The sequence below is a fragment of the Pedobacter sp. 05T44 genome, from assembly GCF_056395985.1.
Window position 1 is genome coordinate 57672 of sequence record NZ_JBFTKO010000001.1, and the last position, 57671, is coordinate 115342.

A 57671-nucleotide genomic window follows, 5' to 3' on the forward strand; every position below is an offset into this window, starting at 1 on the left:
AACCGGTAAAGTCCACTTCCGCTTTTAAACTTATCGTCGCTATTGTGATTAACCATTACGTATAAGCTATTGAAGGCGTAAAGCAAACCATGGGCATACCCCATCCCTACTTTAGCGTTTGTTGAATCGCCAACAATTAGTTTTTCTACCTTTACTTTAACCTTGGTGGTATCTGCACCTATTGGGGGTATTTCCAGCCTGTATAAAAAGCCATACTGATCTGAAGTAATTATCCGCCCTTTATTATCAAAGGTCATGGCTACCCATGATCCGGTTTTACTTTCAGATGGGCTGTATAAATGTTCCGCTTTAAAATTTGGTAAAAGTTTTAGTTTTTCAACTTTTGGTCCTGGATTATCTTTCTGGAAAGTGGTGAAGGAAACACCGATAAGAATGAGTAATAAAAATACTACAGATAATTTAACAGACCTAGTTCTGTTTGATTTCATGTGGGTTGGTTTATTTGTGTGTTTGGTATAACAAGAATATCGTAAATAGATGAAATACGCAACCTGTGCTGTCCTGTACTGACATGCTCTGGTTATCTTTTATCTTTTCTGACATATCACTTTAAACAAAACAACACATTGAATGTACTAATAAGACAAAACAGCACTTAATCTTAAATATCGTTTGTACTTTTTGATAAAATAATTAGCTTTATAAAAGAAGCCAAATATTAAAATGAAGAATTACCAGAAATATCTTAACATTAGTGAATTCGAAAAAAATTGGGGATTTTACATCAATACGGTTGGTTCGGCAAAGGTAGAGCCTAATAAAAATTACCCAAACAATCGTGAGCATCCAATAGATCACTCCTTTACCTGGGATAAGGGCAGAATACTAGACGGCTATTACCTGGTTTTCATAACAAAAGGCGAAGGTTTACTGGAATCTGCAAAAACCAAAGCCTATAACATTAAAGCTGGAACCTGTTTCTTTTTATTCCCAGGTGTATGGCACAGATACAAACCACACCCTCAACATGGTTGGGAAGAATATTGGGTAGGATTTAATGGGAGTTATCCTAATGAATTGATGAAAAAGGGAATATTTACCGCTGAGAATCCTTTTATTGATGTTGGCCTGAACGAAGATTTACTGCAGCTTTTTCATACACTTATCAAAACAGTTGCTGCTGCTGAAATTGGGTATCGTCAAATCGTTTCAGGGCTTACTCTTCAAATTTTAGGCTTGGTAAATGCCGTATCGAAATACAAAACACCTGATATCGGAAATCAATCTAAACTCATTTCGAAGGCCAAATTTCTTTTACAGGAATCCATTGAGAACCCAGTGAATTTAGAAGAAATGGTAAAGGATTTGCCTATGGGTTATTCGAGATTCAGGAAGATTTTTAAAGAAACGACAGGCTTATCACCAAATCAATATCACCTTAATCTGAGATTAGACAAAGCGAAGGATTTACTTACATCCACCAATTTAACCATTAATGAAGTGGCTTACCAAACAGGTTTTGATTCTATTTTCTATTTTTCGCGTTTGTTTAAGAAAAAGAACGGATTGCCACCTAAAGAATACAGGCTTCGTAAAGTATAAATTGATATTTAAGTTATTGATCTCAACAAATCCTTCATGTAGCTGTTGATTTCAAACTGATCTGCAACAGGCATCCCGTTTGAGGGTAATGTAACCATATACGGAGGCGGACCGAATTCTGGAGTAATGGTTAATAGCTCATCACCGACTTCTTTTTTATAGTCAATGATTTTACCCCACCACTCAAGAAATATCTGTGTAGCAGTTTGCCATTCTTTTACACGCGGGTCTGTTACTTGTGGTCCTTCAGGATAACCAACTCTTGCATGAATGTGTTCAGTTCTTTTTATGGCCTCTTCTAAAATATTAGGGCAATTCTCCAGATAGCTTTCGGTTACACAAACCCAATGAGAAAGATCGGCTGTGATTTTCATATCAGGCCTTAGCGCAAAAAGTTCCATTGCATTGTAAGGACTAAAACCTATCCTACCCCGATGGGTTTCGTGGGCAACCCTGATGTTCCTTTTTACGGAGAATTCCTGCGCTGTATCAATTACCCTTAATTGTTCATCTTTGGAGAAATAGTCTTTACCGCTATGCGAATTAATTAGTATCGGGTTACAGTCCATAGAGAGATTCAAATAATAATCAAAAGACTTACAAAAAGACTTAATATCGGTTCCTGTGGCTTGATGCTGATGACATACAATTGGAAATTGATATTCATCCAGAAGTCGGATAAACTTTTTACGTTCTGCAGCATCTTCCGGAATCCATGCATCAACGCCATCATAGCCTGCCTGTTTTACTTTTAGAAAAGAATCTTCAAGAGGAAGATGTTCAAGCCCCCAGAGTGTGCACAAAATTTGTGTTTTCATTTGTTTTGGATGCTTATTGATGTCTGTCGAAAAATATACCACTTACTGCAGCGTTCTCCCCACGTACATGGTTGATCCGAATTCGTATGCTTCCGGTATAATTAAAGATCAGATATTTTCCATTTTGATAATCCTTAATTAACTGAACAGGTGAGATGAGTTTAAGTGTATTGGCATCAAATACTTCTACGGCAGAGCGCCTTTCTTTGTTATCCCAATCTAAAAAATACAAAGCAATTTGATGGGACTGAGTTCCGGCAACCTGAACATCCATCGTTATGGTTTGCAAAGTGGGCGCAGGATCTTTAGTTACAACTGCACCAAAGGTACGGTTAGTACCTGTTGTGTTGCGGAGCACCCTATTGTCTGCCGGCAATTCCGAATGAACATTTGCCTCATTTCTTAACTTTACTGATGATACATAGACAGGCAATTTCTGTAAATGTTTATTATTTTGAAGGTAATTAAACAACACAAATCCTTCTTTGCCATAGCTACCCTTCCAATTTCCAGAAGTTAAACTATCTTGCCGGAAGATATTAATAGGGTAATTCCAGGGGATATCTTTTACTTGCGCCGCTTTATTTAATGTTTTATAAGTTATCTTATACTCGTATTTCCCTGGCGTTAGGTTATTTACATTTATGTAGCCATCTTTAATTTGAAATCCCTCTCCATTCAAAATTGGTTTTCCATTTAAAGAAAGTGACTTTACAGTATTACCACCTAATGGAATTGCAACCCGTTTTGCTAAGGTGCCCTTTGGTATTTCGAGTATAGTTATCCCAGATTTTACATTAAAGCTGGCAGAGATCAATCCATTTAATGTTGGTGTGCTTCCATTAACATAAGATATGGTATCTCCTAAATGAGGCATGATTTCAAAGACTTTGAAGCCCGGTTCCAGTGGCTTTATGCCTAAAACCTCTTCCGACAGCCATTTAACTACTCCTGCGCTCCATGGATGTGTTAAGCTGGTATATCCGCATTGGTTATTCGGCGGAGCATCATTTTTATCGAATATTGCGTTCCAGCTTGGTCGGTATACTTCAAAAAATGTTGTTCCTCCGTATTTGATTTGTCCAGCCCAGCAATCTTTAACTGCACTTATCGCTTCTTTATGCTTTTGCATTTTGGCCATCGCCCCTATGATAAAGTATTCGTTAAAAGGGGAGTAAGACAAGCGGTTTACCCGATCAGTATAGTTCCGCTGATAAAACAGTGCATCTTCCTTAGGTGTTGTAAGGCCAGTATTAATGGCGTCTGCCGATGCATGAAGTCCAAATTCATTTGGCCAGTTCTTTTTCTTTCTTTCTTCAGCAATTTTCTGCTGGGCATAATTGGTATATTTCTGTGCCAGGTCAGCCCTTCCAATTTGTTTCATTAAGCGACCAAATTCGGCCCATGAACGTATGGTGAGCATTGAATAAGCACGCTGAGATTCGTGGATATCCGGATTTTCAAAACCTGCTCCGAGACGTTCGTCCCAACCGTAAAAACCTAACTTAGGCGATTTACCAAAATGCTGGTATGCGAGATCTAGTTTTTTACAGGCATTATCGATATATCTTTTGGCAAATTCAACATCTCCTGTATAATTTACATAGTCAATAAGACTTAAAACCCAATAGAGAGAATAGCTTAGAATGCCATTATTCAGATCTGCCGTATTAATGGTATTGGCTTTCACAAAATCATAATTGCCAAAGGCAACCATTGAGGCTGCCTGCGATGGATAAGCATCTCCGGTCCACGAATGGCGGTCGCTCCGTTCCATTAATATTGCTCCAAAATAGTCTTTTTGGAGATTTAACTTAACAGTATAGGCACCGGTATACCATATTCTGGTCAGTTCCGAATCACTACAGGAAAAGCTACCTTGATAATTTACAGGTTTAACCTGACAAACCAAACGAAGACTCTTAATGTGCCAGTTTTGTTGATGAGAAAGCACATTTATCCAGCCAAACCTTACTCCTTCATAAAATTCAGGATTTAATTCTAACCGGTAAGTTTGCCCATGTTTAACAGGAGCCATTGTTTTAAGCGGATGTAATGCACCACTATTTACAATTGCGGGCTCATTATATTCGCTGATACCTATGGTTACACTATCGATTAAGTCGTCAGATTCAAATTCAAGCCAGCCAGCATTTGTTTGTCCAAAATCAAAACAAATTGAACCTTTTCCATTTACAGCAATTACGCCGGTCTTCTTAAATTCATTTGTATTAAAACTATCCGGAGTTGAAGTTGTCCAGCTAACTGGTTGCAAGCTATAGCTTTCCAGACCATCTGATGCTCTAGGATCATCCCAACTATAATTAATAAGGGGATCGGGCGAAAACGGGTTTTCAGTCAGTTTCTTTTTTGCAGAAATCAGAGGATAGATACTGCTTTGCGCGTGTACGCTTTGAATGCAACTTGAATAGAATACAAAAAAAGTAATTACAAAAAATACACGCGCTAAATGAATCATAAAAAGCTACTCCTAAATACAGTGAAATCTAATTTGGTTTAAAGCGAAGTTACACGCTACCCTTAAAATTTCATTGCTATAAAATGGCTTTTCTTTACACTTTTTGACACTAATTTACATCACCATCCCTTAATTGCACCACCTTTGAATTCTATTTCGGCTGCCTGTGCTACTTCCGCAGATTGATATGCCTTTACAAAGTTTTTGATTTCTGCTCTGTCCTGATCCCCTTCCCTGGTGACAATGATATTTACGTAAGGTGATTTTTTATCTTCTACAAAGATTCCGTCACGCTCTGCAACTAAACCTACAGGTGTAGCAAAAGTATTGTTAATAATAGCTACAGTTACATTTTGATCGTCTAAAGCCCTTGGCAACTGAGGAGCTTCAAGTTCAACTATTTTAAGTTGTTTTGGATTTCCTACAATATCATTTACAGTAGGTAATAAGCCCACTCCATCTTTCAGCTTCAATAGGCTCGCTTTTTGCAACAACAACAATGCCCTGCCGCCGTTGGTAGGATCATTGGGTATAATAATGGTGCTACCGTCTTTAAGCTCTTCAATTTTTTTAATCTTTTTCGAATAACCCGCTAGTGGATAAACAAATGTATTACCAACAATTGCAAAGTTATAACCCCGCTGCTTGGCCTGCACATCTAAATAAGGTTTATTTTGAAATGCATTCGCATCAATATCTCCCTGATGAAGCGCTTCGTTGGGCATCACATAATCATTAAATTGTACCAGCTCTACGTCTAATCCGTATTTTTCTTTAGCTACCTTTTGAGCAACCTGAGCTATTGTATATTCCGGGCCCGATTCAACTCCAACTTTAATGTGATTGGGAGTGTTCTTTTTAGAATTGCCTCCGCAGCCGAATAAACCAACAGAAGCTATAATTGTAACTATTGCAAGGGCTTTAATTTMTATTTTCATACGCATTTTTAATAAGTTATTTTCTATGATCTACTTTTTTGGCTATAAAATCGCCAGTAAACTGTATAAAGAATACAAGGGCTACAAGTGAAACGAGTACCGTATTCATTACAGTTACATCGTATCCTACATATCCATACTGATACCCTATCTGGCCTAGTCCACCTGCACCTACAGCTCCTCCCATTGCAGAATAACCGACAAGAGTGATTAAAGTAATTGAAGCGGTATTGATTAAAGATGGAAGCGCTTCTGGAAGCAGGACCTTGTAAACAATTTGAAATGGTGTTGCTCCCATTGCCCTTGCGGCCTCTACCAAACCATGAGGAACCTCGATCAGGCTATTTTCTACCATGCGGGCAATAAATGGTGCCGCACCAATGCTCAAGGGAACMAATGCAGCTTCTACGCCAATAGAGGTACCAACAAGCATCCTTGTAAAGGGTATCATCCAAACAATTAGTATAATGAAAGGAATAGATCTAAAGATGTTAACAATAACCGACACGGTATTATTAAGTCCTCTGTTCTCTAACACTTGTCCCTTGCGGGTCATAAACAACAGTACACCTGTTGGCAAGCCAATAACAAATCCAAAAAAACCGGACACAAAAGTCATGATGATTGTTTCCCAGGCTCCTTTAAAAAGAAGTAAAATCATTGACTCAGACATATCCCAATACCTCCACTCTTATCTGTTTTTGATTATAAAATTCTATTGCCTTTTGGTGGTTCTCTTCAGTACCCGAAACCTCAATTACCATTGCACCAAATTTAACTCCACCGGCATATTCAATTTGCGCATAAATAATGTTATTGTCTAGCTGAAATAAGCGACTTACTTCAGACAAGACAGGATCATCGGCAGATTGCCCTGTAAATTCCAATTTTAACAGTGGTTTTTTCTCTGCTTCTTTATTACTGCTTAACCTTTCCAAATATTCTAACGGGATATTGATTTTTAAAGAAGAGGCTATAAACTCCTTAGTAACATCCATTTGGGGATGCGCAAAAATCTCACTGACAGACCCTTGCTCAATAAGCTCTCCCCCGCTAATTACAGCAACCTGATCACAGATGTTTTTTACAACATCCATTTCATGTGTGATCAGTAAAATGGTAATATTCAGGCGTTTGTTAATATCTTTTAATAAGTTGAGAATAGATTTTGTTGTGGCGGGATCAAGCGCACTGGTAGCCTCATCGCACAAAAGCACTTTAGGGTTACTGGCCAAAGTACGGGCAATTGCTACGCGTTGCTTTTGTCCACCGGAGAGATTTGCCGGGTAATCATTATGTTTCTCTTCCAGCCCAACCAGTGCAAGCAGCTCAGCTACTCTATTACTGATCTCCTGCTTAGGCATTTTATCCAACTCCAGCGGGAAAGCTATATTCTCTGAAACAGTTCTGGAAGACAGAAGATTAAAATGTTGAAAGATCATTCCAATTTGTCTTCTCTCTTTAGCCAGATCTGCTGGGGATAAGTCCATCAGATTTTGTCCATCAACAATTACTTCTCCTGAAGTTGGTCTCTCCAATAAATTAACGCAACGGATTAATGTACTCTTACCAGCTCCTGAAGCCCCAATTACACCGAATATCTTTCCCTTAGGAACTTTTAGTGACACCTTTGACAGGGCAATAATTTCCCTGTTTTTCTGATGAAACTTTTTAGTTATATTTTTTAATTCAATCATTAAACTTATTGCAGTTTTGGACTTAGCTATGTATATAAAACTAAGTTCGCTGCAAAAGTAAGAATAATCATTAATAGTCTAGTGTATTAATAGACTTTTACATCTAACACACATTTATTTAACTAAAAGCCTCTTCTATAAGTTCTTTATTTATCATTGCGCCTGCTTTTGTACCCGCTGCCGTTGCAGCAGATACTGCACGAAACATTGTGGTATTATCTCCTGCAGCATAAATTCCGGAGATTGTTGTTCTCTGAAAATCATCAACACTAATAAAGCCTTGTTCATTGATGTTGCACCCAAGTTGCTCAGGCAATGTTGAGTGTTGGTTAAATCCCACTTTGGCAAAAACCGCTGATAACTTTTGTTTGCTTCCATCTTTAAAAACAACATTTGTAATATAGCCCTGATTGTGTTCAATTTCTACAATCTCTTTTTCTATAATTTCAATACCGTGATGTTTAATCCTCTCTGTTTGTTCCAGACTAAGAGTAGATTGTCCATTTGTAAGCAAAACCAGGTTTTTACTCCAATTATAAATTAGCCTGGAGAATTCAAAGCCCAAATCACCATTGGCAATAACACCCATTGGTTGATGTTTTACTTCATAACCATGACAATATGGACAATGCAGAACAGAAATACCCCAACATTCTGCAAATCCTTTTATATCAAGCATCTGATCACTAATACCGGTAGCAAAGAGTAATTTGCTTGCAGCAAATGATTCTCCGCTTTGTGTACTTATTATAAAATCATCTTCTGCTTTTGCGGCCCCAATTGCAAAATCTTCATGAATAGTTACTGTGCTATACTTTAAAACCTGATCTTTCGCTGCAGCGGCTATTTGTTCAGGAGGCAGTCCATCCTGAGTAATGAAATTATGTGAATGAGGGGTTTGCTTATTGCATGGTTTTCCGCTATCTATAATTAAAACCTTTTTTAGCGAACGTCCGAGTGCCATAGCAGCTGAAAGTCCGGCATAACTTCCCCCGATTATGATTACATCAAATCTTTTAGAGTCTTCCATCATTGTTTATTTATGTATAAAAAACTGTATTGCTTTTATAGCAACAAAACTAAATACAATAATCAACAATGCAACATAGTTGCAAATAAAGTCTGTTAACGGAATCTCATTTTTTGCAAACAGGTGTTAGTTTGATGAGCTTTTCCTCAAAGCCTTACTTCCGAAGATGTTATATCGGATAGCAAAAGCTTGCTGGCTATCAATTACCCCATCAAGGAAGTGAAAGGATAAAGTAAACTTACCTTCAATTCCTTTATATATTTTTGGTCGCCAGCTCAGATCCAACCTATTATATGTTTTGGCCGTATAGAATTGATCTCCATCCATGATGTGATGGCCGTCGCCTTTATAGAATGAATTGGTAACACCAAATCTGTGGTACTCTGCAGCCATTTCCAATAACAATCCTTTTGGTGTTTTCCAGCCTCCCACACTACGCTCACGCTCAAATGACATCAAACCACCTGTATTAAAAGTTAATGAGTCTAAAAATGTCCTGCCACTAAAATCTAAACCCACTTTAACTGCGAGTGCTCCGTTGTCTTCGATATGGTCACCCGGAATATCTATCGCAGGGCCTGCGTTATGTAGCATCATCGCATAATGAGAAACAAAGAACATGTCTTTTTTATAACGACCTGATAATCCGAATATAAAATTCTCTCTGTCGGTTGCTGTCTGACGGCTTGTCCAATCGATAAATAATAACTGTTTCCAATTTTCATTTTCATATTTAAGTAACATACCTTCCACATTTGGTCGGTAATAACCTAGCGTATCATTTAAAACAGCTCTTGGGAAATCAGAAAGCAAATCTCGTCTTGGAAACATTCCCATATAAAAATTCCAGTTTTGTTGCGTAAACTGATAATAAACAACAGGATCTATTTTATTGGTAAATTTAGGCGAACCAAATTCATGCAATGCATTAAACCCAACTCTAATCCGGTGGGTACTATCAAGTAATAATCCCAGTTCAGGAGAAAATCTTAATCCGAATATAGTTTGAGAAAATCGATTAGATCTGGCATACTCCCTATTATCTGCAAAAGTGTGAATATTGAGGTTACCTTCGATTTCCTGAGAATAAATTTTTGTTACAGCAGAGGACAATAGAATAATAGTTAACAGAATTTTAATTCTCATATATTTAAGATGTGCTTTTAAGGTCTGATTTACCGTGTTATTATCAATAGGATGGTCTAATATCTTTGTTTCAATAACACAGGCAAATATTAGATAAAATAGTCTTATTTTAAAACTTAATAAATGTTAGTTTGTAAAATTTAATTGTTAAGTCCCATGACCATAAATCAATTGCGTTTAATCGTCTCTCTTTTGATGTTTATGATCTCAAATGTAGGTCTGTCACAAAGCAAAATTGTTGTGTTTCAATCAGATTTTGGTTTAAAGGATGGCGCCGTTTCAGCTATGAAAGGAGTTGCAATGGGCGTATCTTCTGAACTTAAGCTTTACGACCTCACACACGAAATTCCTGCATATAATATCTGGGAAGCTTCTTATAGGCTCATGCAAACTGTACCTTACTATCCCAAAGGAACAGTTTTTGTTTCTGTTGTAGACCCCGGAGTTGGTACTGAAAGAAAATCGGTAGTATTAAAAACCAATACCGGTCAGTTTATAGTTACCCCTGATAATGGAACTTTAACATTAACGGCAGAGCAACTAGGGATTGAAGAGATAAGGGAAATTGATGAAGCGGTTAACAGACGAAAAGATTCAGGCAAATCTTACACTTTTCATGGAAGAGACGTATATGCATATACTGCAGCCCGATTGGCATCAGGCGTGATCTCTTTTAATGAAGTTGGAAAAGTATTGCCCAAAGAGGTTCTAAGCATTCCTTATCAGAAAGCAATTATCATTGGCAAAACGCTTAAGGGCAACATTCCAATATTAGATGTACAATACGGCAATATATGGACCAACATAGATGCTGAACTTGTAAAAAAGTTCAATTTAAAATACGGTGACCTCTTAAAAATTTCAATTTTCCATAACGACAAAAAAGTGTATGAAACTGAGGCACCATATAGCGAGACCTTTGGCAATGTACCAAAGGGCAAACCATTATGCTACCTCAATAGTTTACTGCAACTTTCATTTGCCTTAAATCAAGATAGCTTTGCCACCCTACACAACATACAAAGTGGAAGCGATTGGAATGTAGAAGTAACTAAGTTAGACTTCTGACAATTGAAGTTCTTCTTTCGGGATATCCTGAATCACATCAGCCTGTTTCTTTTTTACCATAACACTTACCCTGTAAACGAAAATACAGCAAACAGCAATAATCACTGAAACAACGATGCCTAAGATGCCATAATTTTCAAGTGGGCTTGTACTATTTTTTTGGGTAACTATAAGCCCTGCACACAAAGCGGCGATACCTCCCGCCATTTGCTGAAGCGAAGCGTTAACACTCATAAAAGCCCCCCTATCTTTCATATCCGGGATACTCATTGTAAGGGTAGTTGCAGGAATCATCCTACTCATTATCCCCATAAACAGTACCATATTGACTAATACAACTTGCCAAAGTGGTATAGGTACCAGATTTGTATAAATTAGTATCATTATTACTGCCAGGGCGGAACCCGCGCTAAACAACATAAATTTATCAATTTTATCGCTTAACTTCCCTATTAATGGCATTATTATAATTGATGCAATACCGGTAAACATAAATACCATAGGCAATTGTTGAGGAGTTATATTTATGTTATTAATCAGATAAGCGCTACTAAAAGGCATAAGCATAAAACCTCCAACGCTTAAAAAGGCTGTAGCGATAAAACCTGTTTGATAAGATTTATTTGAAACTGCATGCCATAAATGCAAAAAGGCACTTTTATCTGACTGTAGAGCAAGGTGCTTATCTATAGGTTTAACCTTTATTACAATGGTTATAGCTATTAGTACTGCCAGACCAACGATCATTAAAAAGGAAGAATGCCAGCCCCATAAGTTCGCAAAATAAAGGCCGATTGGAATACCCAGTACCTGACTGGCAGCAAATGCCATTTGCACAAATCCCATCACCCTGCCACGCTGGTTTACCTCAAATAGATCGGTCATGATGGTCATTGAAATGGCGCCAATAACACCTCCAAATAATCCTGTTATTATTCTGGCACCTAACAACATCCAATATGTTGTTGCTAAGGCACAGCATAGGGTACCAACAATAAATCCTGCGTAGAAAAACAATAGTATTTTTTTACGATCGAATTTATCTGCAAAACCAGCAGCAAGTATCCCTGATGCACCTGCACTAAATGCATAAGAAGATACCACAACTCCAAAACCTTTTGGAGTAATTGAAAGTGATTTCATTAAGTAATCACCCAAAGGCGCGAGAACCATAAAATCAAGCACTATTGTAAATTGAAGTAAAGCCAACAAGGCTATTACCAACTTTTGATAGTTGCTAAACGGTAAAATTATATTAGTTGACGATTGTTTCATGAGTTTTCTTTTATTAGGTCAATTCTTCACACTGATATCCATTTTTTGAAACCAGTTGAATTACATCATCCAGCTTCAAAATTGGGGATACGATACGCAGCACACAATCAACATCTTGTTGATCTACGGTCCATTGTTCTATTTTATGTTTTTCCATTACTTTAGCTATGAGCATTTTGTCATCAGCAGTTTGAATGTTTGTTTTAAAAAGCAGAATATCTTTAAAATCTGGTTCCATATGTTTTATTTTTTTAGTGCCTTTAGCACTAATTCAAAAGTGCCCCAAAGGGCTTTATCTGTCAGAATGAATGGTTTACCCCCAATGCTTCTACCATCAAAATGAAATCTGACAAGGTTATACAGCGGGGCAAAAGCTACCGACCAGTAAACCTCCAGCTGCATTGGGTTAATTTCGCCTCTATTGATTGCATTGGTCATAAATTTGCCAAGTGTTATCTTGAAATTATTCACGATAGTTCCATAAACCTGCTCCTGATAAGTTGAAGTCCTTAGTTGCTCAAGAAACTGTGCTGTTATAGGATTTTCAAGCATACACTTTGCTCTATTTTTCCATTGTTGTCTTAGTCCAACTTCAAAAGATACTTCAGGATCGAAATCTTCAAGCATTATATCACTCATCCGCTCTGCTTCTTCCATTGCTATCTGCAAGATCAAGTCGTCTTTATCTTTATAATAAATGTATAGAGTAGCTACAGATATCTTGCACTCTTTAGCTAACTTATTCATGGTAAAACCTTCAAAACCTATCTTTACAAGCAACTCCATTGCCTTCTGTTTCACCAACTCTACTTTATTCAGATCTCTTGCGCGCATAATGCTTTTCAAATATCATCACAAATATAAATGAATATTCATTCATTTATATTATATATTAAAAAAATATTTTAGATCGTATTGAACAACTAGCTATAAGTCTTGGTTCTATATAAATCGAGAAAAAATTGAACTTATTGGATTTCTTATGTGTTATAGATTAAATCTTTAAATTCTAATACTATGAAAAGTCCAAAGAATAAAACCGTAAAAGCAGAGATAATAGATCAGAAAAAGCCCAAAGGCCCTGAACCAGAAAATTCAACTTCTGCAAAAGATGCCAAAAAGGTTAAAACTGAGAAGAAACCTTAAATATCTCTTACAATTCCCATTTCTTACAACCTTATTTGTAAGAAATTTAGTGCAAAGTATTTTAACAATTCGGAAACATTTTCAAGTTTTAACTGTAGGTATATTAACTAACCACTTAAATGCTAAAATCATGAAAACTAGAATTTTATTACCAGCTGTATTATGCTGCTTGCTTAGTTTAAATGCTTGCCGAAATACAGAAAATAGCACAAGCAGTACTTTGGCTGATTCTTCTCTAGAGCAAACGATGACTGATACCACGGCTGTAAACCGCGGTGAGGGAATGCAGTTCTTTTTAGAGAAAGCGGCTAATGCTGGTAATATGGAGGTAGAGCTTGGTAAAATGGCAACATCAAAAGCCAGTAATGTTAGGGTTAAAAAGTTTGCTGAAAAAATGGTTAAGGATCATACTAAAACCAACGATAATTTAAAAAAACTGGCCGATAAAAAGAAATTAACAATACCGACCTCTATTCCTGAGGCCGATCAGAATCATATAAATGAAATGGCAAAACTATCTGGTGCTCAATTTGATAAACACTATATGGATATGATGGTAAAAGATCATATAAAAACCCTTGATTTATTCAAATCAGCAACAACTTCTGGAGATATAGATGTAAGAAGGTTTGCCGCCAAAACACTTCGTATGATTGAAGGGCATTATAAACTTGCCACAGATTTGAGTTTTGACTTAAAATAAAAAAGAGGGCTGAAAATTTCAGCCCTCTTTTTTATTTTTTCTCTGCCCTGATAGCCTTCACTTCTGAGGCTTTGATGGCACTAGCCTTATTCCCAAAACTGTTCCTTACAAAGGTTAACACATCAGCTATTTCCTGATCTTTTAAAAAGCCATGCGAAGGCATTACATTGGTATAAACTTCCCCGTCTATTTCAATTTCTTCTGCCAAACCATTAAGAGCTATCTTAATTAACCGGGTTTTATCGCCAAGAACATAAGTTGTTTTTATTAATGGAGGATTCATATTCTGAACCCCACCTCCATCTGCCATATGGCAACTTAAACAATATTGATTGTATACTTTTTGTCCGTTAGCCAAAACTGATGCAGAAACAACGTCAGTTTGGACTGTCTTTTTGGTTTTCCCTTTTGTTTGGGCATTTAATTTTATACCMCCTATTGTTAAGATCAAAATGATCGTTAAAACCTGCTTCATCAAACTTTTTATTTTTTATTATAGACGATACGATAAATTGCTCCTTTAACATCATCCGTTACATAAAGGGAACCATCAGATCCCTGGGCCAATCCACAAGGGCGATGGTCTGCCCTTCCGGCAGCGGCTTTTTCAGGTGTACCAGCAAAATTATCTGCAAAAACTTCCCAATCGCCAGAAGGCTTCCCATCCTTAAATGGTTGAAATACTACAAAATATCCTTTTTGAGGTTCAGGAGCACGATTCCAGGATCCGTGAAAAGCGATAAAAGCACCGTTTTTATATTTTTCCGGGAACATATTTCCGGTATAGAATAGCAAACCATTTGGTGCCATATGTCCTGGAAAGGCAACTGCGGGGTCTATGAATTTTGAATCAGCCTCTTTCTTTTTATCACCGCCGTATTCCGGAGCTACTATTTTTTTATGTTGGATCTGATCATAGTACATAAATGGCCAGCCTGCATTATCACCTTGCTTTAAAGCATATAAACATTCTGCAGGAACTTCAGCGGATTCCTTTTCATTATAAAGCTCTGGCCAGGAACTATTCAGGTTATCTCTGCCATGCTGCATAACAAAAAGCTGGTTATTTTGCTGATTCCAATCTAATCCAACAACATTTCTTAGTCCGGTAGCAAAACGAACACCCTGACCGTAGCTTTGATTGAGTTCTTTTGCTTTAAACTGCCATATTCCGGCCATAGAATCTAACAATGGGCACCCTTCTATTCCCGGAGAACGTAACCCCCGATCTTGTTCCTGACAAGAATTTGAATTTACGCCAATATTTACATAAACATTTCCATTATTATCTAAAACAAGTGATTTGGTTTCATGCTGGCGTCCGGCCTTTAAACCTGTAATGATCTTTTCGGGTTTATTCGGGTCAATTACTTTATTTTGTGCATCGAGCTTGTACCTAAATACTTCCTGATTTGATGATGCATATAAGTATCCATCTTTCAAGTAAATTCCGGTACCTCCATAGTTGCCAAAGCCACCTGTAACCTGAGCCTTACCATCGCTGCTCTCATGAAGTACAATAATCCCCTTTTCTTCTTTGGATCTGGCGAGTTTAACATAGATGTCTCCTTGCGGGGTAACAACCAGATGTCTGGCTTTTGCCCCTAGCTCTGCCACTTTTAACGCGCCAAAACCTTCTGGCAACTTCAATCCTGCGTTATCGGCATCAGGTATTGGCCCGTTGCCCTTTAAATGACTATTTGAAATATCTTTGAAAGAATATAATGCAATAAAAACCATTGCACTTAACAAAACCGGAATTAATACTGATTTTTTCATCTGGTAATTTATTTGAAGAACTTTTCGCTATTTAAAGTTATCGTTTTCCGCTGCATTTTTCATCTAAATTAGCGTAATAATGCAGTTGCACACCACAGTATTGGCGCTTGCCCATGTAGGTCGCCTATATTACGTTTGCGATCTAAATAATACTGGCGGTCGTTCTTTTTATTTGTACCCTCACAAACTTCTCTTACCTCATCATTCTCATTGATGTAAGTGACTAAGCCAAGCCAGCCCTTACGGGCAGCTTTCCCATAAACTTCCTTATCCAGCCAGCCATTTTTCACACCTGTAATCATTGCAAAAGTAAACATAGCCGTTGATGAAGTTTCTTCCCATGCCTCGGGGTCATCGATTAACTGACGCCACATTCCATTGTCGGCCTGATATTTAAGCAACGAAGCCATCATGTTTTTATAGCCTTTCATAATGCGTTCATAATTTGGATTGTTTTTAGGTATAGACCTAAGCAATTCAGCCATACCCACAGCCATCCAGCCATCTCCTCTACCCCAAAAAAAAGGAACATCGGGCGCGTGATAAAACAAGCCATTAGGCTCCTGAAGCTTATCTAAATAAAAAACCATCTCTTTAGCCGCCCTATCTATATACTTTACGTCTCCAGTGGCTCTATACGCTTGGGCTTGAACAGCGGTGATCATATACATATCATCTATCCATAAACGTGTTTGCCAGGTATAGCCCTGGTTGTAAAACTCATGCGATTCGGGTTTTACTCTTGGGCCTTCTGGCGGTGCCCATTGTTTATCAGCAATTGACAACCCGAGATCGAGATATTTTTTATCTTTTGTTTGTATGTAAAGCTCTAATGGAACAGATCCAAATACAGTATAATCTACATGATCAGGTACAGGAATCATTTTGGCTTCTTCGCCAAAAAGGGGTTCGAACCTATCCGCCAGCTTTTTAAGCATCTCTTTATTTCCACTTTGTTTTGCAAAAGTCAAAGCACCATACCAGGCACAGGTTTCCGGATAAGTAATCACCTTTGGAGGTCCTGGTCTATTAAAATTCGTATGCGGCGTTACTATGAAATGATTTGCTACCCTTGTTCCAATTTCCTTTGGTGATGTTCCTTTTGGCCAATTCTTTAAATTAGCTTCTTTTGATTGTGCCTTTACGTTAGGCTGTCCGACAATCATAAAACAGGACATAAAAGCTGCTATGCTTAGAATTTGGTTTTGATTCATGTTAGTCTATTTATTTTTTGATGATTTCTAATTCTTTTGATATTCCTGACGATTTATTTCCAATCACTTTTACATTAGTGCTTGCTGTTCCTTCAACACGAACAAGTGCTTTTGCTCTCCCTTTAACAGTAACATTTTTTACCAGTGCTGTTTTTACATTTTCCAAGCGGATAATCGACTCTCCTCCTTTAGTATCCGGAAGATTCCAATTGTTAACCTCCAAATCACTTCCATCCTCACAAACTAAGGCTGGTCTCAGGTCATTTCCAGAAAGATTAAACTTAACATTAATAAGCTTCAATCCCTTAACATGCCTTGCCCAAATACCGTATGCGGGAACCCGCGGACCAAATGTTTTAACTTCGGGATATTGATCAATTGCTTCGGGTACTGCTTGCCTGCCATGAGCTGCAGTTCCGCCTCCGGCCAAACTAATTTCTATATTCTCAAGCGTTAAACCAGTGATGTAATGTCCGGGAATGCCTGTGATCAAAATACCTGTTGGAGGCATTAATTGCGCATCGGCAGATGCTTTGACTTTAACATTTTTAATTACAACATTTTCAAAAGTACCTGTTTGCTGTTTTGTATCAGCATCTTTGCGGAACACACTTAATCGCGATCCAAGACGAAATAACATTGGGGTCCTAACTTCTTCCATGGTTATATCTGATATTTCAATATTTCGTAAATGCGCACCATCAACGGTAAGCAGCTTAATGCCTCCATTTCTAGTTTCATAGATATGACAATTTGAAATTTTAATATTCTCGAAAGCTGCCATGGATTCGGTTCCCATTTTAATTCCCGCCTGATTGCTTTTAAGTCTTAAACCTGTCACCACAATATTCTTACAGGCCATTTTACTTGATGTGGTTTTAAACACCAGTGCATCATCTCCACTTACTACATCACAATCTTTAATTACAACATCCTGACAGCCATCAATACCGATACCATCATTATGGGCAACACCCACACTTTGGATCTTTACATTTTCAATATTTATCTGTCTGCTCTGAAAGTAGTGAGAAGTCCATGCCCCTGCATATTTTAAAGTTACGCCTTTAACATTTACGCCAGTACAACGTACAATTCGTAAAAGAAAAGGCCTCATCCCCCATCGTTGTCCTTCGGGCCGGGTATCAGTAAGTATGTGTTTTGCTTTAATCGCAGACCCCTGACCATCAATTGTCCCTTCACCTGTAACTCCAATGTTTTTGGCATCAACAGCTACAAGTAAAGCCCATCCAACATCAATACCCAGTCCCTCAGTAAAAGGGTCAATATTTTTATAATCTTTAAGATCTATACTCCCTAGCAAAACAGCGTTCTTTTGAAAACTGATTGTTACATTATCCTTAATAACGATAGTTCCTGATAAGAATTTGCCTTCAGGAAAGATTACACTTCCACCACCCGATTTATAGCATTCATCAATTGCTCGTTGAATAGCATTGGTATTTAAGGTTACCCCATCTCCAACAGCACCATATTTGATGATGTTAAAGTCGGCAGCCCTTACAAAACTTGTAAAAGCCGCCAACACACATAAACTAACCAATAATTTCACTTTAATCATTCTAATCATTATCTCTAATTAAATATAGCTATTAAGTATAATCTGCTAAAACCATCCCGGGTTTTGCGGGTATTTCGGGCCTGTAGTTGTAGCATCAATCTGATCCTGAGGAATAGGTCTAAGCACATGGAAATCCATAATATTTGCTCCTGCTTCCGGATTATAATTTTTAGTTTTCACCCTATCAATTAATTTACCGGTTCTTACAAGATCCCACCACCTAACATTCTCTCCACATAATTCCCTCGAACGCTCATCTAAAATAAAATCAAGTGAAGGAATTGAAGCAACATCCATTACAGAAGGATTTGGATTTGGGAACGCAGCCCGCCTTCTGATAATATTGATATGATTAACCGCTTCTGAAGCCGCTGCACCGCCCATAAATGCTGCTTCTGCTGCAATCAAATGGGTTTCGGCTAAGCGATATACAATAACAGGTCTAATCGAGGGATAGTTTAAATCTGCGCGTTTAGTGTCATTATATTTTTTCATATAAGGCGATAAAGTATTATCATACTTACGTGGAGGTATCAGTAAATATCTGGATGCTGCTATTTTAGCATCACTAACATCATACCCAGGCATAAATATCGCAGTATCGCCTAAGGCAAACTTAGGTTGCCCTACTACAGCATTTGCAGGTGCTCCTGGCGGAAGCGGATTTTCCCACTTGGGAATGGACGCGGCATTATTACACAGCCAAACGGTTTGAAAAGTTTTTGCATATCGGGTGTCATTTACGCGCTCTGCAAAAGCTTCATTTGTTAACCATGCTGTAGGAACACAACGAATATAGGGCCTTCCATAAAACACATCGCGTTTCATTCCCGGACGAAGCTCATATTGTGGTACCCACATATGGTTTAGTACGTTATCTGCCCCACCACTATTATTCGGCCCATTATATGCCAAATTTGAGGTATGCTGTACTGTCCACAATACTTCATTACTATTCTCATTTCCTTCTGCATAAACACTAGCAAAATCAGGGAGCAATGTGGCCCCACTTGTATTGATTACCTGCATTGCAGAGGTATAAGCATTTGTATAATCATCTGCTTTTTTAGCAGATGAGCCAGCTCTGGTTAAATATACTTTAGCCAATAAGTGCATAGCAGCAGCTTTATTAGCCTGTCCTGGCAAAGCCCCGCTTGACTTAGGACCGGCAAATAAAGTTGGCTCTGCAAGTACATCTTTAAGATCCTGAACAATAAAATCGTATACCTCAGCTAAAGGCTGACGGGATGCAGAAGTTGTAGGTGTACTTTGGAAATTTTTATTCAAAGTAACATCACCCCAAAATTGCACAAGGATAAAATAGTAATTTGCCCGTAAAAACTTAGCTTCTGCCACAATTCTATTTTTAAGATCATCTGCAACCCCAGTAACCTTAACTGCATTATCAATTACACCATTACAGGTATTAATATTAACATAACAGTCTTTCCAAATTGCGGAGACAGTTCCATTTTCAGTATTGTAATTACTATTGTATTTATTGATGTTGTTGTTTCCATCTTTACCTGTGTAAAACTCATCCGTACCAATCACCGTCATAGTGAATAGGTTTTGGTTCCCCCAGAAAGAGCGGGTACCTGCATAAGCCGCATCAAGTCCCTTCTGAAAACCCTGGGCCGTAGAGAAAAAATCTGGCGTTAGTGTTGAATGTGGCTCTTCTATTAAAGCTTTTTTACATCCGCCTGTAACTGCCAGGCAGAAACAAGCCAATATTATGTATATATTTTTCATTAGTATATAATTTATTGTAAAAATTATAAGGTCATGTTTAAACCAAACACAATTGAATAAGTTGCAGGTGTATCAACACCAACTGACCCCTTATTATTTCCTCCATTAAGAGCCTCCGGATCTATGCCTTTATAAACATTCCTGTACTTTGAAAAAAGAATAAAAGCATCATTGGCAGAAGCGTAAACCCTCAAAGTTTTACCTCCAATTTTAGCAGCAAGAGCTGTAGGCAGATTATATCCAAGCGTCATGCTTCTGATCTTAACAAACGTACCATCAAAGTACCCTAATACTCCTCTATTAGGTGTGTTTGTTGCGGCAGCATTAGGCTTGGGCCAGAAATTTTCATGGTTGGTTGGTGTCCAATAATTAACATCCAGGTTGTTATAATTTCCTTGAAAAGTATTGGCAAACCCACTATTATGAACACTGCTAATAATGGTACTTCCAAATCTTCCAAAAGCCACTACCGTAAAATCTAAGTTTTTATACGCAAATCTGTTTGTAATACCCCCAGACCAGTCGGGCTCACTAGACCCAATAAACGTCTTATCATCAGCATTGATTTTCCCATCACCGTTCACATCTGCAATTCTAATATTACCTATTACAGAACTCGAACCTTGTTTGACAGTTAATCCGTAAGCCAATGCTAATGCACTATCAGCCGGTGTATTTTGCCATATTCCAACTCTTTTATCATCATAAATTACACCAATTGGCTGCCCTACAAAACGTCCATTAGCTATATCATTAATTACGCCGTCTTGTAACTGGGTAATTTTCCCTCTATTAACAAAAACATTAAAATCTGTGCTCCAGCTAAATTTATCTTTACCATCACCGTTAAAATTCACAGTGCTCACCTGAAATTCAAAGCCTTTGTTCTCGGATTTCCCTACATTGGTTACTATCGCATTTGGTATTCCGGAAGTAAATGGAAGATCCTGAGGCAGCAACAATTTATCGGTATAAACTTTATAAGCCTCAATTGATCCTGTAATCCGATTGTTTAAAATACCAAAATCTAAACCGATGTTAGCAGTAGCGGTATTTTCCCACGTTAAATTTGGATTAGGAACGTTAGAAAGGTATAAGCCAGTTGTAGTCTTATCACCAAAATTATAAACTGCTCCAGATAAACTACCCAGGGTTTCATAAGGATCTATGGATGTATTTCCAACAACACCGTAACTAGCTCTCAGTTTTAAATTTGTAAATACCTTTGAGTCCTTCATGAAATTTTCCTGAATGATATTCCATCCCGCAGCAGCAGATGGAAACACTTTATATTTACCTCCGGGAGCAAGTCTCGATGAACCATCCGAGCGCATAGTTAAGGTTAATAAGTATTTATCTTTAAATCCATAGTTAATCCTTCCCATATAAGAAATGATTGACCATTTGGAGTAACTACCGCTACCAACCAGATTCGAGCCCAAAGCCGGGTTGTAATACCAAAGGTTATCGGCCAGAAGGTCATTATTACTAAATGAATTTGATTGATTCTGTGATTGCTGATAACTAAACAATCCGGTAAAATTCAACTTATGATCTTCAGCAATCACCTTATCGTAAGTTAAAATATTCTCTAAGGTATAATTAGAACGGAAGCCTGTTTTATTATTTGACTTAGACAATCCGCCCAAATTATCAGAAGTAGCACTGGCAAAGAAGTTACCGTAAACATCAGATTTCACCTCAGCGCCTGCATTAAACCTGTACTTCAAACCATCAGCTATTGCTGCTTCTAAATAAAGTGTTGTAAAAGTTCCATATCTTTTTCTGTTTTCTACTTTGGCTCCTTCAACAAAGTCTCCAAGTGGATTCCATACCTGATTGGCACTGCCCGGCACAAATCCATATAACTTACCATCGGCATCATATGGCGTAGCCAATGGGCTTGCCCGCAGAACCTGTCCCATTGGATTCGCTCCTTCTCCCTTGGTGGTATTAAATGAATTTAAGGAGTTTAATCCTACCTTAAAATATTTACCCAACTGCTGATCAACGCTCAATTTCACACTATATCGTTCATAAGCTTGTCCGGGATAAATGCCCGTTTCATTAAAATATCCCCCCGAAACGGAATACTGCGTTTTTTCTGTCCCACCTGAAACACCTACCTGATGATTGGTCTTTATTCCATTTTTATATATCAGGTCCTGCCAATCAGTGCTTCGTCCACTTGCAATGCCGTCTAGTTCCTCTGCAGAGAAAATACCACTAGTTAATATTTTTGGATCATCAATTCCGGTAAAAATAGGCTTGTTATTCTTGTCGAAATTACCGTTAACTACAGCCCATCTTTTTAGCATTTCAAACTGCTTACCATCCATCACGTCAATCTTGCCCAAATTCTTAGTTACTCCGGCGTAACCACTGTAAGTTACTACTGGCGCCCCTTCTTTTCCTCTTTTGGTAGTTACCAGAATTACTCCGTTAGCTCCTCTTGACCCATAAATAGCGGTAGATGATGCATCTTTCAACACTTCTACAGACACTACGTCGTCTGGATTTATATCATTAATATTTCCATTATAAGGTATACCATCAACTACAAAAAGCGGGTCATTATCAGCTCCGATTGACCTGGCACCTCTTATCCTGATAACAGGTGCAGTTCCAGGTTTACTATTACCACTTCCCTTCTGGATATCTATACCGGAACCCCTGCCTTGCAGCGCTTGAGATAAATTGGCAACAGGCACCTCTCTTAATGACTTTTCATTAATAGAAACAATGGATCCTGTTATATCCGATTTCTTTTGTGTTCCATAACCTACCACAACAATTTCGCTTAATGTTTTATCTTCGGTTACAAGAGTTACATTAATTGTTGACCGATCAGCAACAGGTATTTCCTGAACTGCAAAACCCACGGAAGAAAATACCAGGGTTCCTGAGCCATTAGGAATTGTGATGGAATAGTTTCCATTTACATCGGTACTGGTGGTTGTTGAAGTACCTTTTAATTTAACACTTACACTAGGTAAGCCGCCGCTGGCATCCGATACTTTTCCTTTAACAATAAATTGCTGGAAGGAGGAAAAGCCATCAAAACTACAGCAGCATAACAGAAGCACCAGAAGGCACCACTGAATAGAAAATGCTCTACTAATCATGGTTTAAGATTGTTTAGGTTTAAATATTTGATTAGTCTAATGAAGAGAAATTTGCCCGCATTTTTGTCTGTTGCGTTAGCATATTCTTCAACCAGATTGTCATTTAGATAAGCCCTGGAAGCTAGTTCATTGCTACAATTTCAAAAACAGAACTGCTTAATGGAGTGATCTTCCCTGGAGAAAGATTTAACCCAACCTTCATCAGATAGTCTCCACTATAAACTTTATCGTTATCCGGATGTGTTGATTTTGTATCTGGCAACAGATTAATCTCCTTAATTTTATATTGTTTTAACGGATCAAGCCCTTCTAAAGTAACTCTTCCCATATACTCTTTACGTCTGAAATTGAGGAGGTAATTAAACAAAACTGCTTTATTTTTATCCTCACTCACATACATCATAACCGCTCTGTTTTCCTCATAAGGTGAAATCAGTCGATACAAATCTCCAAACCAAATTACATTGCTAATGCGTTTATAATTTTTAACCGCTTCATTGCTAAATATAATTTCTGCATCAGTCAAATTTTTCACCCGAATATCGTACCCAAGTTTGCCCATCATTGCAACATCCGTACGAAACTTAAGCGACTGTTTACCCATAGAAGTTACATGGCTTGAAACCGCTACAGATGGAAAAAAGTTAAGATAACCCCATTGAATAAAAATGCGTTCCAGCCCATCAGTATTATCGCTAGGCCAAAATTCTGTAAAATACTTTAATCCACCATAATCAACCCTACCACCTCCACCTGCACAAAGCATAATGGGCAAATGAGGATGTTTTCTTCTTATCCGCTCTAAAATATCATACAAACTTTTGGTATAATCAATAAATAAATTTCCCTGATTCTCTTTAAGATATGGCGAATATGTATTTGTCATCATTCTATTGCAATCCCATTTTATAAAAGCAATACCAGGATTCTTTGAAACCAGGTCATCAACCATATGGAATACAAAATCCTGCACTTTAGGGTTAATCAGATCCAATACCAATTGATTACGGGAATAAGCTTCCTCTCTGTTTGGTAATTTCAAAATCCAGTCAGGATGTTTTTCATACAACTCACTTTTCGGGCTCACCATTTCCGGTTCTATCCAAATTCCAAACTTTAGCCCTTTTGCAGTTGCTTCTTTTGTAAGAAAGCCTAAACCGCCAGGCAATTTTTTCTTATCTACCTGCCAGTCTCCTAATGCAGTTTTATCAGCATCGCGCGGATATTTATTGCCAAACCACCCATCATCCAGTAAAAACAGATCCACACCTAACTTATCTGCCCCATCAAATAACTCAACCAAAATATCCTGGTTAAAATCCATGTGAGTAGCTTCCCAATTATTCAATAATGTTAGTTTCGGCTTGTCTCCATCCAACACACCATACCTTCTTGCCCATCTATGTAAATTTCTGCTGGCCGTCCCCTTGCCTTTATTAGAATAGGTAAATATAAAAGCAGGAGTTTCGAACGTTTTACCAGGCAACAATTTATATTCTGACGCGTAAGGATTCATACCGGTAACCATACGTAATGAATTCTGCTGATCTATTTCAAAAGAGCATTGAAAATTACCCGACCATGCCAATGTCCCGGCAATCAATTCACCGCTGTTTTCGTCTGCAAGTTTATTCAATGAAAGAAAAAATGCCGGAGCACGATACATTTGAGCACGTGTCCCCAGTTTACTATCCAGAATTTTGATACCTGTTGTAAGCGGTGTTTCTTTCATTCTCATTTCGGTCATATAATCCCCATCAAATTGGCTAAGCCAATACTTAGAGGCATCAAAATGAAGCATTGAAGAAGCATAGTTTGTGAGTGTTATGGGTTTCTTCTCATTGTGTTTTATAGTTGTCCATTGCTTAATGATGTCTTCATTTTTATAAGCAGTAAAATGAAGCACTACTTCAATAGCATATTGCGGATCTTTAAGCGTAATTGTGGTAGCCGTTACATTATCATCCTTTTCTGTTTTATCGGTTACGTATTTTAAATCAAGTGATGGGTTTCCATCAGCATGGACAATTCTTATAGCCGGCTCAAACAAATCACCCATTCCAGCTCCTATATAAGCTTCCCTGCGCGTAGATCTTAGCAAACCCTCATCAACTGAACTATTTAGCTTCTGACCCAAATAACTCTGATAAAGTTTATTATTATTACCAACAGTAAAAACAAGCGACGCATTTTTAGTATCTACAATAATCTGTTTTTCGGATTGTCCGAAAGATATTAACCTAAAAGAGACAAGCAGAATACTAAAAAACAGAATGGATTTATTCATGACGGATTAAAAGTTTATAATTATAACTTGATCAATTGAGTTGCACCTACTTTTACTTGATATTTGTTTACCTTACCGGCTTTCTTGACCACAATTGCCAGTTTATCTTTTCCGGCTCTTGATATTTCCAGATCGAATACATTTCCAAAAGAGTGGATATTTCGCAACGCAAACTTGTTCCATGCCTTTGGCATTCTTGGTGCGCAATTAAAGCTATTAAATCCAATAGGTCGTATGCCAAAAAGTCCTTCAGTAAATATTCTACAATACAAACCACTTTCTGCAGACAAATGGCGTTGGTTGCCTTCAGGATATGCCTCCACGGGATATGGAACATGATTGCCAAGTAACCTCCTTCTCGAATAATATTTTATAAAATCCATCGCTTTTTCAGTGTCTCCGGCTTCAAGAACTCCTCTTAATGCGTAAAGTGTAGAACGATCCCAGAAGGTTTCTTTACCGGCCTGTGTGGCTAGTCCATCAGCAGTCCACAAACGTGGAGAAAACAGGGCATCGATCGTTCCCTTTTTTCTATCAAATATTCCTACGGTAAGCGGCAAACATATCCATGCACGTAGCACATCATTCCCTTCGTAATATTTATAGGTCTCGTAACCTTCAACATTCCCACCAAAATACTTTTCAATATTGATTTTCAATGCATCTGCCTGTTTACGATACCCGTCTATTTGTGTCTTCGGCTTGCTCAGTAGCTTCCCTAGTAGCGTTGCAGATCGCAACGCATCATAGTATAAGGTATTTGTGGCCAGATTTGCTTTCCCGGCAGGAAAACGCCCCTCAAGTTCATCTTTATCAGAATTCACCACCCCCTCATTATTCATTTTTCTTCTGCTAAATTCCAGGCACCATTCAATCAAGGGCCACAATACGCGTGCTGAGTCTATGTTTCCATTCGCCAAAGCATAGCGTGATGCGCCATAAGCTATCATTGCCTGGTCCCCTCTATCTCCAGCGCCTTTCCATACCGCATMCCCTTCAGCAACAATAGAACTTGGAATTGGCTTATAATCCGGATTCATATATTTTGCAAACCAACGATAAGAATTCATTGCGGACTGATTGCCAACCCTGTCTCCCAAAAATGCAAAGAATGGGTTAACATATTCTGCCTGATCATTAGCCCATATTGCAGCATAATAAGCCAAACCACCCGGTCCATGCATATAGCCGCCCTTTGTTTTATAAATACTTTCCGTAGCTCTTAGTTTAGCAAACTCAAATGCTGTATTAAGTATATCATCAGGAGTTTCTAGTTTAAGTGGCGCCTGAATCTCAGCGATCCTTTCTACCCTTTTTTGTTCTTCCAGATCAGGATTAATGGCCTCTATATTTTGTGGTGTATCTGTTGCGAGATAATAAACGGCAAAGGTTATTGATTTACCAGCTTTCAAAAGGCGGCTGCCTTCTCCTATTGTACCCATTATTACCGAATGAGATTGTACTTTACTTTTAGAAGGATCTGTTCTTACTTCACGTCTTAAATATTCCATTGAAATGGTTTGGTCTTTATCTGATTTATTAGTAAAAATAAATTTCTCAATAGCCATAGGCCTATCCACAGAAGGAAAAAGCTCTCTTTCTATTTCCGTTAAAACAGGCATACCTGTTTCGGCAGAAACCTTCATAATCCCTTTATGATTTATCTTTTTAATACTATAACCTAATGTGCCAGATTTGCCACTTTTCTCAATAGAAAAATCTAATAACCTGTTGTTTATATAAAACCTTGGCAGTTCATTATCCTGAAAAGAATAAGAAATATGTGTTCTTGTCCCATCAGGCAACATTCTAAAAGTTGGAAATACAACTGTTCTGCTAATCTTCGATTTTCTGTTGCTATCTAAACCATACTCAACCCATAGTGCTACCTTTTCTCCCGCCATCTCAATATGATCAGTATGCGGCAATTCATTTTTAATGGACCAGCTTATACTGCCATTGTCCTCAATGCTCCAACGATCTGCTTGTTTAGGCAACGCGCCCTGTTGAGCATAACTAAATGATTGAATGATACCCATACAAGTTGTGAGCACCATGGTATGAATAAGATTTCTCTTCATGGTTCTTTATTTTCTTAATCCTATTGTAAATTATTCATTCTTGATTGCAAGTGCAATTTGAGTAATACTTAGAGCTAATCTATTGCCACTATTAGCTAAGTAATCAACCGTATTAGCATATTCAGGTACGCAGGGTTTTTCATCTTGAAAAATGTTTATCTTTCCGTGCACCGCATACACATATTCACTTCGCTGGCGAACACTTGCCTGAAAATTGGCAGGAATTTATGAAAGGTTCACCGGAAACCGGAAAAGGGACCGTGGATAAAATATAACAAGAACAAATAATATAAAAATGAGATTAAAGAATTTTGGTTTTAGTTTGATGATACTTTTCAGCTCCGTATCTATTTCAAATGCACAACGGGATAAGGTAGTTACGCTTGATAATTTTTTCAATCATGAAACAAAAAAGAACAAAGATGGAAATGAAATCAGGTTTCATTACACTTGGGAGGACCAAACACTAAATGGCTATTCTATACTTGGAGATATTTTTAAAAAGAATGGATTTCAGATCAAAAATCTTGACAACGGGCCAACACTTAAATCCTTAAAGGGCAACGATGTATATATCATTGTAGATCCGGATAATACTAAGGAAAACCCTAACCCAAATTACATTAACAAAGATCATATAAAAGCAATTACCAAATGGGTAAAAGCCGGAGGAGTACTGGTCTTATTAGCCAACGATAGTGCCAACACTAACCTTACGCAGTTAAATATCCTCGCAGAAAATTTCGGCATTAACTTTTCCAATAAAAGCCGAAACATGGTGAAAGGAAAAAATTATGAAACAGGAACCGTAAATATTCCGTTCGGAAATGAGGTGTTTACTGCCTCCAAAAAATTCTACATAAAAGAACTTTCAATTCTTCAATTGAACCCACCTGCCCAGGCTTTAGTAACAGAACAGAACGATGTTATCATGGCTACTGCAAAATACGGTAAGGGTACTGTTTTTGCCCTTGGCGACCCATGGATTTATAATGAATATGTTGATGGAACCCGCATTCCCTCAACATACGAAAACTACAATGGTGCAGTTGAACTGGTAAAATGGCTTAGTTCAAGAATACCTCATCAATAAATATCCATGCTGGCTCGCCCTTTCCTGGATGCCACTGAGGTAGTTTCTTAAAGTTTTTCCCCACTATCTTTAAACATGAGACACTTCGTGGTTCAAATTTTGCATCTAACTTTACAAGTGCATTCCCTTCATCTTTAAGCGGCATTTGATTTTTTATTACCTTTAATAAGCGAAGACTTTTCTTATCTGCACCACCCCAAATCTCAACCTCCTGTGGAAGTAAAATATATGCAGAGATTTGTCTCATTACATTTAGTGTTACCGATTTTAAAGAAATAGCCTGCTTAAAAAACATGATGGTCTCCATGTTATTTTCTCTAAAACCAATCCATTTACCTGTATTAATATCAAAATCACCCAGCTGATTGTCGACCAATATCTTTGTTCCATCAGACCTGTACTTTTCATTTGGCTGCATTAAAAAAGCAATACTATCAGGCTTATAATTGCTTTGGTAAAAGTTAAAAACTATTGCGTCGCTGCTATACCAACCAGCTTTATATGCTTTTGCTTTTAGCGTAGTGGTTTCCTTAATAACAATTTCTTTATCATATAAAGGTGACTTAAGACTATCAGGTTCTGAACCATCTGTGGTGTACCTGATTTGCACTCCGTTTACAGGGTGTTTTACCTGAAGGGTCAACGAATTTTTAAAAATAGAAATGTCTGTACTCAACCGGGGCTGATTTAATTTAACCGGACTCTTGCCATCATCTTTAAAACCGCCTATTATAGCCAGCTCCTTATTCATTTTCTGTAATTGGCCTATCTCGCCTTCATTTAAACCAGTGTTCCACAAGGTCAGCTCTTTAAGGCTTTTCATACTCACAAGCTGCTTAACAAAGTTAAAATTAACCTTTGTTCCTGATAAGGATAATGCATTTAAATGATTTAAGGATTTTAAGTACTTAAGCCCATCGCCCTTAATATCCGTAAAATTTAAATTTATCTTCCGCAGATTTTCAAACGCCCCTATTGTCTTTAATTCCTCATCTTTAATGGGTAAATTATTCAAATTTAAGGATACAATCTGCTTTTTAACAGGCATCAGTTCTTTTATAGCTTCAGGCTTATAAATACTTCTATTATAAACATTTACTTCTAAGGCTGGCGATATTTTATCGAGCGCGTAAATCACTCTGTAATTGTTATTTAGCTTCTTCACCGTTGCCTCATCTGCTGCTCCAAAATCATAATTTTCTTCGACAGATGTTACAGGCCCCAACAATGACGCGGACAGTACTCTCAAAGAATCGTTTTTTGGCAGATCTAAAACTTTCTTCTTTAAATCAGCATTACCCTTTATCCATAAAGCTAAAATGGCAATTTCCTCACTCGTTAACTGAGATTTACTCTTAGGGGGCATGTGCTTTTTATCATCTGCAGGCAGATGTATTCGTTCCAGCAGCAAACTTATTTCAGGTTTCCCAGGCACAAATAATTTACCGTTCTTTCCGCCCTTAAACATAGATTTAGCATCTGCCAAGATTAAACTGCCCTTTGCTTTTTCTAAATTATGGCAACTCAAACACTTTTCATTAAATATGGGCATGATCACATCATCAAATATGACTGCCTTATCTACTGGAACCTTTTCTTTTTCTGGCATTACGGCTGCCAGAACAAAATTATCTCCATGAGTTAATGTAGCTCCATAATGGCCGGTAACAATTAAACATAAAATGGTAATAACAGCACCTGCTTTTGCTACGGGTGCTTTATACCAGGAAGAGTTTCTGGACCAATATATAATTGAAGAAATAAAAACAATGCTTACTCCTGTCCACTTGTGCCATTGCAAAGTATCACCGCTATAGCCTTCTTCTTTTGACAGGAATAATCCCATAACAACAGTTACTGCAGACAATAAAACTCCGGTTAACAATAACCCGGTAGTGAAATTCTGATATAACTTTTCTCCGGTGTATGCCTCCTTAAAGCGAAAGAATTCCAGAAGCATCGCTAACAGCAAAAGTACTATAGGAAAATGMAGAATCATAGGATGCAGCCTACCTAATGGCTGTAACCAATACGGCACAGAAATCTTATCTCCAAATACCAGTAAAAAGACAATAAAGATGTTTAACGCAAATAATGCATTTTCAGTAAAACCTTTAAGCGTAATTCTCATAAAAAATTATGCACGGGTAAATTTATATGGATATACTTTGCCCGATGCCCACTGGGCTACATAAAGGTTGTCGTCGTCATCTACACATACATCATGTGGATTCAGAAAAATCTTCTCTGCCTGCGACATTGGTTGCAATATACCATCCGTATAAGTCGGTGCTGAACCACCAATATTTGACACTACCTTATTATCCTTATCCAAAATAGTAACAAAGCCACTATTCTCCTTATTCAGATCCGGTGATCTTAGCACCGCAGCATACAAATAATCATTTTTAATAACCGGCCTGCAAACACAAGCACCAGGAAGCACAATTATCTCTTTTAAATTCCCTGCCATATCAAAGCGTTTAAAGCAATTGCGTGTACGATCTGTAACCAGCAATGATGCTTCACCCTGTCTTTTATCAATACAAACCCCATGCGCATTATCCAGATGTTTGGTTTCGGCACCTTTTCCGCCAAAATAACTCAACAATTTACCCTCAGCATTATAATGCAGAACATACTGCAATCCATAACCATCTGCAATAAAGAAATCACCATTGTCTGCAACTGCTACTTCGGTTGGTACATATTCTTCATTTTTTTTGTACAGCCCTGTTTCCATCGGACAATCAAGTGTCATCAGTATTTTTCCATCCAAGGTAGTCTTATATACCTGATGTCTGTTTGTATCGGTAATAAAAAGAAATTCTTTACTGCCCTCTCTGGTGAGTGTTAATCCATGTGCCCCAGGAAATTCGTGACCCCAGGAATCTAACAGTTTGCCCGATTTATTATAGATCAGTACATTATTTTTGGTCTCATTTGTCAATAAAATAATCCGGCCTTTTTTATCCTGCACCATTTCATGACAATCATTTACCGGATTCTTTGCAGGGTTTAATTGCCCCCACTTTGCATCCATCGTATAGCGCATGTTGTTGTGACCATACACAGGTTCTTTTGATTTTGCTAATGTATCTTTCATAATAAAAAATCCGGCAGAAACTGCGGTTGTATGTTTTAAAAATTCTCTTCTTTTCATAAAATATTCTTTATACTATAATGTCATTAATTACTTTGCCGGCTACATCTGTTAATCTGTAGCGACGGCCTAAATGTTTAAACGTAAGTTTTTCATGGTTTAGCCCAAGCTGATGAAGAACTGTTGCATGAAAATCGTTCACATGAACAGGATCTTTTACAATGTTGTATCCAAACTCGTCAGATTCACCATATACTATACCCGGCTTAATTCCACCCCCAGCCATCCAAATGCTAAAACAGCGTGGATGATGATCGCGACCATAGTTATCCTTGGTCATTGCGCCCTGACTATAATTAGTGCGGCCAAATTCACCTCCCCATATCACCAATGTTTCATCAAGCAATCCTCTCTGTTTCAAATCAGTTATTAATGCTGCCGATGCCTGGTCTACGTCTTTAGCTTGCCCTGCCATCTCATTTGGCAGATTGCCATGCTGATCCCATCCCTGATGATACAATTGCACAAAACGCACCCCGTTTTCACTTAGCTTACGTGCCAGCAAACAATTCGCAGCAAAAGTTCCCGGAACCAAACAATCAGGTCCGTAAAGTTTTATAATATCGTCTGGTTCTTTAGAAAGATCGGTGATTTCAGGTACAGCAGTCTGCATTCGATAGGCCATTTCGTATTGTTGTACCTTGGCATTTATCTCCGGGTCACCAAATTCCTGGTACGACATCTCATTCAGCTCAGCCAATTTATCGAGCATCTTTCTTCTCTCAAATCTGTTCAATCCTTCCGGGTCTTTTAAATAAAGTACCGGATCTTCGCCACTGCTAAATTGAACACCCTGGTGCGTGGAATCCAGAAATCCATTAGTCCACAGTTTTGAGTATACCCCCTGCCCATTACCTTTACCCCGCGACAACAATACAGTAAATGCTGGCAGATTTTTATTTTCGCTACCTAAGCCATAACTAAGCCATGCACCCATACTTGGTCTGTTTCCCTGTTGCGCCCCGGTTTGAAAAAAAGTTAATGCCGGATCATGATTTATCGCTTCGGTAAACATAGATCTGATGATACAAATATCATCGACAACCTTTGCAGTATGAGGGAACAAGTCACTAATCCATGCTCTCGACTCACCGTATTGCTTAAAATCATAATATGAACCTACCAAAGGGAAAGAAGATTGATTAGCCGTCATACCTGTAAGGCGTTGACCTGCTCTAATGGATGCCGGAAGCTCCTGCCCCATCATTTCTCTAAGCTTAGGCTTATAATCAAAAGACTCCAATTGTGAAGGAGCACCGTTCTGAAACAGATAAATTACTCTTTTAGCTTTAGGAGCAAAATCAGGAATACCGGGAGGAAGTCCTGCCTCTTCAAAACTGCCGGTAAACAGATCCGGAATTAGTAACGATCCCAGTGCAACACTCCCTAAACCCAAACTTAATTTTGAAAGGAAACGACGTCTGTTAAAATTAAGTCCATGCTCCAAAATATTCTTTTCCATAAATCAGGATTTTGTAATGGTTTCTTCTAAATTATATATTGCTGCTATTACTTCCATCATTGCGGCAAGTTCAGTTTTATTGGTTTTCTGAGAGAGAGGGTACTCGCCTACTGCCAAAACTTTCTCCGCATTTGATTTTTGTTTAAATACCTTCAATTGATCGGCGTAATAGGAGGCCAACAGCTTTATTTCTTTATCCTTAGGTTTTCTACAAACTATCCTTCTAAATGCCTTGCTGATCCTTGCTTCTGATGTTCCTTTATCTTGTAATAACTTATCGGCCAAAACACGCGAAGCCTCTAATACTGTGGGGTCATTCATCATCGCCAATGCCTGAAGCGGGGTATTCGTTTTTAATCTTTTAACTTCACACTGGTCTCTGTTACTGGCATCAAAAATTCCCATTACAGGAGGTGGAACAGTTCTTTTAATGAAAGTATACATACCTCTCCGATACAAACTCTCGTTATGATCTTGTCTGTATGTAGCCAATAAACCTCTACCTGATGTAGCTCCTTCCCAAAGGCCTGGTGGCTGGTAAGGCTTAACACTTGGCCCTCCTATTGTATTCACTAACAACCCACTACTGGAAAGCACCACATCTCTGACAAGTTCAGCAGGGATACGATAACGCGGCGCTCTTGCCAAAAGAATGTTATCCGGATCGGTCTTCAGTTTTTCCGGAGAGACTACAGCAGATTGTCTATAGGTTGCAGACAATGCTATTTGCTTAACAAGGCGTTTGATGTTCCACCCATGGTTCATAAAATCAACCGCAAGCCAGTCGAGTAATTCGGGGTGCGAAGGTAACTCTCCCTGCATCCCAAAATCTCCCGAAGTTTTAACAATACCTCGTCCAAAAAACTCTTGCCATACCTGATTTACAAATACTCTTGAAGTAAGCGGATTTTTCTTATCGAATAACCATTGCGTTAACCCAAGTCTGTTTTTAGGGTATTTATCACTAAATGAAAGTAATGATTTAGGCGTTCCGGCTTCCACCACCTCACCATGCGCATCATATACACCCCTTTTTAGTAAATAGGTTTTTCTAACTGTATCCTGATCACCCATTACTGATACGATTAATTTATTCGTATCCTGCTTATTTACAAACTTCAATATTTCTTTAACATCAGCATTGCTAATTTCCATCAGCGGTTTTTTTGCATAAGTCTCCGGGCCGCCAACAACAGACTCAATTCCTACTTCTTTTACATTGTTAAAAAAAGCAAATACCTGGTAGTATTCCTTTTGCGAAAATGGATCGTACTTATGATCATGACAATGAGCACATTCCAGCGTAACACCTATAATGGCTTTCCCAAAAGTATTGGTGCGGTCAGTAACATACTCAACCCTATATTCTTCATCAATTACACCACCTTCTTCTGTTATTTTATGATTCCTGTTAAAACCTGTTGCCAAAAGCTGTTCTTTCGAGGCATTTGGCATCAAATCTCCGGCAAGCTGCCAGGTCACAAATTGATTATAGGGCATATTTTCATTAAAAGCATGAATAACCCAATCTCTCCAAGGCCACTGACTACGGTAATTATCATCCTGATACCCGTGAGAATCAGCATATCTGGCAACATCTAACCAGTGCAATGCCATCCGTTCCCCATAAGCTGGACTTGATAGTAGCGACTCCACAACCTTCTCATATGCGTTACTACTGGAATCAGCAAGAAATTTATCCATCATCTCAATAGAGGGTGGCAAACCGGTAATGTCAAGACTAGCACGCTTTAATAACCTTTCCTTATCCGCTTCGGGGTTAGGTACTACTCCTTTATGTTCCAGTTTATCAAGCACAAAATAATCTATCTCATTTTTCACCCATTTAGCATCCTTAATCTTAGGCATTTGGGGAGCTTTAGGAGGAGTAAAAGCCCAATGCTTTTCGTATTTAGCTCCTTGCTTAATCCATTTCTCTATTATAGAAATCTCATTAGCAGTCAATTTTAGATTTGAGGACTTCGGAGGCATCATATATGCCGTATCCTTTGTGGAAATCCTTAAAAACACTTCAGATGCATTAGGTTTAAAAGGTACAAGGGCATGCGCTGATGGATTTTCTTTTAACGCCTTATAGGCTTCCTCAGCAATATCTAATCTTAAATCTGCTTGTCGTTTATTCGCATCGGGGCCGTGACAGATAAAGCACTTATCAGAAAGAATTGGCCTGACATTGAAATTGTAACTGATACTATCAGGCAACTGTTCTTCGGCTACCTGATTTGAAGATGAGCTGTTACATGCCTGTATAATATACACAATAGCAAAAAACGTCAGCAGTAAATAAAAAAGCCTACGGTACATACAATATCTATTTGGTTTCAATTGTACAGACAAGCTTTCACTTGTCTGCTTCTATAAATTTAGAATAAATACTTTAAATACCAATTATTATTTTCTTAAAAAGCAGAATATGAAATTTTTATTGATTAAATTGTTGTAGAATATATCACTCTAAATACAACAAAAAATGAATGCAGAATTTAACGATGTACCGCTGATAAAAAATTCAGAAAAAAATAGATTTGAGCTCAAAACAGATAATTATCTGACTTTTATAGATTACAAGGAGCATGGTAAAAAGATATGGCTGATCCATACTGAAGCACCCGAAGAACTTAAAGGAAGGGGAACTGCAACTGCAATAGTTGAGAAAACATTAGCTTACCTGGAAGACAACGACTATAAACTCATCCCTCTATGTCCATTTGTAGTAACATACCTAAAAAGACACACCGAATGGAACAGAATTTTAGATGAAGGTGTACCCCCTTTTTAAGCCTATTTTATAACGTATTTACTTCCTTTAACAGTGTTAAAGCTAACCAGATTATCCACTTTAGTATTTAATGCTATCTTTTTCCCTGCGCTACTGTAAACCGAAGTACCGGCAGGTAATTGAATATAACATTCAGCTCCGCTTAGGGAAAAKATTTCGGCTTTGGTGAGTTTGCTGCTCTTCCAGCTAAAACTAAGCTCGAAGCCATTCCTTGCACGCATTCCTTTTATATTACCAGAGCTCCAATCAGTATCTGTTGGCAATGCAGGTAATAAGCGGATCACAGAGTTAATGCCATTACTTTGGAGCAACATTTCAGCAATGGCTGCCGTACCGCCAAAATTTCCATCAATCTGAAATGGCGGGTGCGCACAAAACAGATTTGCATAAGTTCCTGCTCCACTGGTCATCGAAATCTCACTTCCCGCAACAGCAGGCGCCAGCAGTGCTTTAAACACCTTCCAAGCATGGTCACCATCACCTAGTCTGGCCCAGAAATTCACCTTCCATGCTCTCGACCAACCTGTACCTCCATCCCCCCTTCTCTCCAAAGTTTTTTTTGCTGCAGTCATCAATAAGGGTGTTTCAAGTTGAGTAATTTCATCGTAGGGATACAAACCATACAAATGCGAAACATGGCGATGTGTTACCTCAGGATCTTCATAATCTCTGATCCACTCTTGTATCCCGCCTGTTTTTTTACTGATCTGATTAGGAGCTAACCGGCCTTTTAGCTGCTGCAAACTATCTGTCCAACTCTTATCTATACCTAATAACTTAGCCGCAGCAATAGTATTGTTCATCATTTCTCTCCCAATCTGCATATCCATAGTTGGACCCATCGTGGTTTGCCCTTCAAAACCTTCCTCGGTTTTATAAGAATTTTCTGGAGAGTTGGAAGGCGCTGTTACCAGCCACTTTGTTAGCGGATCTTCAATTAAAATATCGGTATAAAATTTTGTTGCCCCTTTTAGTACCGGATAAATCTCAGCTAAAGTCTTTTTGTTTGGGTTATATAAATAATGTTGCCACAAATGACTGCTTAACCATGCTCCACCCGAAAGTACCGAACCCCATGAGGCATGCTCGCCTGGAGCAGTAAAACCCCAGGGGTTTGCAATTACGTGTGCCACCCATCCCGTGCTGTTATAATATGCTTTTGCAGTTTTTTGTCCTGGCGCCACCAAAAATTTTGTAAACTCAATCAGGGGTTTATGTATATCTCCCAAATTAGTATTCTCCGCCAACCAGTAATTCATTTGCACATTGATATCCAGGTGATAATCTCCGTTCCACGGGGTTTGATACTCTTCAGCCCAAATCCCTTGCAGATTAGCTGGTAAGCCACCTGGGCGAGAACTTGAAATTAAAAGGTACCGTCCAAAATTAAAATACAGAGCTGGTAGCGTTACATCACTCCCTCCGTTAGCAAAACGCACCAGTCGTTCTGCTGTAGAAAGCGTTGCAATACCGGCATTCTCTTTTTCACCAAGTTGGATTTTACAGCGATTGTAGTAGGCTTGAAAATCTTCGCGCTGCTTTGTTTTCAATGTTAGCCACGGAAGTTTACCCGCAGCATCAACATGTTTTTTAGCTACCGGCAAAGGTATTGCACCGCGGTGTGTTACATCTGGCCAGTTCATATCTGTTGCAGCACTAATTACAATAAGGCATTCGGTTGCTCCATCAACCGTAAGTACACTATTTTTTGCCGTTATTTTTCCTGTGGATGAAATGGCTTTCGCAAAGGCTGCAAAAAGAATTCCTTTATCTCCATTACCACCTGGCAATTGTCCTGTCATGCTAAGCCCATTTCCCTCGGCTGAAAAAGATGCATGCTCTTTTCTACTTAGCGACAGATCAAAATTTAATGCTTTTGCTTTACTCGAAGTTAAACGAACAATAATGGCTTGTTGAGGGGTGCTTACAATCACCTCTTCTTTAAAGTTTACACCTGACCTGCTCCACTCAGTAACTGAAATGGCTTTATCTATACTTAAAATTCTTTTATAATCCGTTACTTTTGAGGTGGTGTCTCTCCAATTAATAAACATATCTGAAAGGATTTGATAGCATCCAAACTTTTCGTTTGCACCATTTCCAAAACCAGACCCAGCTCCGGCACTTGTAAAATATTTTTGTAATAGTTCTTGCGCCTCCTTATTTTTTCCATCCTTTAGCAATTGCTGAATAACAGGTAAATGAGCAGCAGCATCATTTCTATTGGGATTTTCTACACCACCAGACCACATAGAAATTTCGTTTAAAACAATCCTTTCTCTGTTTGGATTGCCAAATACCATTGCTCCTAATCGGCCGTTGCCAACAGGAACAGATTCAGTAAAATGGTTCGCCGGTGAATTAAATCTCACTTGCTGATCTGTCTGCGCAAATAATGACAAGCCACTTAAGGTAAAACAAAAAAAGAAAAGTATTTTTTTTTGTGCCAAATTCATCTTTAGTTATGTTTTATTTAATAATCAAAGAAAGGAAATTACAGCTTTAGAAATTAGCTGTTATTGTCAAACCATTAAGCGATATTGGCATGCTAAAGAGAAAACCTATTCATACCCGTTTTTCAACAACAACACAGCACCTGGTTTGGCCGTTAACTCCAAAAACCCGCTTTCAGCGGATTTTATTTTAAAACCTGCGTTTGAAGCAATAAAATGAGTTTTAAACGGCAGTTTTAATTTAGTTACTCCTCCTTTTTCTGAAACGATCTTGACTTCATCTACCTGTCCTCCAGCTTTTTTTGCACTTACAAGAAAAGCTCCTTCTGTACGCAAATTTTCAAATGAAGCGTCTTTCCATTCGGGTGGAACAGCAGGCATAATTTCAATAAACCCTGCATAACTCTGCAATAGCATTTCTTGCAAGCCCGCTGCAAATGCAAAGTTACCTTCCAGAGTAAAGGGTCTGTATTGAAATTTCGATAGTCCTGATTTTGTTTGATCTCCGTTTAAATGGAAGCTATTTATAGAGCAAAAAGCCCTGGCAAATGTCTGTAGATCTCTTGCTGCACCGGCTCCATCTTTTGCCCTTGCTTTAATGTTTGCAAGCCAGGAATAAGAGTACCCACACCAGTAATCTGGCCCTACCTTATCCAATAGCTGTATCGTATTCTTTATAATGGCTTGAGCTTTCGGTCCGTCCTCCCATTTTATTAGCCCTAATGGATGGATAGCCATCATATGAGAGAAATGTCTGTGCGATTCTTTATAATCCAGACCTGGGGCAAATCTAAGTTCATCCTTATCTGTTATCGCGAAATCATCAAACTCATTTAAGAGTTTATTCCACCGCAAGGCTTCGGCTTTCAATCCAAGTTCAGTAGCAAGTTCCTCCGCAGCTTTAAACGTGAATTTCATTAAAGCCAGATCATAGTTTGTATTTCCCAAAAACCAGGCACTAAGGTCATTGTCGTTTATCTCCGGACTTGAACTAATTTTCAATTTCCTGTGTCCGTTTCCGTCTTTAACCGTTATGTTTTCAAGAAACAGGGCTGCTCCTTTGATCCATGGATAAGCATTATTTTTAAGAAAAACCTTATCCATACTGTAGCGCCATTGCAGGTAATAATGTTGTCCAAGCCATGAAGAAACTGTTGGTGATAAAGAGTATTGAATCCATCCGCCCATTTCTGTACCATCCAGGGTTGTTACTCCAGGCACAGCAATACCGTCTGCACCAAAATAAAGCTTAGTATAGCGCTTATAGTTTGCCTTATTTTGCTCGAGATGATTAATATAGCCCATTGCTTCACCAAGGTGATTGCCACTATATGCCGGCCAATAGCTAAGCTGAGTATTTAAGTCATGATGATAATCCCCTTTCCATGGTGGTATCCTTCCGTTATCGGCAGTCCACACCGCCTGCAACGAAATTGGAGGTGCATCTGATCTTGCTACAGAGCCGAATTTATATTGCTCTAAATACCATTGTTTCTCAATCAACGTATCGGGTATATGAATTGCCGACTTGCTCCAGAAATTACTCCACCACCCCACATGTGCAGTAAACTCTTTGTTAAAACTAGTGGAAATGGCATTTTGAGTAACAACAGCAGCTTTTCTATTAGCAATCTTATTCGGATACTGAGATGAAATACTCCAAACTCCTTCAACAGTTTTACTGTCAATTCTTTTCCATCTCACGTTGATATCGTAACTAAATCCACCCCAGCCTTCCTGATGATAAGTTATGCTATTTCCATTTTGCTGAATTGTTCCCTGTTTGTATCCCAATCTCGATAGGTCATCACCGCCTACCGGATCGCCAGAAACTTTAACCTCTCCCTGATATTTTGGTGCAATCAAATGTGGTTTAAAATCGTTGCTTATATTTTCAAATCTAAACCAACCCAATGGCTTTACGGCATCAACAAAAGTTTTTAGCACAATGCCATTTGTCCAGCGCACCTTACAAACTGCATCTTTTAAAGATAAATGAACATCTTCGGCCTGCCCCCAGTCCTTGGTTTCAAATTCAAGAGCACCCCCAGGTATTTTCGAAGGTGCAGGTTCCCTATCATAAGGCGCATCAAAATAGTCTTGTACAGGCTTATAATCCTTTTTATTCACCTGATCTATTACCCATTTATAACTAAACTCTTTCCGATGCAAGCCCTTCATAGGTCGCATGTCCCAAACATCTACCCTATCCAGAGAGAACCTTAGCCGTTCTCCCTTTTGCCAAATCAAAGCACCTAAAGTCCCATTGCCCAGAGGTATAGCTTCGTCCCATTGGGATGCCAGCTTATTGAAATGCAGATCGTGTTTCGGAGACTGCGCTATTGCAGTAATCGATGTAAAAATAAAAAGGAGTAATGCAATTGTTCTGTTCATAAGATTTCCTAACCTGGTTTAAAAATAGGTTATTTTATTTTAAGTTTTGCATCTCCTCCTCCACATTATCCTCTTCTTTGGTTTCTATAAATTCTGTCGCATGTTTGGTACGGATAACCGGCAATACAGGTGGTGTACCGCCCAATCCGATCCCAAAACAAGCTAATATTATCATTACAATGAGTCCAAAAAGACGCATTGTTTTCTTAAAGCGTTCCATAAAAAAAAATTATAGGAAAAAGCCTTTCGGCCAATAAACCTCTCGTGAAAAAACAATAAATAGTCTTAGAAAATTAAACTACGCCGGGAGGCTTGTTTTTGGAGATGCGGGATAAAAAAGGAATCTCAAAGCACATAATGTACCCATTAGAAAATTAATAAATAAAACTAGAAATGCATTAGCATTGAACTGAACATGAACAATGCTATTTTTAACCATCAGGAGATTCCTGAAAACATATTTGAAGGAAGAAATTTTGGAATAAATCCAATTGACCTTACCAACAAAACTCTTGTAGAATATTTTATGCCTCTTTGTTCCATTCTGACTAACGATCCTTTCCTCAGTTGGATACGCCGTCGAATTAACAGAGGAAATAACATTGGCTGCGCCGGATAATGTAAATAAGTTTAAGAACATAAAAAACCCAACTACCCAGCGGAGTAGCAGTTCTTTATAATTCACAGACTTCATTTTCATCATATTAAATCAAAGATAGTCAATTTCAAAAACTTAACGCTGGTGTTAATTCTTCGCAATGAAAGCCCTTATCTTTTAAGATATAATTAACCATAGGTGCACAAGGAACAGAGCTTACTACACTTAGTATTCTATCAATTCCCTCGGTCCTGAATGACCAATTGTTCTCTCCAAATATGATATCCAATATAGGTCTGATAGAAATCAACTCATATTTATCTTTTACCGAAGTTTTAAAACTAATTGTGTTCATCGCTTTATGATCTATCTAATGAATAACTTACCATAAAGATGAGGGTTATTACTAAATCATGCCAGTTCTATCCGGCTAAAGCAGACAAAAAACTCGACGAGTGGCCATAAAACATCGGTGAAAATTTCCAAACAGTAATGTGATTATTCAATTTGCACCCAGGTATAGCTCTCAGGCTTAAGCGTACAGGTATACGATATCTCATAATCTCTGTTTAATGGGTACTTTTTAGCCACTCCCTCCTTCTCTTTCAAAGTGGCAGTGCCGGTTAAACCTGTATAATATAATGGAACCTTTATGGTACGGGTAATTTCCTTTTTCGATGGATTGTACAACATCATTAAACCTTTGGTTTTTAGGCTAGGGTTTACATGTAATATTCCATCCCAATCTCTCCCATCAGCTCTTCTCAAATGGATAATTTCCGAGTTCAATATATCTCTGTATTTCTTATACCAATCAATCACCTTAATTACAGTTTGCTTGGTAGCATCCGTATCATATAAGCGTGGGCCCCGATAACAAGCTTGCACACCTGCTCCATAATACTGCATCATTAACTGTTCATAGTCTTTTAGATGGTCATTCAAAGGTTCCAGAACTGCTTCGGCTCCTCCTCCCTGATAAACTGTTAAAGGAACAAATCCCCAACTCATAGACGAAGTTTTTTCCCATGTCCCATCAAATATATTCTGGCGGTTAAGGATCATCTGATTTGCTCTTGGCAATGAAAAATTCACCTCCCTGTATCCTATCGCTATTTTGTGTGTTCCATCCAKAAAATACCAGTCGGGCGCATTTATATAAACGCCCTTTTCATTTAATGAACGATACAGGTCCTTCTGAATTTCCATTTGTCTCCATTGCGAATCCTCAAGACCTTTATGTCCGGGGTGTGCGGTTGAAGCACATACATCACCTGGATATGGGCCATCATTTTCCCAAATATCAAAGCCGGTATGAGCATAAAAATTCTTTATTTTATCACGATAGCTCAACCCCCATTTACTACCAAAGCATGGTGCATTCCCAAAGAAAGCACCACCTGGTTTACCGGTTTTAGGACTTATTACGTCGTCCTCGTCACTTATTTTTCTGGAGCTAAACAAAGAATAACTTCCAATAAATACTTTTTTACTATGTGCATAATCTGCCAGTTCCTTCCATTTTTTAATATTAGCTGCAGAGGTGTCTTCCATATTACAATGACTGCCGAAACTTAATATTAATGCTTCATAACCCGTTGCAGCACATTGATCTATCGCTGTACGCACCTGCTCATCATTTTTGCTAACCAAATGCATAAAAATTGGATTAGCGGTAGTCCATGGTGCTATTGTATTGTACATTTTACGTATAGCCAAACCTCTTCTCTCCCTATCATAGCTATCCATTAATAATTCAAGTGTACGCACAGACTTAAAAACACCGCCTTTCTCCAGTTCAATGCCGGGAGCTTTATCGGGATATACTTCTAATAAACAAGGTGTTTGATAATCGTAATTAACCTGCGAGGTATATGTCGAGTCAACCTTCCAATGTGTGGTTTGATCGCTTAAATCATATCGCATTGCATTATTAAAGGCATAGTTTGTTTCCAGGTAAATACCTTGTGGTTTAGCCATTTTTTCTGGCGATCCAACTACAGCGCTTTGCTCTTCAACCATTCCCAAAACTTCGCTAACTACACGGTCAATCTTAAACACTTTATCCGATTGATTCTGAACTGTTAACGATTTTACAATTAAAGGCAAACCATCATACAATTCGTAGTTTACATTTACCGTTAAGCCCTTCAGTTCATCTGCTCCTGCCTTATAAAGAAAAGACACCATCTTACCGGTAGGCTGCTGATTATTGCTTGCCCAAAATTTACTTTTCCATTTAATATATGGTGAAATTGGTTTTATATCGAAAGAAACAAATTGGAAAGCATTCTTATCAGCCGTAAAACTGTCAAGCCATTCAGGCAAAAGGTAAGCATTTTCCTTTTGACCCTTTAAACCTCCAACTTCATAGTCTTTTCCGTTAATGGTCAAACGGGCTTCTGCCTTTACAGACCTTAATAACTGCCTGCCATTTATAAGGTTAACATAATCTACACAGGCCACATTAGGTGTGATCCTAAAAACCCTTTTGGTCAATCCGTTTTCAAGAATTACGTCCTTATCTGACTTGTAAATAGCAGCTTTATATGATGCCGAATTTAATAACCAATCTGGTTTCGATGTGTCTTTAACAGATTGATTGTTCTGTGCGTTGACATTACTTAATTGACCCGCTAAGATCAGTGATATGCACGCTAAAGCATATCTCAAATTCGGAATATTCAATCGTTTCATGCTATTTTGCTTGTTTAACAGGTTTAGGAAAATAGTCTGTAGAACTTTTACGTTTGTTGTTAAAAAACAATGCGTAGCGGATTACCTCTCCTTTTTTCAACACCACTGGTTGTTTATAAACAGACGATTGCTCATTAACATCAGATCCGTCGGTTGTATATCTGATAGTACTTGCTTTAGTGGGATCATTAAGCGTTACTTTAACCGTGCTATCCTTGTTCACAACTGTTTCTATTACAGCCACCGGAATTCTAAACTGAATTCCCTGTTTATCATATCGTTGATATTGAGTGCTCAACCTGCCCTTAAAATCTTCAAAATTCTTCAACGCTTTTGGTGTCCAGTCAATTTCTGCCAATGCCGCAATGCGAGGATAAACCATATATTCAAAATAATCTTCTGTTCCAATAAACTCAGTCCACAAGTTCCCTTGCGCACCTAAAATGTGCTTTGCTTCAGTGTCGGTTAACGCGGGGTGTACTGGTTCAAAGGCGTATACACTATCAATTGGCACCCAATAACCAATAGCCATAGGTTCGATTTTAGGATCAGCCTGGTAGCCATCAATATACAAATGCGAGTATGGCGACATAATTACATCATGGCCACTTTTAGCAGCTTTCAAACCACTTTCAACTCCTAACCACGAATGTACAGTCGCATTATCTGCAAGACCTCCCTGCATAATTTCTTCCCAGCCAATTATCTTTTTCCCTTTACTATTGATGAATTTTTCCATTCGCTGTATAAACCAGCTTTGTAATGCCGCCTCATCTTTCAAGCCTTCCTTTTTTATACGTGCCTGACATTTAGGGCAGGTATGCCATGCATCATGCGGAGCTTCATCCCCCCCTATATGAATATATTGAGATGGAAACAATGGCATCACTTCATTTAAAACATCTTCCAAAAATGTAAATACGGTATCATTACCTGCGCAGTAAAGATCTTTAGAAACTCCCCATACTTTTCTTACCTCAAATGGCTTTCCATTCTCAAAACTCACATCTCCACAAGCCAGATAAGGATAGGCTGTAATGGCTGCTACCGAGTGTCCTGGCATTTCTATTTCAGGAATCACTTCAACAAATCTCGACGTTGCATAAGCTACAACTTCCTTAATCTGTTCCTGAGTATAATAGCCGCCATATTTAATACTGTCAACATCTTTCTTCCTGTTCGGACCAATCTGTGTCCCATTTCTGTAAGCTGCAATTTCCTGCAGTTTCGGATATTTTTTTATTTCTATTCTCCAACCCTGATCTTCTGTTAAATGCCAATGAAACTTGTTTAATTTATGTTTAGCCAACTGATCTATAAATTTCTTTATATACTCAACAGAAAACATATGGCGACAATTGTCCATGAGCATTCCTCTCCAGCTAAAACGGGGTTCATCTTCTATATAAACACAAGGCAACTTCTTAACTCCATTAACTGGCACCAGTTGTAATAATGTTTGTATACCATAAAAAAGACCATTTTCGGTTCCTGCTTTTATAGCAACGCCATTTGCATTTACCTCCAGCACATATCCCTCTTTTGAGGTAACTTTTGAATCAATATTAAGGCTAATGGTTTTTGCTTTTCTTTGCATCCACATGCCTGTACGCAACTCGGGTTTAATTCCCGCAGTTTCTTCTATTGAAGATTGGGCAAAAATTGCCAGGTCTTTTAAATTAGCTGAAGGATAACTGATGTATACATTTTTGTCTAGCGTAAGACTTCCTTTTCGCTCTTCCAATTTCGCCGGTAAAGGAATTATAGAAATTTTGGATTGTGCAGACAATTTGAGGGTGCAAATCATCAACAGAGCTATTGATAACAGTCGGTTCATGTGTGGGTGTTTGGTCATTTAAAATAAAACAGTTATTGTTTAGTCTTGTAAACTAATGCTAGTTAACTGTTTTATTTTAAAATATCAATCACATACGTTGCGCAAACCTTTGCGTAATTTTACTAAAACTCTATTCTGTAATTTATAGTTGGTATAATACCTCCGACACCCCTCTTCTATTTTACCCCTACGCGGAAAAAAATTAAAGCATTAGCGGTTTCCTATCTGGTACCAAAAACTTTATCCCAAATATCAGATGTCACCCCATATTTTGTTGTAGAGTCATCATAATGGTGCAACATGTGCTGTTGCTTAAGTTTTTTCCAGAAAGCATTTTTGAATTGTGCATGATGCAACATGTAATGCGTCATGTCGTAGCATAAGTAACCAAAAATAAATCCGGCAAAAAAGCCTTCAAGCATGGCCGGAGCAAGTAACCATTTAAAAAGAAAGAAAAATGCCAGTGCCAGTGGTATGCTTGCAGAAGGCGGCATCACCAGTCGCTGTGCGTCGTTTGGATAATCATGATGAACACCATGAAAAATAAAGTGAATTCTTTTACCCCATTCAGACTTTGGATAAAAATGAAAAACAAAGCGATGAAGCACATATTCAGTTAAGGTCCAGATAAATAATCCTAACAGAAAATATCCAAGAAAACCTAAGATTCCATTTGTGCTGAATGAGACCCAGGAGAAATACCCTACAACCGGAACATACACAATAAGCGGTACAAAATATGGGACTTTAGATAAACCCTCAAAAAGTGGGTTTTTAAACATTCTAATAGATTCTCTAGAATTAGATACAAAATTCTTCTTCATCACAACTAATTTTTGATGGTTTTCAAACGAGAGTTCTAAATTACGGCTTTTCTTACACTTCCCATTACCTAAAATAAGTAATTTACCAAATTTTGATACTTCTTAATATCTGAATTTCATGGCTACATAAGGATACCAACCCTCATTTGAATGGCCCATTACAAAACGAAACACGGTTAAGGATGCCGGAGCAAAATATAAACCCGCTCCGTACCCCTGATGCCACACATCAGAATTTTCTCCTTTTCTCCATACCCTGCCCACATCATGAAAACCCAATAGTCCAAATTGACCAGGTAGTATATAATTCATAAAATTCGCCACTTTTACACGCAATTCTAAATTATTATACAAGCTATGTTGGCCACCAAATCTAAATTCTCTATATCCAAGTAAATTACCCTGTCCTCCCAGAAAACTGGATTGATAAAATGCCTGTTTACCAACCGTAACACCACCCCCAATTCTATCCGTTAATACAAACCGGCTTCCTTTATCTATCTTTTGATAAACGGAGAATGAACCACTCAGCTGTGCCATAGAATTCGATTCGCCATTTATACCCTTATAAGCCTGTAATTTACTTTCTAAGAATGTGCCCGAAGTAGGTAAAATATCACTATTACGATTGTTGTTTGTAAAATTTGCCACTACTCCTGCATACAACTTATCTTTTGTTATGGTTGCACTATCCGGCGAATGCAACTCTGAGGTATTGTTAATGAAACGACCCTCATTATCATCTTTACTATATCGGTAATACTGCAGTGACGGGCCTATGCTAAAGGTAGATTTTGACAGTCTCCATCTTATGGATGGATCTATCTGAAACAGGCTAAATCTTGCACGATAATATCTTACAAAATCTCCGGTTTTATTAAAAGTTGTTTCGTTACCTAAGCCATAAAAATTCTGTGAATTCTCTGGAGCAAAGGCATCCGCTTGCAATACAATATCCGCATTACCTAAAACTTTAAACATTTCTCCTCTATAATTGAATCTAAAACCCGATGTTGCAAAAGAGTGCAAAAATGAGAATGAATGTGTACTTCCATAAGGCAGTTTCCTAAAACCGGGTTGGGTAATTTTATATGATAAACCAAGCAAAACCCTGTCATCTATATTATAACTGGCATTTAAAAGCAGCATCTTTCTTTTATAAAGATCTGTGTACACGAAGTGTGTATTAGAGGTGTCGTTATCCAATCTCTTAAGAAACTTGTTTGCATTCCCCGTAAAAGCTATGTTGTCATCTTTACCATAAACACGGATTTTACGAGGTGAGTTTTCTACATGAAATGTTTTTTTACCCTCAACACTAATTATCCTTAGTTTAATAGTTGAGGTTTTATTATCTAGTATCAAACTGTCGTTACCATCTTTCACATATAACCTAATTTCTCTGGTTACTTTTGGATTAAAAGTTCTGTTAAAAATAACATCCTTAATGTGTCCTTCCTTAGATATTTTATGGATCGTTACATTTAAAGCCTTATCCGGCCCATCTGTTATATTGATCAGCTCATTCTTATTACTTGCCTGTATATCAACTATACTATTTATAAAATGATAGTATTTATTCATCAATTCAGGAAGGTTCTTTCTTCTCTCTTTAAGCTGGGCCAGTATGCGATCATGGCGAAGAGAATATCCGGGTTCAGGTAGTTTTTTAAGGGCCTTTTCAAACACCTCGTCGGTTAAAGAAGCACAAAAATCCTTTACTACCTCGTTCCATTCCTTTTCATCTATCCCAGAAAACCATCTTCCATAAATAGCTCTTCCTTCCCAAAAGAACCAGTTAATATCAGGCAGGCTTCTTTCGTACCCCTGTATCATTGGCAATAGCCACGAGGATTGCGCATATCTTGGCACAAGGCCTTCCGACAAATAAAAGACCTGATCTCTGTCTCTCGGAATTGGAAGATATTTCATAGTTCCATCAACATTCTTTTCAGGCTTCCATCTCCATTGATCTTCATGTCTATCCCAATCTCCCAGCAAAGCATCCAATGCTTTTGCTCTTAGTAATGCCCGGCCATCATAAATGTTATCATTATCATCTGTTAACTTGCGCATCATCTTTTCCGAATTATCAGTATCCCCAACAGGTTCTCTTTCCTCCAGTAAACAAAGCGTATTCTGGAACACCTTGGCAAATTCACCTAATCCGGTATCCGGCAATACCCACCCAATCATAGGATCGCTGTGTGGCACATTTACAGCATCTGCAATATCAGGGACTGCTAAGGCCGAGAATGGGTTCTGGGCCGACATATTATCTTTTACTACCGTACCCGCAAATGTTTTTCTGAATATTTCGGGCAACAATATTTCCGGAAACTTTTCTACACTTCTAAGTACCCACTCTTTGCCCTGTTTATCTACCAATCTTAACGAATGCGATTGATTGCCTCCACCCCTTTTGACCGGCGTTAACCCACCTTTAATTTCCGAAATTTTAATAATGGGTACTTTGGTACTCATCGCATACTCCTTACGGTAATTTTCTCCAAACAAAAAGCGATGAAACTTACTTACACTATCGTACTTAGGGTAGATTTTAATACTTATGGAGTCTTGCGCACTTGATACCAAGCTAGCCGACAATAAAACAACGGAGAGGATGAATCTAATCATACTTAAATATCTAAATATAAAGCTACGCATTTCTTAATCTATGGTAAGATTTAAAATAAAAGTTCCCCCTAAATTTGTAGTGTTATTTAAGAATTAATTAATTAAACCACTAAAATAGGTAGCCATGAACAACAGAATTTTAGGCCTGCACCACATTACTGCAATTGCAGGAAACGCAAAAAAGAACTATGATTTTTATACCCGCATACTAGGTTTACGATTGATTAAAAAAACCGTAAACTTTGATGACCCACATACCTATCACTTTTATTACGGTGATGAACAAGGAACACCAGGAAGTATTTTGACATTTTTTCCATGGGAAGGAATTATGACCGGCCGACKAGGTTCAAGACAGGTAACCGAAATTGGGTACAGTGTTCCGGCCGGGAGTTTAGAATTTTGGCAAAACAGGTTTGAAGAAAACAATGTAATCTACAACAAACCTGCTGAAAAATTTGGAGAACGGTATCTGACTTTTCTTGATCCTGATGGATTAAAATTTGAACTGACTGAAGTTAAAACTCCTGATGCAAGGGCACAGTGGACCACGCCTGAAATAGGCAAAGAAAATGCAACCCATGGCTTTCATCATGTAACAATAACAACCAATAAAATGGATGGTACTGCTAAAGTTTTAACAGACATTTTTGGATATAAATTGGAAAAAACTGAAGTGAACCGGTCACGTTTTGTTACAGATGCAGTAACCTATGCAGCCATTGTTGACCTTGTAGAGGCCCCTGGTGAAGCTGTTGGTCATGTTGCAAGCGGATCTGTGCACCACGTTGCCTTCAGGGTTAAAGATGAGGCCACTTTAATGTACTTTAGAGATAAGGTTGTGGCAATGGGTTTGAACATTACAGAAAAGATTGACCGTAACTATTTCTATTCTTTATATTTCCGCGAACCAGGTGGTGTACTTTTTGAAATTGCTACCGATAATCCAGGTTTTACCGTTGATGAATCTTTAGAAGACTTAGGGTCAAACCTTAAACTTCCTGCTCAATATGAAAACATGAGATCAGAAATTGAGGGCATTTTACCTAAAATAAACTAACATGTACACACACAATAAAAATATTATAACTGCAGGTGTTCCTGTTGCTGAGGCTAAAAGAGCTATTGTTTTTTTGCATGGCCGCGGATCTACAGCTGAGGATATCATTTCTTTAAACAATCATTTAAAGGTGGATGATGCAGCTTTATTTGCTCCGCAAGCTACCAATAACAGTTGGTACCCGTATAGCTTTATTTCTCCTGTTGAACAAAACCAACCAGCTTTAGATTCCGCACTTACAGTGATTAAAGACCTTGTCGGCGAAATTATCTCTTCAGGAATTCCTCAGGACAAAATTTATTTTGTTGGATTTTCGCAGGGTGCATGTTTAACGCTTGAATATATTACCCGAAATGCTGCCAGATATGGTGGTGCGGTTGCCTTTACCGGTGGATTAATTGGTAAAGAAATAAACATGAGGAACTATAAAGGCGATTTTCAACAAACGCCAATATTGATAACAATAGGCGATCCTGATCCTCATGTTCCGGTAAGGAGAGTTGAGGTAAGCGAGGGTATCATTAAAAAAATGAATGCAAAAATTTCTATGAAGATTTATGCAGGAAGAGTTCACACAATTAGTCAGAAAGAAATCGAATTGGCCAGGCAACTCATCTTTGACGAAGTCTGATCAAAATTTGCTTAATAAAATTAAAATGGCACAAACAATATTACATACCGCTGCAACGCGTACACTTGCAGATCATGGCTGGCTTAAAAGCTATCAGACTTTTAGTTTTGGCATGCAGTATAACCCTGAAAGAATCCAATTTGGCGCCTTAAGAGTGCTTAACGACGATTGGGTTAATGGAGGAAAAGGATTTGGTGAACATCCTCATGACAATATGGAGATTATTTCCATTCCTCTTGAGGGGGCCTTACAACACGAAGACAGCCTTGAAAACGTAGCGGTTATTGAAGCCGGAGAAATTCAGGTAATGAGTGCCGGCACTGGGATTTACCATAAGGAGTTTAATAAAAACAGAAATGAACCGGTAAAGTTTCTTCAGATCTGGTTGTTTCCAAATCAACGCAATGTAACGCCAAGGTATCATCAGGAAAGATATGATACTTTGATGAAACCAAATCAGCTCACCCAAGTCTTATCTCCAGATAAAGATGATCAGGGTGTTTGGATTTATCAGGAAGCCTGGTTTAATATTGGTAAATTTGATAAGGGGATCAAAACAGATTATCATTTTAAAAACAAAGACAATGGCTTATATGTATTTGTAATTAAGGGCGATGTAAAAATTAACGATCAAATCCTGAATGAAAGAGACGGATTCGGCATCTGGGAAACTGAACATGTAACCATTGAAGCAATTAACAATATGGAAGTCCTTTTAATGGAGGTTCCAATGAATTATTAATTATGAAAAAGACCGAGGTTTTGGTGGTTTGTACCCATCAGGAAATTCTAAATACAGTTCTGAGGCTTGTAAATTCCAATACTGAAATGAGTGCAATAGGTGCAAATACACTGGAACAGGCAATTACAACATTTAGATCAGCAAACTTTGATCTGGTTTTGGTGGGGGCAGGATTAGAAAAGGCTGAAGAAACTGAGCTAGAGCATGTGATCAGAAAAGTAAATCGCAAAATTCCTATTGTATTTCATTACGGTGGCGGAAGCGGTTTGTTGTTTACCGAAATCTATGAGGCTTTAAAATAAAAAGAGCCGTTACAATGTAACAGCTCTTTATTTAATTTGTGTGTTTTATTTATCCAATTGGTAAAGCTTTATAGATCTGAGTCTGAAATACTGATCGTTATCTATAAATGTCGCTACGAAACCTACAGTAACAGGAGACTCAGTAGGTACGGTAAATGCTGTAGTGAACTTTCTTGGTGCTCCGGAATCTGGATTTCCGCTTGATTTTGTATAGCCCAAAACAATAGGATTACTTTCAACTTTATCAACGTCAGGTATTTCTCCTCCCTTTGCAATTACAGTATAAAACAAATTCTTCCATTGGTATCCTACAAAATCCAGCGTATAATAATATTGGCCTGCCGGAAGTGGTTTTAGCGTTGTCTGCTGAATTTTTCCGTTAATGATATCCGGTTCACCACCCCATGACTCCATCGACATACTATTTCCATCCCATTCGTCCCAGCCACCCATACCACCATCGCGTTGTAATACCGCAGCATTTACTCTCCAATCCGCTACAATACCCCATCTACTTCCAAACCTGGCCGATGGAACAAATTTAGGACCAACATTCAGCAAATAATCTAAAGTGATATCTTTTACTGTTCCATTACCTGTTACCAATTTAGAAACAGTAAATACAGATCCTTTTTCAGTCGTCACCTTTAACTTGGCGGTATATAAATTACCGGCCCCATACTCTTTAATTGGAGTTGCCTCTTCAGAAACAGCTGATCCATCTCCGAAATCCCACGAAAAACTCTTCACGGTAACTTTCGAAGACTTAACACTAAATTTCACCTTGTTACTACCCTGACTTGCAGCAATAAAATTTACAGCACTGTCCGGTATAATTTTAATAAGGACCACTTTTTTTGCAGTAGACCCATCCTCCGCTATTGCTGTTAAGTTGACTTCAAAGGTACCAGCACTAGCGAATATATGTTTTGGAGTAGTTTCATAAGAAACACTATCGTCACCAAAACGCCATTCAAGCTTTTTATATTCCTTGGAGTTATTCTTAAAGTCAAAGGTAAACGGATCATCTCCCGGAACAGCCTCAAAATCCACAAATGGTCTTTTCTGTTCAGCTGGTTCAACTTCAATGTCCTTACTTTTAGAACAGGAAGCGAAAATAACTATGCTTAATAGCAAAATAAAAAGTTTGTTCATACTATTTAAAGTTTGGTATATTTTTTAAACAACAACGATGATTAAATTTTAGCCATCGCTGCTGTTGATTGGTTTATTTTTATGTATTTACAAAATAATTATTTCTTTCTGGTAAATATCCATCCCCTCACATCATAAGCACCCACATTCATATAGAATTTCATGATATGTCTTCCTTTCGTAAGCTGAACTGTTGTTCTGTTTGGTTGCTGATCTCCGTAACTACCAGGTGTTTTGGCAGATGCTAGTATCCCTGTAATATTTACATCATCAAAGAATACACTGTACCTTCCATTATCTCCTGGCGCACCGATTAGGGAGTTCAACTCATACTCTCCGTTTTCCTCCACATTAACAGTATAGGTCAACCATTCACCATCAGAAGTCCATCCTACTACACTACGTGGAGTATAGTCACCCACATCAACATTATCATTTGGTCGGTAATCACCAACACCATCTTTACCGCCTGTATCGTGGAATGCAATTCCTTCACCGCCAAAATCGTACTGTGCAGCAGGAATCATATCAGAAACAGCACCAATGGCTCCTTTAATAAGGAAAGGAGTCCCAYTATAAGGCCTAAAATGATCCGGATCAATAACTACCACTATGCTTTTTTTCGTTTCATCAAGTTGGAATTTAGATGGGTTTCTAAGTAATAGTCCTATTGCAACTTTTTTCTTGGTGTTCTTCAACAATTCTGAAATTCTGGCAGTTAGTTCAAGTTTTGCGCTGTTCTCATTAGGAGCAAACTTAACTTTTGGATTAGTAAGTGCATAGCTACCTGAACTTAATACAACTGTATTTTTAAGCGTTCCGTTATTTATGAGTGCAGTTACTAATGCATCATTCGGTACCACATCCACTGTAAAATCGGAACCTGCAAGTCCTGCAAGAGCAAGATTTAGAGGTATCGTCAAATCTTGCGTGCCAATTGCATAATTTGTTCCATTTGGCACCAAATAAGGAGAGCCAGCCGATGCAAATGAGATATAGTGTACATCTTCAGCGGCAATCGCTTMAGCAGCATTAATAACAACTATAATGGCATTCTTATTGGCCTCAATTGCATTTCCTTTAGATGGAGCTGAAATTTTTATCGCCAGAGCCAATAACTTGCTATGGTTTCTCTCAACAAAACTTCTACTTACCGCCAGATTAAAAGTTGTACTCTTTATCCCATATGCAAAATCAATCACCGGAGGAAAATTAAACGTTTGTTCGGCCAACGCTATTGTTCCAGCAGGTAATGTCCCACTACCAACCAGTGTAGCAATAGTATCTAAATTAGATGTAGCCTGCACATTGAAAGCCGTTCCAGATGCACCGGATAAATTGATCGTTACTGGAATGATTAATTCATCGTTGTTTAATGTAAAATTTTCGCCACTTCCAATATCAATTCTATTTTCCACGCTAAGCTTGACATTAGCAGCAGTTTCCTTAGCGAGCACTCCTGATAGCTTTTCCTTTTCACATGACATCATCAGCATAGCTGTAATTGCCAAAAGGCATAAATGTACAGTAGTAAATATTCTTTTCATATCCTTAAATATATAATGATCTTTAAATAGGTTTTCAGGACTTACTTTATAAAGCCCTGAAAACCTTAAATTAATTTGCAATCCAAACTCTACCGTCCAATGCCCAATTTTCTTGCCTTGGAATATTAAACCAACTTAATATTTGCGTCGGAATGTCAGAGTTTTTTGGAACCAATACACCTAAGTTTGTGTTACTCGGAGAACACATTAAATCTGTGAATTTTTCCCAGCTATAAGCCCCTTCTAATTTAAAATCCGCCTGAAAGGGTCCATTATCTTTAAGTGTTGCTCCCGTTCCATCAACCATAGGCCAGTAACCAGCTAAATAATCATAGGCTGGGTGACTTTGGTCCATAGTAGGGTCACAAGAATACTGTTTAATAACCGTTTCTGAGAGTGCAGTTTTCCATATTTTCAATTCAGCTAGCTGAACGTTAATAACTCCTCTATCGCCATTAACATCACCTCCCACAAATCCAACTGTTAAAGGATCATTGTTGTTGTAGTTTGGAAATCCGGACAACTGTCTGTCATTTGTATGAGGTTTTGCAGGACTTGCCTCAAATCCACCTCCATTATTTGTAATCCCCTTTATTCCATCTGTATACAATCTGATATATCTCCTGCCATCCGCTTTTTTCTCTACGACAAATGTTAAATCATGCCAGGTATCTCCACTAAAGTCAAGACCCCCAACCTCATCACCATTTGAGTTGTCCTGACCTCCTGCTCCAAAAAAGCGCCAGCCATTATAAAACAAGCAAATATTCCATCCCGCCTGACCCCAGCTGCTATTATTCCTTTTACCTAATACCGATGGCCATTCATACCAATAATCTCCTTTTGAAGTATTTTTGGTTTTTCCTTTTTTGATTTTTACCGAAACGGTAAAATCCGCATCAGGGCCAAAATTAAATTCACTATTAGTAGCAGCTCCTTGCACTACACCTTTGATTTTTTCTGGTTCACCTTTAAATCTAATTGCTGTACCGGAATAGCTATTTCCTAAAAATGGTCTCGCAATGAAAGTAGGGTTATACTTGTTGTTATAAATTATAGTAAAGGTGTTGATATTCGTGTTACTAAAAAGAGTTTTATCGTCTTGTTCTACAGGGAGTGTAAATTGCCCCCCTTTATTAGAAGTTACAACAACCAACCAGTTCTCCTTGTAGTACGTAGGTCTTGATTTTAATGAAGCTAAAATTTCACCAACCTGACTATCAAACTTATTAATAGCTGCTTTATATGGCGCAAAAGAATTGTCAAATCCAGAAGCTTTTCCTGCCTTCTCAACACCGCCAAACTGCCCAACAATCAGAGATGCCGTATCAGTTTTCACAAATTCTACCAATCTTGAAGTTACAGCATCGTCGTTTCCACCAAATGACTCTGTAACGTCTGCCCCTTTGGTTAACTTACCCTTAAACACATCAGATGAAGCAAAAGATGCTATACGAAAACCTGGCCTCAACGATTTAATACGTTCAAATATAACCGGATAATTTTCGAGTTTATTACCAGCAAAATCCTCTGATAAAACGTTGTGTTTCTCCTTTTTTACTCCCGTCAGCATATCTGTCCAATTTGTTGCGTCGGTATAATTAGTATTATCACTTAATCCGGTCCAGGTATAAACTGCACTATCAATAAGGGTTCTTAATGTTGGAGTTCCCGCATCTCTAACTGACGTACCGCGTGCACCATCTACAATAAGGTAAAGAACCTTAGGAACTTTATAGGTAACGTTGCCATCATTATCAGGCGCATCTGGTATTACTTTATCAAAATCCTTATTACAGGATGTTGCAAACACCAGCAAGCATAGTGTTAGACTAACAAAATATTTGAATTGATGTTTTTTCATATTCTTTAATTTATAATTCATTTGGTTCATGTCTGGATTATATGTATTAATATAATCAATTTTCTAGTGTTACCCTAATAATATTATTCGTTTCTATGTTATCAAAAACAAAGAATGAACCCCCAATTAATAACGCTCTCTTATTATCTGCAGATTTCGTTTCAAAGACATTATTTATTCTACCTAACAGGTTACCTACATTATTATATCCTTCTGCAATTTCCCCCTTGTCAGTTGTAATAAGAAAGCCTTGTCTGTTCACCCCATCGTAAGTTTTAAAATACCCCCCTATTAAGCATAAACCATCACTAAGCTGTTTGGTGAAATTAGGATACCCCCCAACAAACTTTTTAGGAACAAACGATTGATCAACCGAACCGTCATAATTCAGCATAACCAAACTTTCTGATGCAACCCCATTAAATTTCTTAAATGTTCCGCATAACAGATACTTCTTGGTCGTCTCATTATAACTCGCGTAGTTTACGATAAAATCAGCTCCTGCTCCTCCTGGATTGAATGTTGCATCTATTGTTCCATCTGTGTTTAAACGGGTAACGTATCCTGCCGAAGCATCGTCAAATTTGGTGAAATTGCCATAAACCAAAATCTTTCCGTCGGTGTGCATCAATGTACTGATATACCCATTAGATCCCGGTAAACTCTTACCTTTAGCTCCCCCATAACCGGTCGCATTAGGATCGAATCTCCATGTTTTATCTAAAGTTC

The 57671-nt window shown here is 38.1% G+C and carries 45 protein-coding genes (2 of these 45 cut by a window edge); 10 read left to right on the forward strand and 35 right to left on the reverse strand.

Annotated elements, in window-relative coordinates; translation table 11 throughout:
- On the reverse strand, nt 1–449 hold the 5' end (the start) of the coding sequence (locus AC1DDK_RS00220; protein WP_337715043.1) for a c-type cytochrome. 2227 nt of this gene lie to the left of the window's left edge; 449 of the gene's 2676 nt are visible here — the first part of the coding sequence; it begins with the start codon at nt 447–449; its stop codon lies beyond the left edge, outside the window.
- Between the two features lie 235 nt (nt 450–684).
- Between AC1DDK_RS00220 and AC1DDK_RS00225 the strand changes: the two genes are divergently transcribed.
- Nucleotides 685–1563: an AraC family transcriptional regulator gene (locus AC1DDK_RS00225; protein ID WP_172663680.1), complete on the forward strand. Its 879-nt coding sequence runs from the start codon at nt 685–687 to the stop codon at nt 1561–1563.
- Nucleotides 1564–1571: 8 nt separating this feature from the next.
- Here AC1DDK_RS00225 and AC1DDK_RS00230 read toward each other — a convergent pair whose 3' ends face one another.
- From AC1DDK_RS00230 to AC1DDK_RS00260, 7 genes are all read right to left on the reverse strand, one after another.
- Nucleotides 1572–2381: a sugar phosphate isomerase/epimerase family protein gene (locus AC1DDK_RS00230; RefSeq protein ID WP_288880359.1), complete on the reverse strand. Its 810-nt coding sequence runs from the start codon at nt 2379–2381 to the stop codon at nt 1572–1574.
- A gap of 13 nt (nt 2382–2394) precedes the next feature.
- Entirely contained in the window at nt 2395–4860 is a 2466-nt protein-coding gene (locus AC1DDK_RS00235) for an alpha-L-rhamnosidase C-terminal domain-containing protein (protein ID WP_337715045.1), read from the reverse strand.
- Nucleotides 4861–4979: 119 nt separating this feature from the next.
- Nucleotides 4980–5798: a methionine ABC transporter substrate-binding lipoprotein MetQ gene (gene metQ, locus AC1DDK_RS00240; RefSeq protein ID WP_477633736.1), complete on the reverse strand. Its 819-nt coding sequence runs from the start codon at nt 5796–5798 to the stop codon at nt 4980–4982.
- Nucleotides 5799–5814: 16 nt separating this feature from the next.
- The gene (locus AC1DDK_RS00245; protein WP_477633737.1) at nt 5815–6459 is read right to left on the reverse strand and encodes a methionine ABC transporter permease MetI; all 645 of its coding nucleotides are present in this window, start codon (nt 6457–6459) and stop codon (nt 5815–5817) included.
- Nucleotides 6460–6463: 4 nt separating this feature from the next.
- Entirely contained in the window at nt 6464–7495 is a 1032-nt protein-coding gene (metN, locus tag AC1DDK_RS00250; RefSeq protein WP_172663685.1) for a methionine ABC transporter ATP-binding protein MetN, read from the reverse strand.
- 118 nt (nt 7496–7613) lie between these two features.
- Nucleotides 7614–8528, reverse strand: a complete 915-nt coding sequence (locus AC1DDK_RS00255) for an NAD(P)/FAD-dependent oxidoreductase (protein ID WP_337715047.1) — start codon at nt 8526–8528, stop codon at nt 7614–7616.
- 123 nt (nt 8529–8651) lie between these two features.
- Nucleotides 8652–9671, reverse strand: coding sequence for a hypothetical protein (locus AC1DDK_RS00260; RefSeq protein WP_288880370.1), 1020 nt, complete (start codon nt 9669–9671; stop codon nt 8652–8654).
- Nucleotides 9672–9827: 156 nt separating this feature from the next.
- On the opposite strand from AC1DDK_RS00260, the gene AC1DDK_RS00265 reads away from it, so the two are divergent.
- Nucleotides 9828–10739: an SAM hydrolase/SAM-dependent halogenase family protein gene (locus AC1DDK_RS00265; RefSeq protein ID WP_337715049.1), complete on the forward strand. Its 912-nt coding sequence runs from the start codon at nt 9828–9830 to the stop codon at nt 10737–10739.
- Here AC1DDK_RS00265 and AC1DDK_RS00270 read toward each other — a convergent pair.
- The 3 genes from AC1DDK_RS00270 to AC1DDK_RS00280 are packed head-to-tail and all read right to left on the reverse strand — an operon-like array spanning nt 10728 to nt 12848.
- Complete coding sequence (locus tag AC1DDK_RS00270) at nt 10728–12014, reverse strand: MFS transporter (RefSeq protein WP_288880375.1); 1287 nt, start codon at nt 12012–12014, stop codon at nt 10728–10730. The genes AC1DDK_RS00265 and AC1DDK_RS00270 overlap by 12 nt on opposite strands.
- Nucleotides 12015–12027: 13 nt before the next feature.
- Nucleotides 12028–12252, reverse strand: coding sequence for a hypothetical protein (locus tag AC1DDK_RS00275; protein ID WP_172663688.1), 225 nt, complete (start codon nt 12250–12252; stop codon nt 12028–12030).
- Nucleotides 12253–12257: 5 nt separating this feature from the next.
- Entirely contained in the window at nt 12258–12848 is a 591-nt protein-coding gene (locus AC1DDK_RS00280) for a TetR/AcrR family transcriptional regulator (protein WP_172663689.1), read from the reverse strand.
- Between the two features lie 183 nt (nt 12849–13031).
- Here AC1DDK_RS00280 and AC1DDK_RS00285 point away from each other — a divergent pair, with 183 nt between their 5' ends.
- Both AC1DDK_RS00285 and AC1DDK_RS00290 read left to right on the forward strand, forming a co-directional pair.
- Entirely contained in the window at nt 13032–13160 is a 129-nt protein-coding gene (locus AC1DDK_RS00285) for a hypothetical protein (protein WP_262889312.1), read from the forward strand.
- A 130-nt stretch (nt 13161–13290) separates the two neighbouring features.
- Nucleotides 13291–13863 (forward strand): DUF4142 domain-containing protein, encoded by a 573-nt coding sequence (locus tag AC1DDK_RS00290; RefSeq protein ID WP_477611728.1) that lies wholly within the window; start codon nt 13291–13293, stop codon nt 13861–13863.
- Between the two features lie 31 nt (nt 13864–13894).
- Here AC1DDK_RS00290 and AC1DDK_RS00295 read toward each other — a convergent pair whose 3' ends face one another.
- The 8 genes from AC1DDK_RS00295 to AC1DDK_RS00330 form a co-directional block, all read right to left on the reverse strand.
- Complete coding sequence (locus AC1DDK_RS00295) at nt 13895–14338, reverse strand: c-type cytochrome (protein WP_172663691.1); 444 nt, start codon at nt 14336–14338, stop codon at nt 13895–13897.
- Nucleotides 14339–14346: 8 nt separating this feature from the next.
- Nucleotides 14347–15642, reverse strand: a complete 1296-nt coding sequence (locus AC1DDK_RS00300; protein ID WP_172663692.1) for a PQQ-dependent sugar dehydrogenase — start codon at nt 15640–15642, stop codon at nt 14347–14349.
- A gap of 68 nt (nt 15643–15710) precedes the next feature.
- The gene (locus AC1DDK_RS00305) at nt 15711–16856 is read right to left on the reverse strand and encodes a glycoside hydrolase family 88/105 protein (protein ID WP_172663693.1); all 1146 of its coding nucleotides are present in this window, start codon (nt 16854–16856) and stop codon (nt 15711–15713) included.
- A 10-nt stretch (nt 16857–16866) separates the two neighbouring features.
- On the reverse strand, nt 16867–18447 hold the full coding sequence (locus AC1DDK_RS00310) for a glycoside hydrolase family 28 protein (protein ID WP_337715053.1): 1581 nt from the start codon (nt 18445–18447) through the stop codon (nt 16867–16869).
- A 36-nt stretch (nt 18448–18483) separates the two neighbouring features.
- Nucleotides 18484–20190 (reverse strand): RagB/SusD family nutrient uptake outer membrane protein, encoded by a 1707-nt coding sequence (locus AC1DDK_RS00315; protein WP_172663695.1) that lies wholly within the window; start codon nt 20188–20190, stop codon nt 18484–18486.
- Nucleotides 20191–20213: 23 nt separating this feature from the next.
- Nucleotides 20214–23315 (reverse strand): SusC/RagA family TonB-linked outer membrane protein, encoded by a 3102-nt coding sequence (locus AC1DDK_RS00320; RefSeq protein ID WP_172663696.1) that lies wholly within the window; start codon nt 23313–23315, stop codon nt 20214–20216.
- Nucleotides 23316–23436: 121 nt separating this feature from the next.
- Nucleotides 23437–25602 (reverse strand): alpha-galactosidase, encoded by a 2166-nt coding sequence (locus AC1DDK_RS00325; protein ID WP_172663697.1) that lies wholly within the window; start codon nt 25600–25602, stop codon nt 23437–23439.
- 20 nt (nt 25603–25622) lie between these two features.
- Nucleotides 25623–27683, reverse strand: coding sequence for a glucosidase family protein (locus AC1DDK_RS00330; protein WP_477633738.1), 2061 nt, complete (start codon nt 27681–27683; stop codon nt 25623–25625).
- A 295-nt stretch (nt 27684–27978) separates the two neighbouring features.
- On the opposite strand from AC1DDK_RS00330, the gene AC1DDK_RS00335 reads away from it, so the two are divergent.
- Entirely contained in the window at nt 27979–28776 is a 798-nt protein-coding gene (locus AC1DDK_RS00335; protein ID WP_337715057.1) for a DUF4350 domain-containing protein, read from the forward strand.
- Here AC1DDK_RS00335 and AC1DDK_RS00340 read toward each other — a convergent pair.
- Genes AC1DDK_RS00340 through AC1DDK_RS00355 form a run of 4 tightly spaced genes read right to left on the reverse strand, consistent with a single transcriptional unit; the run spans nt 28751 to nt 35726 of the window.
- The gene (locus AC1DDK_RS00340) at nt 28751–30907 is read right to left on the reverse strand and encodes a chitobiase/beta-hexosaminidase C-terminal domain-containing protein (RefSeq protein ID WP_448633818.1); all 2157 of its coding nucleotides are present in this window, start codon (nt 30905–30907) and stop codon (nt 28751–28753) included. The two genes, AC1DDK_RS00335 and AC1DDK_RS00340, sit on opposite strands and share 26 nt — an antisense overlap.
- A gap of 6 nt (nt 30908–30913) precedes the next feature.
- The gene (locus AC1DDK_RS00345; RefSeq protein WP_337715062.1) at nt 30914–31939 is read right to left on the reverse strand and encodes an NHL repeat-containing protein; all 1026 of its coding nucleotides are present in this window, start codon (nt 31937–31939) and stop codon (nt 30914–30916) included.
- A gap of 10 nt (nt 31940–31949) precedes the next feature.
- Nucleotides 31950–33401, reverse strand: coding sequence for a DUF1501 domain-containing protein (locus AC1DDK_RS00350; protein ID WP_048904630.1), 1452 nt, complete (start codon nt 33399–33401; stop codon nt 31950–31952).
- A gap of 3 nt (nt 33402–33404) precedes the next feature.
- A complete protein-coding gene (locus AC1DDK_RS00355; protein WP_337715064.1) occupies nt 33405–35726 on the reverse strand; it encodes a PSD1 and planctomycete cytochrome C domain-containing protein in 2322 nt (773 codons plus the stop codon).
- Nucleotides 35727–35892: 166 nt separating this feature from the next.
- On the opposite strand from AC1DDK_RS00355, the gene AC1DDK_RS00360 reads away from it, so the two are divergent.
- On the forward strand, nt 35893–36201 hold the full coding sequence (locus AC1DDK_RS00360) for a GNAT family N-acetyltransferase (RefSeq protein WP_172663703.1): 309 nt from the start codon (nt 35893–35895) through the stop codon (nt 36199–36201).
- Nucleotides 36202–36203: 2 nt separating this feature from the next.
- Here AC1DDK_RS00360 and AC1DDK_RS00365 read toward each other — a convergent pair whose 3' ends face one another.
- From AC1DDK_RS00365 to AC1DDK_RS00400, 8 genes are all read right to left on the reverse strand, one after another.
- Nucleotides 36204–38657: a glycoside hydrolase family 95 protein gene (locus tag AC1DDK_RS00365; protein WP_337715065.1), complete on the reverse strand. Its 2454-nt coding sequence runs from the start codon at nt 38655–38657 to the stop codon at nt 36204–36206.
- Nucleotides 38658–38762: 105 nt separating this feature from the next.
- On the reverse strand, nt 38763–41048 hold the full coding sequence (locus AC1DDK_RS00370) for a glycosyl hydrolase family 95 catalytic domain-containing protein (protein ID WP_337715067.1): 2286 nt from the start codon (nt 41046–41048) through the stop codon (nt 38763–38765).
- Between the two features lie 34 nt (nt 41049–41082).
- Nucleotides 41083–41268, reverse strand: a complete 186-nt coding sequence (locus AC1DDK_RS00375) for a hypothetical protein (protein WP_337715069.1) — start codon at nt 41266–41268, stop codon at nt 41083–41085.
- Between the two features lie 505 nt (nt 41269–41773).
- Complete coding sequence (locus AC1DDK_RS00380; protein WP_172663707.1) at nt 41774–42001, reverse strand: hypothetical protein; 228 nt, start codon at nt 41999–42001, stop codon at nt 41774–41776.
- A 143-nt stretch (nt 42002–42144) separates the two neighbouring features.
- Complete coding sequence (locus AC1DDK_RS00385) at nt 42145–44343, reverse strand: alpha-galactosidase (protein WP_477633739.1); 2199 nt, start codon at nt 44341–44343, stop codon at nt 42145–42147.
- A gap of 1 nt (nt 44344) precedes the next feature.
- Nucleotides 44345–46180 carry a beta-N-acetylhexosaminidase gene (locus AC1DDK_RS00390; RefSeq protein WP_337715073.1) on the reverse strand — a complete coding sequence of 612 codons (1836 nt, stop codon included), beginning with the start codon at nt 46178–46180 and terminating at the stop codon, nt 44345–44347.
- A 221-nt stretch (nt 46181–46401) separates the two neighbouring features.
- The gene (locus tag AC1DDK_RS00395) at nt 46402–47004 is read right to left on the reverse strand and encodes a sterol desaturase family protein (protein ID WP_172663710.1); all 603 of its coding nucleotides are present in this window, start codon (nt 47002–47004) and stop codon (nt 46402–46404) included.
- A 102-nt stretch (nt 47005–47106) separates the two neighbouring features.
- Entirely contained in the window at nt 47107–49641 is a 2535-nt protein-coding gene (locus AC1DDK_RS00400) for a BamA/TamA family outer membrane protein (protein WP_337715075.1), read from the reverse strand.
- Between the two features lie 124 nt (nt 49642–49765).
- On the opposite strand from AC1DDK_RS00400, the gene AC1DDK_RS00405 reads away from it, so the two are divergent.
- The 4 genes from AC1DDK_RS00405 to AC1DDK_RS00420 are packed head-to-tail and all read left to right on the forward strand — an operon-like array spanning nt 49766 to nt 52376.
- Nucleotides 49766–50701 carry a ring-cleaving dioxygenase gene (locus AC1DDK_RS00405; protein ID WP_477633740.1) on the forward strand — a complete coding sequence of 312 codons (936 nt, stop codon included), beginning with the start codon at nt 49766–49768 and terminating at the stop codon, nt 50699–50701.
- A gap of 1 nt (nt 50702) precedes the next feature.
- A complete protein-coding gene (locus AC1DDK_RS00410; protein WP_477611729.1) occupies nt 50703–51332 on the forward strand; it encodes an alpha/beta hydrolase in 630 nt (209 codons plus the stop codon).
- Between the two features lie 25 nt (nt 51333–51357).
- Nucleotides 51358–52074, forward strand: coding sequence for a pirin family protein (locus tag AC1DDK_RS00415; RefSeq protein ID WP_337715081.1), 717 nt, complete (start codon nt 51358–51360; stop codon nt 52072–52074).
- A 2-nt stretch (nt 52075–52076) separates the two neighbouring features.
- Nucleotides 52077–52376 carry a response regulator gene (locus tag AC1DDK_RS00420; RefSeq protein ID WP_172663715.1) on the forward strand — a complete coding sequence of 100 codons (300 nt, stop codon included), beginning with the start codon at nt 52077–52079 and terminating at the stop codon, nt 52374–52376.
- Between the two features lie 45 nt (nt 52377–52421).
- On the opposite strand, the gene AC1DDK_RS00425 is transcribed toward AC1DDK_RS00420, so the two are convergent.
- The 4 genes from AC1DDK_RS00425 to AC1DDK_RS00440 all read right to left on the reverse strand — a co-directional run.
- Nucleotides 52422–53531 (reverse strand): DUF5013 domain-containing protein, encoded by a 1110-nt coding sequence (locus AC1DDK_RS00425; protein WP_337715082.1) that lies wholly within the window; start codon nt 53529–53531, stop codon nt 52422–52424.
- Between the two features lie 98 nt (nt 53532–53629).
- Nucleotides 53630–55078, reverse strand: coding sequence for a hypothetical protein (locus tag AC1DDK_RS00430; protein ID WP_477633741.1), 1449 nt, complete (start codon nt 55076–55078; stop codon nt 53630–53632).
- Nucleotides 55079–55148: 70 nt separating this feature from the next.
- Entirely contained in the window at nt 55149–56942 is a 1794-nt protein-coding gene (locus tag AC1DDK_RS00435) for a DUF4983 domain-containing protein (RefSeq protein ID WP_337715087.1), read from the reverse strand.
- Between the two features lie 55 nt (nt 56943–56997).
- Nucleotides 56998–57671, reverse strand: the end of a protein-coding gene (locus tag AC1DDK_RS00440) for a DUF5008 domain-containing protein (protein WP_337715088.1). The gene runs 934 nt beyond the window's last position; 674 of the gene's 1608 nt are visible here — the last part of the coding sequence; its start codon lies beyond the right edge, outside the window; the stop codon is at nt 56998–57000.

Bases quoted from the DNA above. Each gene is read 5' to 3' on its own strand.
- AC1DDK_RS00230 (WP_288880359.1), bottom strand. From the start codon at position 2,381: ATGAAAACACAAATTTTGTGCACACTCTGGGGGCTTGAACATCTTCCT.
- AC1DDK_RS00300 (WP_172663692.1), bottom strand. From the start codon at position 15,642: ATGAAAAAATCAGTATTAATTCCGGTTTTGTTAAGTGCAATGGTTTTT.
- AC1DDK_RS00370 (WP_337715067.1), bottom strand. From the start codon at position 41,048: ATGAACAGAACAATTGCATTACTCCTTTTTATTTTTACATCGATTACT.
- AC1DDK_RS00355 (WP_337715064.1), bottom strand. From the start codon at position 35,726: ATGTACCGTAGGCTTTTTTATTTACTGCTGACGTTTTTTGCTATTGTG.
- AC1DDK_RS00310 (WP_337715053.1), bottom strand. From the start codon at position 18,447: ATGATTAGAATGATTAAAGTGAAATTATTGGTTAGTTTATGTGTGTTG.
- AC1DDK_RS00325 (WP_172663697.1), bottom strand. From the start codon at position 25,602: ATGAATAAATCCATTCTGTTTTTTAGTATTCTGCTTGTCTCTTTTAGG.
- AC1DDK_RS00380 (WP_172663707.1), bottom strand. From the start codon at position 42,001: ATGAACACAATTAGTTTTAAAACTTCGGTAAAAGATAAATATGAGTTG.
- AC1DDK_RS00395 (WP_172663710.1), bottom strand. From the start codon at position 47,004: ATGAAGAAGAATTTTGTATCTAATTCTAGAGAATCTATTAGAATGTTT.
- AC1DDK_RS00275 (WP_172663688.1), bottom strand. From the start codon at position 12,252: ATGGAACCAGATTTTAAAGATATTCTGCTTTTTAAAACAAACATTCAA.
- AC1DDK_RS00265 (WP_337715049.1), top strand. From the start codon at position 9,828: ATGACCATAAATCAATTGCGTTTAATCGTCTCTCTTTTGATGTTTATG.
- metN (WP_172663685.1), bottom strand. From the start codon at position 7,495: ATGATTGAATTAAAAAATATAACTAAAAAGTTTCATCAGAAAAACAGG.
- AC1DDK_RS00435 (WP_337715087.1), bottom strand. From the start codon at position 56,942: ATGAAAAAACATCAATTCAAATATTTTGTTAGTCTAACACTATGCTTG.
- AC1DDK_RS00235 (WP_337715045.1), bottom strand. From the start codon at position 4,860: ATGATTCATTTAGCGCGTGTATTTTTTGTAATTACTTTTTTTGTATTC.
- AC1DDK_RS00375 (WP_337715069.1), bottom strand. From the start codon at position 41,268: ATGGAACGCTTTAAGAAAACAATGCGTCTTTTTGGACTCATTGTAATG.
- AC1DDK_RS00410 (WP_477611729.1), top strand. From the start codon at position 50,703: ATGTACACACACAATAAAAATATTATAACTGCAGGTGTTCCTGTTGCT.
- AC1DDK_RS00305 (WP_172663693.1), bottom strand. From the start codon at position 16,856: ATGAATCAAAACCAAATTCTAAGCATAGCAGCTTTTATGTCCTGTTTT.
- AC1DDK_RS00270 (WP_288880375.1), bottom strand. From the start codon at position 12,014: ATGAAACAATCGTCAACTAATATAATTTTACCGTTTAGCAACTATCAA.
- AC1DDK_RS00280 (WP_172663689.1), bottom strand. From the start codon at position 12,848: ATGCGCGCAAGAGATCTGAATAAAGTAGAGTTGGTGAAACAGAAGGCA.
- AC1DDK_RS00350 (WP_048904630.1), bottom strand. From the start codon at position 33,401: ATGGAAAAGAATATTTTGGAGCATGGACTTAATTTTAACAGACGTCGT.
- AC1DDK_RS00360 (WP_172663703.1), top strand. From the start codon at position 35,893: ATGAATGCAGAATTTAACGATGTACCGCTGATAAAAAATTCAGAAAAA.
- AC1DDK_RS00285 (WP_262889312.1), top strand. From the start codon at position 13,032: ATGAAAAGTCCAAAGAATAAAACCGTAAAAGCAGAGATAATAGATCAG.
- AC1DDK_RS00315 (WP_172663695.1), bottom strand. From the start codon at position 20,190: ATGAAAAATATATACATAATATTGGCTTGTTTCTGCCTGGCAGTTACA.
- AC1DDK_RS00335 (WP_337715057.1), top strand. From the start codon at position 27,979: ATGAGATTAAAGAATTTTGGTTTTAGTTTGATGATACTTTTCAGCTCC.
- AC1DDK_RS00425 (WP_337715082.1), bottom strand. From the start codon at position 53,531: ATGAACAAACTTTTTATTTTGCTATTAAGCATAGTTATTTTCGCTTCC.
- AC1DDK_RS00415 (WP_337715081.1), top strand. From the start codon at position 51,358: ATGGCACAAACAATATTACATACCGCTGCAACGCGTACACTTGCAGAT.
- AC1DDK_RS00400 (WP_337715075.1), bottom strand. From the start codon at position 49,641: ATGATTAGATTCATCCTCTCCGTTGTTTTATTGTCGGCTAGCTTGGTA.
- AC1DDK_RS00420 (WP_172663715.1), top strand. From the start codon at position 52,077: ATGAAAAAGACCGAGGTTTTGGTGGTTTGTACCCATCAGGAAATTCTA.
- AC1DDK_RS00290 (WP_477611728.1), top strand. From the start codon at position 13,291: ATGAAAACTAGAATTTTATTACCAGCTGTATTATGCTGCTTGCTTAGT.
- AC1DDK_RS00320 (WP_172663696.1), bottom strand. From the start codon at position 23,315: ATGATTAGTAGAGCATTTTCTATTCAGTGGTGCCTTCTGGTGCTTCTG.
- AC1DDK_RS00255 (WP_337715047.1), bottom strand. From the start codon at position 8,528: ATGATGGAAGACTCTAAAAGATTTGATGTAATCATAATCGGGGGAAGT.
- AC1DDK_RS00260 (WP_288880370.1), bottom strand. From the start codon at position 9,671: ATGAGAATTAAAATTCTGTTAACTATTATTCTATTGTCCTCTGCTGTA.
- AC1DDK_RS00390 (WP_337715073.1), bottom strand. From the start codon at position 46,180: ATGAACCGACTGTTATCAATAGCTCTGTTGATGATTTGCACCCTCAAA.
- AC1DDK_RS00225 (WP_172663680.1), top strand. From the start codon at position 685: ATGAAGAATTACCAGAAATATCTTAACATTAGTGAATTCGAAAAAAAT.
- AC1DDK_RS00345 (WP_337715062.1), bottom strand. From the start codon at position 31,939: ATGAAAAGAAGAGAATTTTTAAAACATACAACCGCAGTTTCTGCCGGA.